Below are 41384 nucleotides of genomic sequence, written 5' to 3'. Positions count from 1 at the left end.
CTGCTTCAGCCGGTCCTGTGCCGTGGGTGCCGCGCGTCCCCGAATTTTGTTCCGATTCGGGGCAGTTTGTGGGCGGGGGGCTGGTGTCGGCTCACACGGTGCAGGTCGTGTGCCGGCTGCGCAGCCGCCACGTTACCCTTAACAGCAGCTTACGCTTGGCCGATACAGCAGGGCTGATAGGGTCGCCATCGAACCAGACGGCAGGCCGAACCGCCTGCAATGCTCAGACGAGGGGACGTGACCGGTGCGAAAGCTCCGAGGCGTCCGGGACAGCCGATGGGGAGGGCCGTGGCTCTCCCCATCGCCATTTTTGCGACAGCGCGTCGGTTTTTTCTTGCCCTGTCCGAATTGACTTGAAGTTGCGGAGCCGCCGGGCGACTGAGGGCGCCGGACCTAGTGGAGCGGATTTGACATTCGCTTCCCACCCGGCCGCGGGCTCGCGAAGCGAATGTCAAATCCAAAGCTCCACCAGAATCCAATACTTGCTAGTGGTCCTTTGGTTCTAACGTTCGCAAAAGAGCCTGCCGAGAAGCGATGCGAATGTTAGAATCGGACCACTAGCCCACTGATGCATCCTTCCACCCCCCGCGAACCGATTTTCAACGTACCCGGCGTGCTTGTTGCGACACTGGCGGTGCTCGTCATCGTCCATGTCCTGCGATCCTTGCTGTCGCAGGCGGCCGACATCGAATTGCTGTTGCTGTTCGCCTTCATTCCGGCCCGCTACGACACCAACATTCTCGCCAATGCGGCCTGGCCGGGGGGAGTCGGCGCCGACGTCTGGACCTTCGTCACGTATGCGCTGATCCATGCCGACTGGATGCATCTGCTGTTCAATGCGGTGTGGCTGCTCGCTTTTGGCACGCCGCTTGCGCGCCGGTTCGGCGCGTTGCGATTTCTTGCATTCTGCGCAGTCGCGGCCGCCGCCGGTGCGCTCGCGCATCTGGTGACGCATTTCGGGCAGTTGGTTCCGATGGTGGGTGCGTCGGGTGCGATCTCCGGCACGATGTCGGGTGCGATGCGCTTTGCGTTTCAGCGCGGCGGACCCTTGAGCTTTCGAGGTTCGGAAGAATCGTACCGCGTGCCGGCGCTGTCGCTGACTGAGTCGCTTCGCGATCCGCGTGTCCTCGCCTTCCTGATGGTATGGTTTGGACTGAATCTCCTGTTCGGCCTGGGCTCGGTTTCAATCACCGGCAATGAGCAACCTGTCGCATGGCAGGCTCATGTCGGGGGCTTCCTGGCGGGGCTTGTGCTGTTCAGCTGGTTCGACCCCGTCGGGACAGTGTCGGAACCGGACGACCCGCACGCTGCTTGATGCATCGCAGCATGGTTGCCGCTGGCCAATTCAATTGCGGCATGGAACACTTGCTGATCGTGTGGTTTGAGATGCATTGCGCGGGATCTGCCCGTCGCGGCGGACTCGCGCTTCCAAGGGAGGCGAACCATGATCGTCAAATCGATCCTCTCCGCCAAAGGCAGCGACGTTGCAACCATCGCACCCACCGCAACGCTGGCTGACGCAACTACAATCCTCGCGGACCGAAAGATCGGTGCGCTGGTCGTGACCGGCGCCGGCGGCCGGATCACCGGAATTATTTCCGAGCGCGATATCGTACGCGCATTTGCACAGCATGGCGGCAATGCGCTGCGAATTCCGCTGAGTGAAGTGATGACCCGCAAGGTGGTGACTTGCGATCCCAGCGATAGCGTGTCGGTTCTCATGGAGCGGATGACGGCCGGAAAGTTCCGGCATCTTCCGGTGACCGAGAATGATCAGCTCGTCGGAATCATATCGATCGGCGACGTGGTAAAATACCGCCTCACCGAGTTGGAGTTCGAGCACCACGCCATGCGTGACTACATTCAGACCGCGTGACACGCCGGTCTCGCGGCCGGCGGCGCTAGGTGAGAGCGGCGATTGCGTCGGTGATATCGGGAACCGATCGTTCGGCGGCTTGCGCGCCGATTTCGATTGCTTCGCGGGCGCGGTGGAAATCGAACAATCCGATTTTGCCGCAGCGTGGCCCGATCAATACGTCAGGCGGATCGCCTGCAAGTCTTGAGCGCGTAACCCGATCCTGCATGATGTTGAACGAGTCGATCATGATGTTGGCGATGTTCGGACTGCGGCGGCCTCCAACCAGCTGGCGCTTGAGCAGGAATTCGGGGCTCAGGATGCGCCGCAGCCCTTCCGGCCGAGAGCGCATCTCGTTCAGCACCCGGACATCCTCCGCGTCCGGGCCGTGACTGGAGATCGTGCCGCCGCGCCCGAGCATGTCCGAGTTGAGGTTGACCGCGATCACCAGGCGGGCGCCGAGCGCGCGGGCCGCGGAGACCGGCACCGGATTGACGAGGGCGCCGTCGACCAGCCACCGGCCGCCCAGCCGTACCGGCGTGAAAATCCCGGGAAGCGCGTAGGACGCACGCGCCGCATCCACGATCCGCCCGCGCGTGAGCCAGATTTCATGACCGGTGCCAAGTTCGGTCGCGATACAGGCATAGCGCTTCGGCAGGTCTTCGATCATCGTGTCGCCGAGGGTGTCCTCAAGGCGACCGGCGAGACGGTCGCCGCCTATCAGTCCTGAGCCCCCGAGGCTGACGTCGAGGTAGCCGAGCACGCCGCGCGTCGTCAGCGTTCGCGCCCATTCATCGAAGACCTGCAATTTTCCCGCAGCGTAGCAGGCCCCCACCACGGCGCCGATTGAAGTGCCGACCACGACATCGGGCTCGATGCCGTGCCTTGCCAGGACTTGCAGAATTCCGATATGGGCGAAACCGCGCGCAATGCCCCCGCCCAAAGCGAGCCCGACGCTCGGCTTGGGCAAGGCGGTCTTCTCGGTGGTCGCCTCTGCCGCGCGGTCACCGTTCACGGCGCGCCGGATTAGAGCTTGCAGCACGGTTCTGCTCCTCCTGGCGATGATCCGACCAGCGGCCCGGCGAGACAAGAACCTGCGCCCGAAAATCGCGGCGCATGGTGAAAACGCCGGTCAGGCGCGCGACGGGCGGACCATCCGAAACTCACTCTCGACCACCGCATAATTGTGATAGCCGTTTCGAGCGATCGGCTTCATGGCGGCGGTATCGAGGAGGCCGTCGCGGATGAAGCGATCGTCGATATGCACGCCGATCACCTGGCCGAACACGACATGGGTGTCGAGCAGTCGGCCCTCGGTATCGGCGAGCGGTACGATCTGCAGCAGCGCGCATTCCAGCGCGCATGGTGAGGTGGCAACGCGCGGGGGCCGGACCAGGCGGGAGGGAGCGGGTTCAAGACCCGCTTCTGCCATTTCGTTCACGCCGCGCGGCATGGGTGCAGAAGTCCGGTTCATGGCGTCCCGCAAGTCCCAGGTCGCGAGATTGCAGACAAACTCGCCGGTCTCCCGAATGAAGGTCAGCGAATCCTTGCGCCCTTCGCTGGAGAACATCACGATCGCAGGCCGGCTCGAGACGCCGTTAAAAAACGAATAGGGAGCGAGATTGACCTCGCCCGCCGCACTTATCGAGGTGATCCAGCCGATCGGGCGCGGTGCCACGATCGCCTTGAACGGATCATGCGGCAGACCGTGATCGTTCGTGCGGGCGTCGTAGAACATCGTCAGCCGTAGCGCGTCACGATTTCGGACAACGGCGGGCGCGGCCGGTCTTCCGGGGGTCGCGAGGCTCTGCCGATATGGACAAAGCCTGCAATGCGCTCGTTGTCGGCAAGGCCCATCGCGCGGCAGATGCGGCGGTCATAGGCATACCATTCGGTGATCCAGTTGGCGGCGTAGCCCAGAGCATGCGCGGCCGTGACGAGGTTCATGGTAGCGGCGCCCGCGGAAAGCACCTGTTCCCATTCGGGGATTTTCGGGTTCGCAGCGACCCGGCTTACCACGGCGATTACCAGCGGCGCGCGAGCGAGCCGATTGCGCTCGAATTCGATCTGGTCGGCGGTCGCATCGGGGCGGTCGGACCGGAAGGCGCCAGCGATGGTCTCGCCGATGGCCGTGCGGGCATCGCCTTCAAACAAGATGAAGCGCCACGGCGTTAGCTTGCCGTGATCGGGGACGCGGGAGGCTACCTTCAGAATCGTCTCGACTTCAGATGCCGAAGGTGCGGGGCCCGCCAGCTCAATCGGCTTGACGGAGCGGCGCGTGGTCAGCAGGGAAAGTGCATCAGGCATGATTTGCGGCTAGCACAGCCCGGTTGTCCGCACAAATGCGCCGCGGTGTTGCCGCAGGCTTGAATTCGCCGCGATTTCCGCCGAAAAGTCGCTCATGAGGGCGTTGGGATCTGCCGCTGGACCGGGAGGAGCGCGGATGGCTTTGGCCGCCGCGATGCTTGTATGGCATGCGATGCCGTCCTATGCGCAATCCTTCACCAATACGGGTCCCGCGACCATTACCGGGCCGATAGGGGAACCGCAGAGCCTCGCGCCACCACCCGCCGCCAATCTGGCGGCTCCAGGGGCGGGCGACGTGCTGCGCCCTCCTGCACCGATTCCGCTGCCCGTCGCGCCATTGCCTGAGACGCCGCCGCATGTCGAGCGGCCGCCGGTCTTGCCACCGGTCTTGCCGTTGCCTGCGCCCGCGCTCGCACCGGCGGTCCCGGCTGGGCAGGTCGCGCTCTATCTCAGCGCAAGATTTGGCCGCGACATGCCGCCGGTCCCGGGCGGGGTCGTCTGGCGCGTTTTTCCGGATCGGCCGGACCCCTCCGGCGCCCTTCGTCCGATCCGCGAGGACAAGACTGCCGCTCCCACCATGCTGCTGCCACCCGGTGGCTACATCGTGCATGCCAGCATGGGTCACGCGCAGACGCTCAAGAAAGTGCAGTTGCGCGCGGAGACGGTGCGCGAAGTTTTTGACATCCCTGCCGGCGGCATTCGCATCGAAGGCAAGGTCGGGGACGCGCGCATTCCGACCGGGCAGATCCATTTCGACGTGTTCAAGGGCAGCCAGTTCGAGCCTGGCGACAAGCGTCCGCTGATCCAGAATGCGGCCACGGGCGAAGTGATGCTGGTACCGGAAGGTACCTATCACATTATTTCGCACTACGGCGATGGCAATGCGGTGGTGCGCTCCGACATCCGGGTCCAGACCGCGCGCGTGACCGATGTTACCGTCAATCATCGTGCCGCCGTGATCACACTGAAGCTGGTGGCGAGCGATGGAGGCGAGGCGCTCGCCAACACCCAGTGGTCCGTGTTGACGCCGGGTGGCGACGTGATCAAGGAGTCGATCGGCGCCTTTCCACGCGTGGTGCTCGCGGAAGGCGAGTATCGGGTGATCGCGCGCAACGACGGACGCTCGTTTCAGCACGAATTCGCGGTCGTTCCGGGGGTTGATCGCGAGATCGAGGTGGTCGCGCGCTGAACGCGACAGGCGCGACGCCCCGACCGCGCCCGGTTTCGGAGGCGATATTGGATCGTCCGGTCGTCCGTGCTGCCGTGATCGTGCTGCTGGCGCTTGCCGGCGACGTCGCGCCGGCGGTCGCTGCGGACGGTGGGCATCCCGACATCGACAAGATGAAGGCCGAGTATCGGCGTCCACCGGCGCGGCCGGTCGAGAATGCGGCGCTGGTCGAATTGGGGCGCGATCTATTCTTCGACCCTGTCATCTCGGCATCGGGCAAGACCGCCTGCGCGACCTGCCATCGACCTGAACGCGGCTGGAGTTCGAACGAGCCGCGCAGCCCGGGGGATTCTGGGCGACCGACGCAGCGCAAGACACAGACCCTGCTCGGGATTGGCCATGCCCGCCCGCCATTCGACTGGGATGGCCGTCACGCCACGCTCGAAGCCCAGGCGGTGTCGTCGATCGGCACTGGCTCGATGTCGATGTTCGCGACTCCGAACGAGGTGAAGGTGGACGATATCGTTGCCCGGTTGCGGGCGAACGAGCGCTATGTCGCGAAATTCCGTCAGGCAATGCCCGGCGCGCCGATCAATCTCGACACTCTCGTGATCGCTCTGGCGGCGTTCGAGCGGAGTATCGAGCCGGGGCAGGCGCCGTTCGACCGCTGGGTCGCTGGTGACGAGACCGCGATTCCGGAAGCGGCGAAGCGCGGCTTCGTCCTGTTCCACACCGAGGCCGCTTGCTCGGGCTGTCATATCGGCTGGCGCTTCACCGACGATGCCTTTCACGACGTCGGCACGACCACGACCGATCCGGGACGCGGGCGCGAGTTGAAGGGCAATACGAAGATGCAATTCGCGTTCAAGACGCCGACGTTGCGCTCGGTCGCGCTGCGTGCGCCCTATCTGCATAACGGCAGTGCCGCAACGCTGCGCGATGTGGTCGACCTTTATGTGAAGGGCGGCATCGACCGGCCGAGCCGGTCGCCGATGATCAATCCTTTCGACCTCACCGAGGACGAGCGCAACGACCTGGTCGCGTTCATGCAGACGCTGACCGGGGAGGGCGAGGCAAAATAATACTCACGCCGCGGTCGCGCCGCCGCGTTATGGATCACACGGCGGTCCAGCCGCCATCATGGGCGATGAGCTGACCGGTGACATAGCGCGAGGCATCGCTTGCGAGATAGATCACAAGACCCTGCAACTCCTTTGGCGCGCCGCGACGTCCCATCGGGGTGCCGGCGACGATCGATTGCTCGAAGCGCTCGCTGTCCTCGGCGCTCCACTCCGCCTTGAAGTGATCTGCAAGACGCGTACCGGCGCCCTGCCAGCCTGGGGCGATGGCGTTGGCACGAATATTATCCCTGCCATATTCCGCCGCGATCTGCCGGGTCATGCCGGCGAGCCCGGCCTTGGTCGCCGCATAGGCGACGCCGGACACCGCAAAGCCCGGATAGAATCCGACGATTCCGATCAGCGACGCGACGTTGACGATCGAGCCCGCCCCGGCTTCCAGCATCAGCGGGATGGCCGCACGCGTCACCAGGAAAGTGCCGAGCAGGTTCACGTCGATCACGCGCTTCCAGTCGGCGGTCTCCACTTCGTGCAGGCGTCTGGGAAACGGCGCGACGCCTGCATTGTTGATCAGGACGTCGAGCTTGCCGTGCGAACTCGACACCGCGCGGCCGAGCAAGGCGACCTCGTCCTCGTTCGCGACGTCGAACACGATGCGCGAAGCCTTGCCACCGGTCGAATGGATGATCGATATCGTTTCGGTGACCCAGCCCTTGTCGCGATCGGCGCAGATCACGTCGGCTCCCGCCGCCGCGAGCCCGAGCGCCATCTCGCGGCCAAGACCGGACCCCGCGCCGGTCACCAGCGCCACTTTCCCGTCGAGCCTGAACAGGTCCGCCGACATCAGGCCGCCCGGGCCGGTTTGGCGCGCCGGAGATCCGGCGGCAGCGCCTCATCGGCGAGCATGGCGAGCGCCTGATCGAGCGGCACCACCTGCTGGCCTTCCTTGCCGAGGCGCCGGATCGATACGGTGCGTTCCGCGGCTTCCTTCTTGCCGACCACGAGCAGGACGGGAACCTTGGCTAGCGAATGCTCGCGCACCTTGTAATTGATCTTCTCGTTGCGCAGATCGCTCGAGACCCGCAGGCCCTGCGCGGTCGCCGCCTTCATCGCTTCATGGGCATACGCGTCGGCGTCCGACACGATGGTGCAGATCACCGCCTGTTTCGGCGCCAGCCACAGCGGCAGGTGGCCCGCATAATGCTCGAGCACCACGCCGAGAAAGCGCTCCATCGAACCGCAGATGGCGCGGTGGATCATCACCGGTGTCTGTTTCGATCCGTCGGGCGCGATGTAGAACGCCTCGAACCGCTGCGGCAGGTTGAAGTCCACCTGCGTGGTGCCGCATTGCCAGTCGCGGCCAATTGCATCCCTCAGGACATATTCGAATTTCGGCCCGTAGAACGCGCCTTCGCCCGGATTGATGCCGGTCTTGATGCGGCCGCCGGACTGGTCCTCGATCTGCTTCAGCACCTTCGTCATGATCGCTTCGGCGTCGTCCCACATTTCGTCGGTGCCGACCCGCTTTTCAGGCCGGGTGGAAAGCTTCACCACAATCTGCTCGAAGCCGAAATCGGCGTAGGTCGACAGGATCAGGTCGTTGATCTTGAGGCATTCCTCGGCCATCTGCTCCTGGGTGCAGAACACATGCGCGTCGTCCTGCGTGAACGCGCGCACCCGCAGCAGGCCATGCAGCGCGCCCGACGGCTCGTAGCGATGCACCGTGCCGAACTCGGCCATTCGAAGCGGCAATTCGCGATACGAGCGCAACCCGTGCTTGAAGATCTGGATATGGCCGGGACAGTTCATCGGCTTGATCGCGTAGACGCGCTCGTCCTCGGTGTCGTCGCCGGCCGAGGTTGCCTGAAACATGTTCTCGCGGAACCAGCCCCAATGGCCTGAGGTCTCCCACAGCGACTTGTCGAGAAGCTGAGGGGCGTTCACCTCCTGGTACTCGCCCTTCAGGCGACGGCGCATATAGGCGACGATTTCCTGGAACATGGTCCAGCCGTTCGGATGCCAGAACACGGTGCCCGGGCCTTCCTCCTGGAAATGGAACAGGTCCATTTCGCGGCCGAGCTTGCGATGATCGCGCTTCTCGGCTTCCTCCATGTTCTTCAGATATTCGTCGAGTTCGTCCTGCTTCGCGAAGGCGGTGCCGTAGATGCGCGACAGCATCTCGCGGTTCGAATCGCCACGCCAGTACGCGCCCGCCACCTTCATCAGCTTGAAGGCATTGCCGACCTTGCCGGTGGACGTCATGTGCGGGCCGCGGCAGAGATCGAACCACTCGCCCTGCCTGTAAATCTTGAGCTCCTGGTCTTCCGGGATGGCGTCGATCAGTTCGACCTTGAAGTTCTCGCCCTTGTCGCGGAACACGCGCTTCGCCTCGTCGCGCGACCAGACTTCCTTGGTGAAGGGTTTGTCGCGCGCGATGATCTCGCGCATCTTCTTCTCGACCGCGCTGAGGTCTTCCGGCGTGAACGGCTGGTTGCGGGCAAAATCGTAATAGAAGCCGTTCTCGATCACCGGGCCGATGGTGACCTGGGTGCCGGGCCACAGCGCCTGAACCGCCTCGGCGAGCACATGCGCGCAATCGTGCCGGATCAGTTCCAGCGCGCGAGGGTCCTCGCGATTGAGCAATTCGATCTTTGCGTCCCTGGTGATCGGATCGGCGAGATCGGCGACCACGCCGTCCAGCGCCATCGCGACGGTGCGCTTGGCCAGCGAGGGCGAGATGCCTTTGGCGATATCGAGCCCGGTGATGCCGGCGGGAAATTCGCGGCTGGCGCCGTCGGGAAAGGTCAGCGCGATCAGGGGCGATGCGGGGATCGCTGCGGGCGAGGCGCCCGCGATGCCGGTTTCGGCCATTGTCGTCTCCTGTTGCTCACTCCCGCGAACGAGCGCGGGTAAGCCGATGGGATAGGCTGCATATAGCAAGGCAAGCGGGGAGGGCAATCTGGCTTTTCTTCTCTGTGTCCCGCGGAGCGATCCCTTCTCCCCCCAAAAGGCGGAGCGTGGAGACGGGGTGCGGGGAGGGAATACAGCAAGCTCCGCCGCCCCGTTATTTGGGCGGCGCGGGGACGCCGCAGCGGCAGAAAAGGCGAAGGATTTCTTCTTTGTAACAAAATTGCGGGCGACGGCTTCGTGACCGGAAAATAAGGGGACCGAGGGATGCGCCGCCCCGGTTCCGCCACCACTTGTCGGGATGATTTGAATCACGCGGTCGTTCCAGCAAGTCCGATGATCATCCGTCACGCCCTCGCGCTCCTTGCCCTTGTCGTGCTGACCGGCGCCGCGTGTGCCGAGCCGGCGCCAAGGTCGCGCGGCAGCTTCAAGCATGAGCCGATGATCTTCTTCGTAGCCAAGGGTGCCGCGGACGCCTGTGGTCCCGGCTGCGACACCTGGGTCGCCGCGGAAGGCACTTTCGACCCGGATGTGCACGAACGGCTGAGCGAATTTCTGAGCCATCCGGCGCGGCGCCACCTGCCGATCTTCTTTCATTCGCCCGGCGGCGAATTGCAGCCCTCGATTGCGACCGGCAATGTGCTGCGCGAGCGGCGCATGACCGCGGGTGTCGGGCAGACCATTCCGGAGGGCTGCCGCTCCCGCGCGCGGGCGGACGCCGCCTGCCGAAAGCTGATGGGCTCCGGGCGCATCCTGAAGGCGAGACTGCGGGTCGAAACCGGCATTTGCGCATCCGGATGCGGCTATGCGCTGGTCGGCGCATCGGTCCGTCTGATCGGTCCGGGGGCGAAATTCGGCGTGCATGCGAGCCGGCTGGTTCCGGTTCGGCTCGCGAAGGCGTCCCGCAGCCGCCCAAGCGCGGCGGAGACGCGCGAGGCGGAACGCCGCTCCTACGACCTCCTGAAGCAGTATGTGGCGCTTGCCGGCGTCGACCCCGCCCTGATCGATCTTGCGATGAAGACGCCGCACAATCGCGTCCACTGGCTGTCGCGTGATGAATTGTCCCGCTACGGCCTGGTCCCGGGGTCGTATTTCGAGACGCAATGGCTGCGGATTCCGGTTTCGGAGGGGACTTTCACGATCGTCAAATCGGTGACGCAGCCCTCGCAGACGAACCGCCAAGAATACCGCACCACGATCATCGGCATCGATTGCGCGGCAGGCCAGCGGCCTTTTGTGACGCTGCGAAGGGAATTGCCGACCGTCGAAAAGGGTACGCGGCTCGCCATGCGGATGACCTCGGGCGATGCGTTCCTGCTGGTGTTCAATGAGGGGCGGCGGCCGGATGCGGCGACCGAGCTGCGGGTCCAGCCGGTGGCAGCCGACGCGCTGGCGCGGGCCGCTGCTTCGGACGCCATTGTGCTGCGCGAAGAGCAGGATTCCTGGATGCGGGAGACCCGGCTTTCCACCAAGGGCCTGTCGGAGGCGCTCGGTGGCGTATCGAGCCGCTGCGGCGGCCGCATCTGAGGCCCGCGGGGGCGGGCGGGAAAAATTTTCGGGGGTGACCGGAACCTGCCGGCTTCTGCGGCGTTTGCGCCCGGCGACACGGCATCTGCCGGTCGGGCCGAGACCTTCTCGCCCGGGCGGCCCGACGCATTTCAACCGCCGTCCGGAACTCGATGGACACTGCGCAATCTACTGCCATCCGGTCGCTACGGCTCGCAATGCTCGCGGCTTTCATCCTGCCGGTGATCCTGTTCTCCTTTCTGGCTGTTACGAACTACCGGCACATCCACGCGGTGGCCGACGAGCGGATCGAACGCACTGCCAATATCCTCCAGGAACATGCGCTCAAGGTGTTCGAGACCATCGAGCGGAGCATCGCGGAGACCAACGAAGTGGTCCGCGGGATGTCGGACGACGAGATCGCGGCCGATGAGGCGAGGCTTCACTTGCGGCTGAGCCAGCTCGTGAAGTCGCTTCCGCAGTTCAAGTCGCTTTGGATCTTTGGCCCGGACGGCCGTGCGCTCGTCAATTCTCTGGCCTATCCGCAGCCGAAAGGCCTGAACTTTTCCGACCGCGACTATTTTCAGGCCCATGTCGGCAGCGATGGCCGGGTTTTCGTTGGCCAGGTTCTGCAACCCCGCGACCCGTATCCGGACGGCGACTTTTTCAGCGTCAGCAAGAGCCGCCCCAGCCCCGACGGCTCGTTTCGCGGCGTGATCCAGCTCTCGATTCTGCCGACCTATTTCGAGCAATTCTTTGCCAAGCTGCAATCCGCCTATCCCGGCGGCTACGCGTCGCTGGTGCGCGAAGATGGCGCGGTGCTGGCGCGGCATCCGGCTTTCGGCCCCAACGCCGCAAGACCCATGGCGTCCCTTGTGACCGATGCCATGCGAAAAAGTCCGGACGGCGGCTTTGCAACGCGGGTCTCGGCCGCGGACGGGATCGAACGACGCATCGCGTGGAAGAAATTGCCCGATCTGCCGGTCTACGTCATGGCCGGGACCGAGACCGCAGCCATCCGGGCCGAGTGGCTTTCCACCATGGCCGGCTATCTCGCCTTTGGGCTGCCCGTCACCGCGCTGCTGCTCGGCGCGATCTGGATCGCGCTCGAACGCACGCGCCGCCTTTACCAGGAGGAGGCGCGCCGTGCGGTCGCCGAGGGCGCATTGCGGCAGGCCCAGCGCATGGAAGCGATCGGACAATTGACCGGCGGCGTCGCGCACGACTTCAACAACATCCTGATGATCGTGAAAGGCAATCTGCACCGGCTGCGGCGCGAAGTGAGCGAGCCGAAACTCGTTCGCAAGCTCGACATGATCGAGACCGCGTCCCAGCGCGGCGAAAACCTGATCCGCCAGCTCCTAGCATTCTCGCGCAAGCAAAATCTGACACCGCAGGTGATCGATCTCGCAAGGCGCGTGCGCGACTTCCGCTCGCTGCTCGCGCCGTCGCTGCGCGGTGACATACAGATCCGGATCGATGTGCCCGACACGATTGCACCGGTTCGGGTCGACCAGAGCGAACTCGAACTCGCCGTGCTCAATCTCGCGGTCAATGCCCGCGACGCGATGCCGGACGGCGGGGTGATCGAAATTGCGGTTCGCCCCGTCCGGCTGCGAGGCGACGCGGCGCATGACAGGCTGGAAGGCGATTTCGTTTTGCTCTCGATCTCCGATACCGGCTGCGGCATTCCGCGCGAGACCATGGGCAAGATTTTCGAGCCCTTCTTCACGACCAAAGAGGTCGGCAAGGGCACCGGTCTCGGTCTGAGCCAGGTCTATGGTTTCGCCAAGCAGAGCGGCGGGACGGTGACGGTGTCTAGCCGGATCGGGCACGGCACCGTGTTCAATCTCTATCTGCCGCGGTCGCGGGAACAGCCGCAACGATCGGCGCCGGTGCGGGTCGACGAAACCGAACCGGTTGCGACCGGCTCGGTCCTGGTTGTCGAGGACAATACCGAAGTCGCCGACATTGCCACCGCGCTGCTCAACGAACTCGGTTACCAGGTAACGCGCGTCGCGACCGCGCAGACCGCGCTTGAGGTGCTGCGCACCGGCGAGGTCTTCGATCTTGTGTTTTCCGATGTCGTGATGCCGGGCGGTATGAACGGGGTGGAACTGGCGCATCAAATTCGCAAGGATTATCCGGACCTGCCGGTGGTCCTCACCACCGGCTATTACAATGCCGGCCACAAGCCGCTGCCGCGCGGGCTGCCGGTGGTGCGCAAGCCTTACGATATCGCCGAACTGAAAAAGACCCTGCAGGCGGCGACCAGCAAGCCGGCGACGCCTCGCGCTGCGTCGGGCTGAGCATCGCAAGGCACCCACAGGCACCGAGGTCTCCCGCATCAGGTCACATCCGCGTCAGCCATCGATACGTTGCTTCGCTGCATTGCCCCACATGTGATAGTCGGTTTCCATGACGACGCAGGTGACAGCGCACGGCTATCAGCTCTGGCGTGACCGGCGCGGGCGGGTTTCACCGCTGCGCATCATCGCGCTCGCACTGCTTCTGGTTCCCGTTGCATTCGCGCTCGAGGCGTGGTTCTCGCACCGGCTGGCGCCGCGGCTGCTCAACGATCTGGTCCATCGCACCGGTTATTGGGCGCTGCTTTTCATCATGATTGCGCTTGCGATCACGCCGCTGCGGCGCAGCGGGCGCTTTTCGGGGTTGATCGATGTGCGGCGGCTGATCGGGGTCGGCGCCTTTGTCTATGCGACGTTGCACATTCTGCTCTACATTGCCGACGAGCGGTTCGACCTCGTCAAGGTCGCGCTGGAAATCGTCAAGCGGCTGTATCTCACGGTCGGCTTTGTCGCCTGGCTTGGCCTCCTGGCCCTGGCGATCACGTCCAGCGATGCCATGGTCAAACGGCTTGGCGCGGCGCGCTGGCGGCGTCTGCATCAGGTGACCTATGTCGTCGCGCTGTTGTCGCTGATCCATTTCTTCCAGCAAACCAAGGCGGACTTCACGCTGCCTGCGACCGTCACCGGGCTGTTCGGCTGGCTGATGGTGTACCGTGTGGTTGCCGCCCGCAGGGGCGCGGAAATGTCCACGCTTGCCCTGTTCGTGATCACGGTCGCGGTTGCGCTCGCGACCTTCCTCGGCGAGGCAATCGGCATTGCGCTCTGGTATCGGGTTTCGCCGATGACGGTGCTGTCGACGGTTTTCGACTTCGACCTCGCGATCCGGCCGGGCTGGTACGTGCTCGTTGCGGGGCTCGCGGTCTGTCTTCTGGACCTCGTTCGCGCGCACATGCAGCCGCAGCGGGAGCGGCCCGCGCGGTCTGGCGCGCATCAGGCGTCCGCGGGCGGCGTCGCATTGGTCGAGCGCCAGCGCGCATAGCGCCAGGGCAGATACCAGCGCGATTGGCGGGGCGGTTTCGCCGGAACAAAATCCAGCCCGGATGTGCCATAGGGATGACAGCGGCACATCCGGCCGAGCGTCATCCAGCCGCCGGCCCATAATCCGTGGCGGTGCAGAGCCTCGTCGCCATATTCGGAACAGGTCGGCAAATGGCGGCAGTGAAACCCGATCAGCGGCGACAGTGAATACCGGTAGAGCGCAATCAGTCCGCGGCCCGCGAGCCGTGGTGCGTTGCGGACACAGTGTGCCAAATTCGCGCAGTCCGGGCGGGGCGATGGTGCGGGTTCAGCCATGGGAACAACGTCGGATCACACTGCAAATAAGCATGATCTGGAACTTTTCGACCCCGGTTCCCTGGCGTTGCGTCCGTTAAGCTTAGGTTGCACAGCAGCACTCTCTTCTGGACGCGAATCCCGCCGGCATATTAAAAATTACGCAGGGTGACGGGTGATCCCGCAGCACCGGCGCGATAAGCCGGGAGCCAGATCCGGCGCGGGTTGAACCGGGTACCGGGGGAGTTGCATGAAGCTGCGCCGGCTTGGTGCGGTGGCACTGGGATGTCTGTTTGTGTCCTTTGCGGCGCCGATCGCCGAAAGCGATCCGTCGCGTTCGGCGACAATGCAATTCGTGTTGCGGCAGGACGCGTCATGCGTTCCCAAATGCCGCACCGTGTTCGTATCGGCGACCGGGATGATCCGCGCCGAGACTGCCCGCGATTTCGAAGCCTTTGCGACCCGGCACAACATTCGCGGCGCCACCATCGTACTCAATTCGGAAGGCGGCTCGGTGCATGGTGCCATCGCGCTCGGCCGCGCCATCCGACGGCTCGATATGACAACCACGGTCGGCCGCACGGTTGACGTCAAGGGCGATGCGCGCGCCGCCAATATCGTGCCGCAGGCCGATTGCGAGTCGATGTGTGCCTTTGTGCTGCTCGCGGGCGCGAAGCGCGTGGTACCGGCGCAAGCGCGCGTGCGCGTGCATCAGATCTGGCTCGGCGATCGGCGGGACGACGCCGCGGCCGCCAGTTACACGGCCGAGGACCTGGTGCTGGTGCAGCGTGATATCGGCAAGCTCGCCCAATATACCATCGAGATGGGCGGCAGCGTCGAACTGCTCGAAGTGTCGCTTCGAATACCGCCATGGGAGCCGATGCGTTCGCTGACCCGCGACGAGATGCGGCGGATGAATCTAGACAATTCCGAAGCCACGGATGCGCGATCGACTCCGCCACAATCGGCGACGGGCGCACCCCCGTCACGACTTCCGGTCAAGCGGATCGCCTTTTCGGGGACGCGCGAACGCGAGCGTGGATGGACTGTGGCGGAGCGTGCGGGCGTCACCACATTGACGCGGCGACACCCGCTGACAATCGAAGGCGAGGATCTCGGGACCATAGACCTGGCCTTCGCCTGCGGAGCGGAGGCCGGCGAATACCTCGTCCTCTATACCGAAAAACGGCGCGGCAGGGACGCTGCGGACGTGCCCCCACTCAAGAGCGTCGAACTGCGCCTCGCCAACAGGACCGTTCCCATGACGCTCGGGGCTGCGCAGGCGCCGGGCCAGCACCTGTCGTCGGCAAGCGGCGTGGTAACCGCGTCGATGCTCCACAATTTTGCATCGAGCGCGCTGCGCTCGATCGTGATCGAGTCGGCTTCCGGGAATGAGGATGTGGCTGTGATCCGTGTCGGCAATACCGGCGCGGCCGCCAGCCTGATGCAATTTCTTTCCGCCTGCGCGCAGCCCGTGCCGACGAGCGCGGAGCATGCCGGTCTGCGGACCGCGGGCGGGCAGTAGCCCTCGCGCCCGGTCCATGCCCGGGCAATACGTCGGATGTCCGGCCATCCGATGCCGGATAGGCAGCTCCGCATTGCGGCCGCCGGCCCGCGACCTATTCGGCAGCCTCCGTTGCCGAATCCCGCTTCTTCTCGATCTGCTCGATTGCGGAAACCACGGCATCGAAGGTCAGGAGGGTGGAGGCGTGCCTTGCCTTGTAGTCGCGGACCGGTTCGAGCACGGCGATGTCGGCCCATTTTCCGTCAGGTGCGGCGCCATTCTCCTTCAGCATCCGGCGGACCGCTTCGCGCAGCGCGCGCAACTCATCGGCGCGCGATCCGACCACATTGCGGGCCATGATCGAGGACGAGGCCTGTCCCAGCGCGCAGGCCTTCACGTCATGGGCGAAATCGGTGACCGTGTCGCCGTCCATCTTCAGGTCGACGGTTACGGTCGAGCCACACAGTTTTGAATGCGCGGTGGCGCTGCCATGCGCGTCCGGAATGCGACCGATCCGCGGAATCGACCCCGCCAGCTCCAGAATCCGGGTGTTATAGACGTCGTTCAACATGCGCTGGGCCGATGGGTTGGACCGGGAAACCGTATTTGTCTTGGTCGGGCAACTGACTATATATGGCGTTGGGAATGCAGCGTCCAAGCCCGTGGGGGCGACGCGGCCGACCCGGTGACACCCCCGGCGCCACCTTTGGCTTAGAGCGCCGGTCGAACGGAGAGACCATGGACGCGATCGTGAAGCCTTGGCCGAAGCACCCCTCGGCCCCATCCCAGTCGCTTTCGGAGCATGTCCGGGCGGCACCCCAGCCGCTCGAGAACCGGCCGACCCGCGAACAGGCGGAAGAGGCGGTCCGCACGCTGATCGCCTTTGCCGGCGAAAATCCGGCGCGCGAGGGCGTTCTGGAGACGCCGAAACGGGTGGTCGAGGCCTATGAGGAAATGTTCCGGGGCTATACCGAATGCCCGGCAGACGTCCTCGACAAGACCTTCGCCGAGAGCGAATCCTATGACGATTTCGTGCTGGTTCGCGATATCACCTTCAACTCGCATTGCGAGCATCACATGATGCCGTTCTTCGGCAAGGCGCATGTGGCCTATCGCCCGGTCGACCGGGTGGTCGGTCTGTCGAAGCTCGCGCGTCTCGTCGATGTGTATGCGCACCGGCTCCAGACGCAGGAACACATGACCGCGCAGATCGTGACCGCAATCGACGAGATCCTGAAGCCGAAGGGCGTCGCGGTGATGATCGAGGCCGAGCATATGTGCATGTCCATCCGCGGCGTGACCAAGCCGGGCGCGCTGACGGTGACCACGCAGTTCCGCGGCAGCTTCCGCGACGATCCGAACGAGCAGGTGCGGTTCCTGACCTCGATCCGGTCCGGGCAGCGGTAATAGGTCTCGTGTCCCGGATGCTGTGCAGCATGAGCGCGAAGCGCGAATGATGCACCGCTGATCCGGGGCCCATCTATCGTTCGTATTGTAGGTCCCGGTTCTGCGTCGCATCATTGCGCGCCTGCGGCGCTTCGTGCTGCGACGCGCCCGGGACACGAGGTCTCAGCTTGGACAATTGCCATGGCCGCCTCATCAGAGATTGAAGAAGGCCTGGCGCTCCAACCCAGATTCGACGCCGACGGGCTCGTCACCGCGGTCGTTACCGATGCGGCGTCCGGCGACGTCCTGATGGTCGCGCATATGAATGCGCGGGCGCTGGCGAAGACGATCGAAACCGGCGAAGCCCATTACTACAGCCGCTCGCGAAAGAAGCTCTGGCGAAAGGGTGAGGAAAGCGGCCACACCCAGCGCGTGATCGAGATGCGGGTCGACTGCGACCAGGACGCCGTATGGCTGCGGGTGGAGCAGGCGGGACCGGGCGCCTGCCATACCGGGCGGCGGTCGTGCTTCTATCGCGTGGTCGCGCTCGGGCAGACGGGTGAGGTCACACTCGCGTTCCGCGACGCGGAGCGCGCCTTCGACCCGGCCGCTGCCTATCGCGGCAAGCCCTAAACTCGCTCAGTCATAAGGCCGTGAAGGGATCGACTTCGCGCCCTGAATGGCGTACCTGATCTGCGAGCGGGAGAGACTGGCTTGCGTTTACCAATGCGGGCTGGCGCCGAAGGAGCAACCGCCCCGGAATCTCTCAGGCAAAAGAACCGCTCTTGAAACTAGACACTCTGAAGAGTGGAGCCGGACGCGCCGCATCGCGTCGATAACGGGCTCCCGCCGACGGTGTAAGTCGTCACGGCAATCAGGCCGGGCGGTGAAACTCTCAGGCCAATGACAGAGGGGGCCGCGTTCGTGAGAAGCACGAACGCGCGCAACCTTTGGAGGCTTGAGGATGACTCAACCCAAATATTCCGCCCGCGATCTCGATGTCATCGTGCTGGGAGCCGGCGTGGTCGGCAACAACCCCGCCTATTGGAACCTGCGCAACGGCAGGACGGTCTGCATCATCGACCGCCAGCCCGCGGCCGGGCTCGAGACCAGTTTCGCCAATGGCGGACAGGTCTCGGTCAGCCACGCCGAGCCCTGGGCCAATCCGTCGGCGCCGTTCAAGGTGCTGAAATGGCTGTTCCGCAACGATGCGCCGCTGCTGTTCCGGCCGAGACTCGATATCCATCAATGGCTGTGGATCGCGAAATTCCTGGTCGACTGTTTGCCGTCGCGCGCCGACCGGCACACGACGGAAATCGTGGCGCTCGCAACCGAAAGCCGCGGGCTGGTCCAGGCGATCCGCGCGCGGGAAGGCTTTCACTATAACGAGCGCAGCAAGGGCATCCTGCATTTCTATCGCGACCCAAAGGAATTCGAGGCGGCGGCGCGTGTCGCCGACCTGATGCGCAAGCATGGCTGCGATCGCGAGGTGGTCGACGTCGATCGCGTGGTCGAGATCGAGCCGGCGCTCGCCGACAGGCGCGGCGAGATCGCGGGTGCGACCTATACCGCGGCGGATGAAAGCGGCGACGCGCTGAAATATACCCAGGAACTGGCGCGCGTCTGCGAACGGATGGGCGGCGTGTTCCGCTACAACCATCAGGTCACGGCGCTGCATGCCGACCGCCGCGCGCGCCAGGTCAGCGCGGTCGAGGTGTGCGGCCCGGACGGATACGAGACGCTGCGGGCGCGCGACATCGTGGCCTCGCTCGGATGCTGGTCGGCGCCGTTGCTGCGGCCCTATGGCGTTCGGCTCAACATCTATCCGGCCAAGGGCTATTCGGTGACGATCCCGACCCATGGATCGAACACCGCCCCGGTGACGAGCCTGACCGACGACGAGTTCAAGCTGGTCTATTCCAATCTCGGCGACCGGCTGCGCATCGCAGGCACCGCGGAATTGTCGGGCTATTCCCGCAATCTGGACGAGACCCGCTGCCAGGCGATCCTGCGCAATGTGCGAAACCTGTTTCCGCGTGCCGGCAATTTCGAACGCGCGACCTTCTGGAGCGGATTGCGGCCGGCGACGCCGTCGAACATTCCCTATGTCGGCCGCACGCGCTACCGCAATCTCTGGCTCAATACCGGCCACGGCACGCTGGGCTGGACGCTCGGTGCTGGCTCGGGCTTTCGCGTTGCAAACATGATCGCAGCGGGCGAGGGGCCGGTGGTGGCGTAACCCAAATCCGTTCATTTCCACGCAAGCGGGAATCCAGTGTTCGTGGCTCTGGGTCCCCACCTTCGCGGGGACGAGCGGAAGTTCATGGCATCTTGCCAGCCTTGGCAAGCAACACCTTGGCCCGGGCCAGATGCGGGCGGTCATACATCTTGCCGCCGATGCCGACCACACCCGCGCCGGGCTGCGCTGCGAACGCCGCAACGATCCTTTCCGCATGAGCGACGGCGTCCGGCGTCGGGGTGAAGACCTCGTTGATGACGGCGACCTGCGCCGGATGGATCGCCATCTTGGCGGTGAAGCCGTCGCGTCGCGCTTCCTCGCATTCGCGGCGCAGCCCCGTCTCGTTCCTGAAATCGACATAGACGGTGTCGATCGCAGGCACGCCCGCGGCCGCAGCGCCGGCGAGGCATAGCGAACGTGCCAGCCGGTAAGGATCGAGAAAGCGGCCAGTCGCGTCGCGGTTGGTCTCCGCGCCCAGTTCGGCGGAGAGGTCTTCGGCACCCCAGGTCAGCGCGGCAAGACGGGAACTGCAATCGCGATAGGTTCCGGTGGTGAACAACGACGCCGCGGTTTCGGTGGCAAGCGCGACGATGCCGATGCCGCCGTCGGGCAGGCCGGTGATCGTTTCGCGCGCCGAGAGCTTGGCATGCAGATGCGTGACCGAGGCGCCGCCCGCGGCCTTCGGCAGCATGATGGCGTCGGGGCGGCCGGGCAAGACCGCATCGAGATCGTCATCGGTGAGGCCGGTGTCGAGCGCGTTCACCCGTACCAGCAGCCGCAACCCGTCGCTCCTCGGGCCTTGCAGGAAACCGAGGGCGATTTCGCGTGCGGCGGTTTTGCGGTCCGCCGACACGGAATCCTCAAGGTCGATGATCAGCGCATCGGCGCCGCTGGCAAGCGCCTTGTCGAGCTTCTTCTCGCTATCGCCGGGGACGAAGAGGAGGGAGCGCATCAACATCCTTTCCCGTCATTCCGGGGCGCCCGCGAAGCGGGCGAACCCGGAATCCCGTCAGTTCTCGAACGCCGCTGGATTCCGGGTCCGCGCTTCGCGCGTCCCGGAATGACGACAATGATTACGTGACCGGCCGCTTCCTGATGAAGACCTGGCGCCTGCATTCGGCGACCAGCTTGCCGTCCTGGTTGAAACAGCGATGAAGCAACTCGACGATCCCGGCATCGGGCCGCGACTTCGAATCGCGCTTGCCGATGATTTCAGTGGTCGCATGCAGGGTGTCGTTCTCGAATACGGGATGCGGGAAGCGGGTTTCCTGCATGCCGAGATTGGCGATGGTGGTGCCGGTCGATATGTCGCTCACCGACATGCCGATCATCAGCCCGAGCGTGAACAGCGAGTTCATCAGGGGCTGGCCCCATTCGGTCTCGGTCGCGCAGAAATGCCGGTCGACATGGAGCGGCTGCGGGTTCAGCGTCATGTTGGAGAACAGCATGTTGTCCATCTGCGTGACGGTCCGGTAATAGCGGTGTTCGTAGGTTCGCCCGGCCTCGAAATCCTCGAAATACAGCCCCCCGCGCGGATGCCGCACAGCTTCCTTCATCTTGGTCCTCCTGGCGGCGCTCGGCCGCATTCATTAAGCTTCCATTTACCATAATTCGCCAAGGTCGCGACGGTCGGCATGGCAGCGCAACCCGGCCGGCCGGGAAGGGCACGCAACATGGCGGTTGAAGCCGCGACCTTGGCGGGTGCGACGGGGGCAACCTCGGCCACCGCCGCGATCCGCAAGGCGTCGCAAGTCACCGGCGCCAAATTCAGCTATCTGCTGGCGACTGCCAAGGTCGAATCCAATCTCAACCCGAATGCAGCCGCCAAGACCTCCTCGGCGGGCGGCCTGTTCCAGTTCATCGACCGCACCTGGCTCGGCACCCTGAAAGAGGCGGGTCCGCTGCTCGGCTATTCGCGCTATGCCGATGCGATCACACGCACGGCCGATGGCCGCTACCTCGTCAACGACCCGGCGATGCGGCATGAAATCATGGCGCTGCGGCAGGATCCGACCGCGAATGCGCTGATGGCCGGCGTGTTCACCAATTCCAACGCCAAGCACCTGACCAACAAGCTCGGACGTGCTCCGACCGATGGCGAGCTTTACATGGCGCACTTCATGGGTGCGACCGGGGCAGCGCGCCTGATCACGGCATCTGAAAGCAATCCGGGTGCGGTCGCGGCCAATTCCTTCCCGGCGGCCGCGCGCGCCAACCGCTCGATCTTCTTCGACAGGAGCGGGCGCGCCCGAAACTTTGCCGAGGTGACGCAGAATCTCGCCGGTCGCTTCGACACGGCGCGCTCGCGCATGGCCGGCCAGAATGCCGCGGATGCCACGCCCAGCGTTGCGGCGCAGAGCACCGCCTATGTCGCGGAGACAGCGCGCGTGGCGCGTGCCTATCAGGCGGCCGATGCGGTCAGCCGGGTGTCTGCCGTCTCTCCCGCGACAGCCGTGCGGCCAGCCATACAGCAGCCGGTGCCGGGCGAGCGGATGTTCCACAACCCCTATCGTATTGCGCTGCGGCCTCAGCCGGTCTCTGCCGCGGTCGCCGAACTCTGGACGCCGACCACGTCGCGCACCACCCAGCAGGAACAGGCGCGACACATCGCACGCGATCTGGAAACCAGGTCGCGCGCGCAAGCCACGCAACCGGTTGCGCCGACCACTCCAGTCGCGCAGGCCGCTCCGGTCACGCAAACCGCGGATGCGCGGACCGACAACCGTCCAGGCAGTCTCGGACTTTTCCAGGACATCAAGCCGGATGTGCGCTCGCTCTTTACGCACGGTGTGCGGGGCTAGCTCGCACCCGTCCTGCACCGGTCCGATCTTCCTGAAGCCACGAACCGAGCGCGCAATGCGACATCGCCTCGAGACCGCGGTCTCGCGACAGGTTGCGAACCACGGCTCGACGAGTCCTTCCCCAGCATTCGCCCGTTAACACCGCGGCAATAATCGCGAAGATTTATGGTGAACCCTTTGTTAAGGGCGCAGCGTTAGGTTTGACACGAGCCGGCGGGGACGTCGTCGCGTCAGCGTGTTGAGCCAGACATGATTGTGAGACAGTTTCTCTTTTGGTTGCGTAGCGCCCCCGCTGGCGAACGGGCCGAAGCCACTGCGGCCCTTGCACGCGCCTTCCTCTATTCCGACCTGTCCGAAGACGATCTCGCAGCCGCCGAAGGCGCGATGACGATCCTGCTGGACGATCCATCGCCGCTGGTTCGCGGCTCCTTGGCGGACGTGCTGGCGGCGAGCGAATACGCTCCGGCTTCGGTCATCTTCGCGCTGGCGGCCGACCAGCCCGAGATTTCGACGCTGGTCCTGGAGCGCTCGCCGTTGCTTCTGGATGCCGATCTGGTCGATGCGGTGGCAACACAGGGCATGGCGGCGCAATGCGCAATCGCGCGGCGCGCCTTCGTGCCTCGGTCCGTCGCTGCGGCCATTGCCGAAGTCGGCGATGCGGAGGCCTGCCTGGAATTGCTGGAAAATCCCGGCACCGAGATCGCGCCGTTTTCGATCGATCGAATCGTCCAGCGCTTCGGGCATCTGGCGCCGATCCGCGAGGTTCTGCTGGCGGGCGAGGGGCTGTCGGCGGCGACCCGCCAGGCGCTGGTCGCCAAACTGTCCGAGACGCTCGCCGAATTCGTGGTCGCGCGCGACTGGCTGAACGAGGACCGGGCCCGCCGCGTGGTCAAGGAGGCTTGCGAGAAGGCGACCGTAGCGCTGGCCGCCGCTACCCCCGGGGACGAAGTGCGGCCGTTGATACGGCATTTGCGCGAAAGCGGCCAGCTCACCGCCGGCCTGATGCTGCGCGCGCTTCTGTCGGGCAACCTGACGATGTTCGAGGAGGCGCTGGCCGATCTGTCCGGAATACCGCTGTCGCGGGTGACGCGACTGGTGCACGATCGCGGCGGCGTCGGGCTTCGCCCGGTCTACGAGAAGGCCGGCCTGCCGCCGAGCGCCTACGCTGCCTTCCGCGAAGCGATTGCGACCATGCACGAGGACGGCTTTCTTGGCGATGCGTCGGGCTCGGCGCGGCTGAAGCGCCGCATGATCGAGCGGGTGCTGACGCGCTGCGCCGCGCTCTCACCGGAAGAAGTCGAGCCGCTGATGACACTGCTGCGCCGTTTTGCGACAGAGGCGGCACGCGAGGAGGCGCGGCTGTTCTGCGAGGACCTGGTCGACGGGCTGCTCCCCGATCTGGGCACACGCATGATCGCGGCCTGAACGTTGCGGCGTCATTCTGACGGGGCTTGGTCTCCGCCTTCGTGCTCTCGCGCAGCGCAGTCTTCAGGTCGGTCGGCTTGCCATGCTTTCTGAGCAGGTCGCGAACCGCTTCGTCGATCAGTTCCTGCAGGCTGGTCGAGCGATCCTCGGCGAGTTCCATGAGCGCGCGCAAGTCTTCGGCATGGAATTCGATCAGCTTGCGCGGCATTGGCCGTTTCTAGCGCTCGGTGCGCGGATGACGTTCATGAAGGAATACCGCAAGCTGCTCGCGCAGCGATTCATCCCGTTCGGAATGGTGGCCAGCGATCACCGCGTCCTCGAACAGCCGCTGCTGGATGTCCTGCGGGAGTTCGCCCCAGGCGCTGATCACCGCCTGTCCGAGCGCCAGGACATAGCGCTTCTCGCCATCGGTCTGCATGATCGCTCCTTCCGCATTCGCGGCGTCCGCCAAAGAACGCGCACCGCCGGGAACTGGTTCCAGATGATTCGGTCCTGAGCGCTGCACAAGCCAGGGCTATCCGGGCGCCAGGGGCGGCGAGAATACCCCGTCGAGATAGCCGGGGCGGTGGCGGTTGACATGCCGGAGAAACTCCTCCGACACCTGACGCAGCCGGCGATTCAGTGCGGTCGCGATATCCGCAATGTCCGGCCTTGCATATTCGCGCACGATCGCGCGGACCGCGTCGACATGCTGATCAACGAGGGCCACCGGGATACGGCCGCTGTCGGGGGAATGCTCCAGCACCCGGCACAGGCTCTCGGCGGCACCGGCCGCGAGCGGAAATCCGAAAGTCGCCGCATCACCCTTCACGTCGTGAGCGGCGTGAAACAATTCGTCGATGGTACGCTTGTTGAAACCGTGTTGCCGGATCGCGCAGCGCGCGGCATCGAGCCGGTCACATTCGGAGAACATCCAGTCGCCGAACTCGCCGGACAATTGTGCGAGCGCCGCCTCCGCCCGCGCGAGCGGATCGTCATCCGGCAGCGCGACTTTTGCCACCGCCTTTTCAAGCTTGTTGACCGGCGTGATGATGTCGTGATCGGCGAACCGCTGCACTGTCGGACGACCATTGCGCGCTTGAGCCATGGGTGCCTCCAATCAAATGGCTTGCGCCTTGTCGAATAACGACTGTTGCTTGATGAAATCGGCCTGGCCGCCGCGACGGCGTTCGGGACCGGAATAGCCCGATGCGGTGTTGCGGCGGCGGTCCGGTCCGAAATAGGTCTTGGTCCGCACGAACGGGCGCGGATTGATCACGACATTGACGATGCGTTCGAACAGCGCCTTCGCCGACAGGGGTTTCGCCAGGAATTCGGTGACGCCGGCATCGCGTGCTGCCATGACCCGCTTCTTTTCGGAATGGCCGGTCAGCATGATGATCGGGACGAACGGATTGGCGTTGGCGCCGGGCTGGCGGATCATCTGGGCAAGCTCTACCCCGTCGAAAATCGGCATCGCCCAGTCCGTGATCACGATGTCGGGGAGGTTGTGCGTAAAGGCCTCGAGCCCGGCGGCTCCGTCCTCGGCCTCGTGCACCTCGCGCGCCCCGAAGCCGTGCAGGAGTGCACGCACGATGCGGCGCATATGCGCGTTGTCGTCAACGACGACGAAGCGAAGCCGGTTAAAATCGATGCGCGACATGATCGAACAACGCTGTCACCACGGGCGGGCGCTCTCCGCAGCGTACGACTGCGCCGTTAACGAGGGGTTTAGGATATCCGCGGCGCAAGATCGCTAATAGCCGAATTGCTCGCGCAGAATTCGCTCGTCGAGGCTGTGGCCGGGGTCGAACAGCATGTGCATCGATATGTCGTGGTCCATGGTGATCGCGACGCTTTTCACGTCGCGCACCTCGGAATGGTCGGCAACGGCGGCGACAGGGCGCTTCGCCGGATCGATCACCTCGACGGTAACGTGTGCGGTGTCGGGCAGAAGCGCGCCATGCCAACGGCGCGGGCGGAACGGACTGATCGGGGTCAGCGCGAGCAGGGGCGCGTTGATCGGGATGATCGGTCCCTGCACCGAAAGGTTATAGGCGGTCGAGCCCGCCGGGGTCGCCACCATGACGCCATCGGCCATCAATTCGGGCAACCGCTCCTTGCCATCCACCAGGATGCGCAGGCGCGCGGCCTGATAGGTCTGCCGGAATACCGACACTTCGTTGATCGCGTAATGCTCGTGCGCATGGCCGTCGGCGTCTTTCGCACGCATGACGAGAGGATGGATCACCGTCGGTTCCGCCGCGGACAGCCGCTCCCGCAGGTCCTGCTCGTTGAATTCGTTCATCAGGAAGCCGATGGTTCCCCGATGCATCCCGTAGACCGGCTTGCCGGTCCGCATCAGCGCGCGCAGCGTGTGCAGCATGAAGCCGTCCCCGCCGAGCGCGACGACCACGTCGGCGTCGGCCGGCTCGCAGCCGCCATAGCGGGCCACCAGACGCGCATGCGCCTCCGCCGCTTCCGGGCTCGTGCTCGCCACAAACGCAATCCTGGCGTATCGGCCACTCATTGCACCAGCTCGCTGTCTGCGCCGCGCTTGCCACAACAGGCGCGGCCGGCGCCGGTGGTCTGGCGGTCCTGCCGGCGTTTGCGGCGGGTCCATCGCCGGAACATCAAATCCAAAATCGCACCAGGATCATGAAGTTGCGCTTGTCCCCTTGGTTTGAACGCTTGTACATGCACGAGCCGCGAACGGATACAAGCGCAGGAACCGGGACGGCCCGAAGAGAGGACTTATGGAACGCGTGGTGCTCGTCTATACGACTTATCCTTCACTTGTCGAGGCGGAGAAGGCGGGACGAACGGTGGTTGCACAACGGCTTGCGGCCTGCGTCAACATCCTGCCGGGCATGATTTCCCATTACTGGTGGCAGGGGCGGGTGGAGCGCGGTGAAGAGGTCGTGATGTTCATCAAGACGCGGGCATCGTTCGCCGACCGGGTGCGCAAGGCCGTCAAGGCCGGCCACCCCTATGCGACACCCGCAATCATGGTGATGCCGGTCGAGTCGGTGGAGGATACCTATCTGCGCTGGATCATGGCGGAAACCGATCGCTCGGCCATGGCGAGCGGCGAGGGAGCCTGACCCGCAATGACATGAGAAGCCGCGCTGGCGGGCCGAGGCGGATTGCGGCTGCCGGCCGCCCAGGACGTCAGTAGACCAGACCTTCGCCCGCAAGCGCCAGCCTGAGCGAGGTATATTCCTCGCACCGCACGCCGCAGATGGTTTCGATGCGCAGCAGATATTGCTCGGCGGTTTGCCGCTCGCCGCGCTCCAGGTGCCACATCCCGTAATATTGCCACGTGCGCGCATGGTTAGGGTCGGCAGCGAGCGCCTTCTCGTACCAGGCCCTCGCATCTTCGGTGCGGCCGAGCTTGCGACTGGCGAAGCCGATCAAGTTGGCAACGTCAGGATGGTCGTCGCGGCCGAGCGCGCGCAACGCTGTGACCGCATCGGTGTATTTCTGATGCTGGTAGACGAGGTCATGGGCGTAGCGATAGCCGTCGATAAACAACCGCTCGGACTTCTTGTCCGGAGCCTTCGTCTTGCCCTCTCTCGCAGGTTTCTTCTTTGGCTTCGCTGCGGGTTTCGTCTGAGGTGCGGCGGGATCGGCGGACTGCAACTGCACCCCGGTTTCAGGCGTGTTGATGCTCATCGCATTCGCTTGCGCAAGGACCGCGGCGCCCGTGAGCGCCGCAGTCAGCATTCCAACCCGGATCAGTTTCATCGCGACCTCGTGCGGGTGATGGTCAATAGCTCTCATGTCCGTTCAGGGCGGCACGCAGCGAGGCATAATCCTCACAGCCCTGTCCGCAGATCAGCCGAATGCGCTCGAGATGTTCTTCGGCTTTTGCGCGGTCGCCGCGTTCGAGATGCAACATGCCGTAATATTGCCAGGTCCGGCTATGGCGGGGGTCGGCGGCGAGCGCCTTTTCGTACCAGAGCTTCGCCTCTTCGGTGCGGCCGAGCTTGCGGCTCGCGAAGCCGATCAGGTTGGCGACGTCGGGATGATCGTCATGCCCGAGCGAGCGAAGCATCGCAAGGCCGGAGACATAGTCCTGACGCCGGTAGATGGCGTCGTAGGCCAGCCAGTAGTCGCGGCGGAAATCGAGATCGGACTTCTTGTCGGCGGGCTTTTGGTCTTCGGGCTTGGCATCCGGCGCCTTGCTGTCGGTTGCGGGCTTTGCTTCCTTCTTGTCGTCGTCCTTCTTGTCCGCCGGCGAAGCCGCGGGCTTGGCGGGCTCTTCGATAGCGGCGGCGCGGGCCGGAGCGGTCAGCGCGACCGCGGCGGTGATGACGGCAACGGCTGAGCAAAGTGTGATTCTCTGGATCACGCGGGTCATGGCTTTGGTGCTCGCTGGTTGGATGGATTCGATGATAGTTCAGAACGCCGTATACTGACCATCGCACGCCACCACCCTTCAGGTCAGGCCCCACAACATACAGCTTCTTCGTGTCGTTCCCGTGCCGCTTGCTCAAAACAGCGTGATCGTTTGGCTTGACTCGGTCACTGGCCGGATGGATCATTGATATTGCACTGGTTCTCCGGTCCGCGCCGGAGAGGCAAGAGGGAACGCGGAACGGCCCTGATCGGACCGAAGCCGCGGCTGCCCCCGCAACTGTGAGCGGTGAATCTGCATCCACGGATGGCCACTGGGAAACCGGGAAGGCCGGATGCAGGTGACGACCCGCAAGCCAGGAGACCTGCCAGCGCAGTCACCCAACCGGTGGGCGGGGAGTCCACACGGAGCGGCTGTTCGCAGCGGTGACGCAAAATGCCGATGCGAAGGCTGCGGGACGGGTCCGTCCAGCGACTTTTCAGAGGCGTGAGCGGTGCTGGCCGGCGTGCGCGGCAATGTTTGCCGTCGACGGTGGTGTGCGGGTTCGCGTGTCCTTCGCGTCGGGTGTGTTCACCCAAGGCTCCGGCTCTGCCGGAGCAGCGAAGGATCGTGCGATGGGTACCCTCTCTGGAATCAGGAAGACCGGAACGACGGCGCTGACGGCCCTGCTGTCGACCGCCGTTTATGGCGCGGCGATGGCACAGAGCGTCAGGCTGCCGGATATCAATGTCACGGAAACCCGGTTGACGGGAATTGGCCGCTCGGTCGGTACCGGCGGCCAGGCCGAACCCGGCCCCGCCGATGGGCCACCGTCCGGCACGGTCGGCGGTATCGCTGTCGGCGGTGCGGGCATCACCGGCGCTTCCACCACTGTCATCACCGGCGAGGACATCGAGCGCTCCCCGGAGCAGACCCTGCAGGGGATACTGTCGCGCGAACCGGGCGTACAGGTGCAGAGCCTGTTCGGCGGGGTGAACGGGGCGCGCACTACGGTCGACATGCGCGGCTTCGGCGCGGCGGCCAATTCCAACACGCTGTTCCTGATCAACGGGCGGCGTGTGCAGGACCTCGACATGGTCGGAGTCGATCTCGCCGCGCTCCCGCGCGAGAGCATCGAGCGCATCGAAATCACCCGCGGCAACTCGGGCGCGGTGCTCTACGGTGACGGCGCGGTCGGCGGCGTCATCAATATCATCACCAAGACCGGCGTCGGCACCAAGCCGGGTGCGCGTATCGACGGCGGTTTCGGCTCGTTCAATTACCGCGAAGGCAACCTGTCGGCCTGGGGATCGAACGGCGCCTGGTCCGGAAGCATCTTCACCAACGCGATCCGCAGCGACGGCTATCGAGAGAACAACGAATACAAGCAATTCGGCGGCGTCGCCGACATCCGTTACACCTACGATCAGGGAAGCGTCTATCTCAACCTGTCCGTCGACGATCAGCATCTCGGATTGCCTGGCGCACGGCGCTATTCGCCGTCCGAGGGACTTTTCCCGCTGATCACCGACCGGCGCGGCGCTTTTACGCCATTTGATTGGGCCGACAAGCAGGGGCAGAACGGTACCGTCGGCTTCACGCACAGAATCGCCCCGGGTGTTGAAATCATTGTCGATGGCGGCGTTCGGCGAAAAGAGGAGCAGTCGCAATATTTCCTGTCCACGGACTTTGCGCCGCCGACCATGCAACCGCGTCAGGCAGTGGATACCACGCTGACAACGTCGTCCGTCACGCCGCGCGTCAAGATCGACACGCAATTGTGGGGAATGCCGATCAAGGCCACCGGCGGTTTCGACTATATCGACGCCGATTACCATTCAGAACGCCCGCTCTATTTCGGCGCTGCGCCAATCAATGTGTACGACCTCGGTCAGACGTCGCAGGGTTGGTACTGGATGCAGACGATTGCCCCGCTCCCGGGCACGGAGATATCGGGCGGCGCGCGCACCCAGCGAACCAGCGTCAATGCGCGCGACAAGTTCGACGCGACGGCCCCGGGCGGCACCAGTTGCTTCTTCGGCTTCTGCTTCCCCAACGGCATCGAAGGGGTGCCGCTCGACCAGAGCGAGACCAACCATGCCTGGCATCTCGGCATGGAGCAGCGCGTGGGTCCGCATCTCGCCTTGTTCGGACGCATGGCACAGAGCTTTCGCGTGCCGAATGTCGACGAGCGCGTGGGAATGGTCACCGCCCAGGTCGGCATCCCGACCACGTTCGATCTCCGCACCCAGAAGTCGCACGACTGGGAAGCGGGTGTCCGGGTCAATGCCGGGCCACTCGAAGCGCAATGGAGCTATTACAACATGAATCTCACCGACGAGATTCATTTCCGGTTCGGACCCAATTTCGAGGCCAACAACATCAACCTCGATCCGACCCGGCGTTACGGTCACGAGACGATCGTGTCCTACAGGGTAAGCGACGATGTGCGTCTGAAAGGCGGGCTCGCTTACACGCGGGCGGTGTTCCGGGAAGGGCTGTTTGCCGGCAACGACGTGCCGCTGGTGTCCCGCTGGACGGGAAATGTCGCGCTGTCCTGGGACATCTGGAGGAAATGGCTGACGCTGGACACGGTGGTGCGCTACTTCGGAGATCGCCGCATGGACAACGATCAGGCGAACCTGCAGCCAATGATCCCGTCCTATACCACGGTGGATGTGCGGCTGGGCGGCAGGATCGAGCAGTTCTTCTGGTCGGTCGCGGTCCTGAACCTGTTTAACGAGGAATATTTCGACTACGCGATTGCAAGTCCCTATCCGTATGGCTTCGCCAGCCGGCTCGGCACCTACAACGCGTATCCGCAGCCGGGCCGTACTTTCATGGTCAAGGCCGGCATGACGTGGTGAGGGGCGGCACAAGTCAGAAGGGCCGCCCGGCCGGGGCGGCCCTTCGTCCATGAAGCTCAAGAATTTCCGTGCTTATAAATTCGGCGACCACATCGCCGGTACCAGCTCGTAACCCTTCGCGGTCTTGGTGATGTAGCCGGAAGCGGGGAACGGCCAGTGATAGCCATGGGCCAGCATCTTGTCGGCCGCAGCGCGATCGAGCAGCATCTTGCGGGTCTCGGTGGCCTTGTTGGGGTCGGCGTCGAACACCGCCTGCCACTCCGGATTGCGTACGAACAGCCAGGGATTGTTGGTGGCGTCGGCAACATAGAGCAACGACTTGTTGCCGTTTGCGATCGAATAGGCGGTGTGACCGGGGGTGTGTCCGGGTGCGGCGATGCTGGTAATGCCAGGCTCGACCTCCTTGCCGGGTACGAAGCGCTGTACCTTGCCGGCGACGTCGCCGAAGATGCGCCGTGAATTCTTGAAGGCGAACTGGGCCGCTTCCGGCGCCCGCGTCATGTTGCCGTCATCCATCCAGAACGCCCATTCCGCCTCTGGAACATTGATCGAGGCATTCGGGAAGAACAGCGAGCCGTCCTTGGACTTGATGCCGTTGATGTGGTCGGGATGGAAATGCGAGATATAGATCGCATCGACGGACTTCGGATCGATGCCGGCCGCTGCGAGGTTGGTGGCAAATGTACCCGCCTGGGGCATCATCGCGCCGAGTGCAGCGCCGGTGCCGGTATCGAGCGCAATCAGCTTCGAGCCGGTATTCACCACGAGCGTGGTGAACGGGATCGGTACCACGTCGGTTGGGAGGAACGCGTCGGCCAGCGCCTTCTGGACGTCGGGGAGTGCGGCATTGCGCACGAATGACGCATCCAGCTTGCGATACCAGGTGCCGTCGTTGATCGCGGTCACTTCGTAATTTCCGATCTTGAACCGGTAGAAGCCCGGACCCTGCTGCCCGCTTTGCGGCGCCGCAGCGTGGGCGGCTTTCGGCAATGTTGCTGCCACGGCGGCCATGGCGCTGCCGGCAAGCAGATGGCGGCGAGACAAGTCTGACATGACGTATTCTCCCTCGTTGGCGGTTTTCTGAACTGTCGGCTTATTCGTGCGCAAACACCGCGGGCCCAACTCTATTCCAAGACCCGGTGATGGGCTCCCGGAAAGCCCGCGTGCCACCTTGTCTCCCGCCACGATGCCCCGTTACTGTGGGGGTAACAAATGGCCGCTCCGCGAAGGGCGGATAACGGGAGGAATTCATGACACCTTTTCCTGGCTGGGCTCGGACTCTGCTCGGCGCGATGGTCGCAGCCTGCGTCGCCGCAACGGCGCATGCGCAAAGCTACCCATCGAAGCCGATCACACTGGTCGTGCCGTTCCCGGCCGGCAGCACCACCGATCTGGTCGGCCGCATCCTGCAGGATGAACTCGCCAAGGCAGTCGGGCAGACCGTGATCATCGACAATCGCGGCGGGGCCGGCGGTGGTGTCGGCGCTGAAGCGGTCGCGCGGTCCGCGCCGGATGGCTACACGCTGCTGATGGGGACGATCGGGACCCATTCAATCAACCCGGCAGTCTACGCCAAGATCAACTACGATCCGATCAAGGATTTCGAGCCGGTGATCCAGTTCGGCACCGCGCCGAATGTGCTGGTCGTGCATCCCTCTCTGCCGATCAAGAGCGTTGCCGACCTGATCGCCTATATCAAGGCCAACCCCGGCAAGGTGAACTACGGATCGTCGGGCAACGGCACGTCCAATCATCTGTCGGGCGCGATGTTCGTGGCGCGCAACGGGTTGCAGGCCACGCACGTCCCGTATCGCGGCGGCGCCCAGGCGATCACCGATCTGTTGCGCGGCGAAATCCAGTTCATGTTCTACCACTATCTGCCGCTGCTGCCGCACATTCAGGAAGGCAAGTTGCGCGCCATCGCCAACACCAACGCCACACGGATTGCAGCGCTGCCCGATGTGCCGGTGATGAAGGAAGCTGGAATGGACGATTTCGTGGTGTCGGCGTGGTTTGGCGTCTATGCGCCGGCAAAGACGCCCAAGGAGGTGGTCACGAAGCTGAATGGGGCGATTCTGAAAATCATCAATTCACCGCAGGTGAAGAAGGGGCTGCTGGCGCAGGGCATCGACCCGGCAGCCGGTTCGCCGGAAGACTTGCGCAAGCTCAACCAGGCCGAGTTGGCCCGCTGGTCCAAGGCAGTGGAGCAGGCGGGGGCCAAGCTGTCGAATTAGTCCGTCCGACACCCGGTCAGCAAGGCGCTTGTACGCATTTTTCCGGTTTCCCCAGTGACATCGCCAATTCGGGTCCCGTATCGTCGTCGGAAATGTGGGGAGCTGCTCTTGCGATTCAAAGCAGGATGCGGACGATGGTCGAGAGATCGCGGCGCATGGTGATCGTGGCGCGGCGGCGACAGGGGGATTGGCGATGGCGTCAGGCGCCGACGGGGATTCGTACGCAGGGCAGCCGCCGTTCGGGCCGATGCCTGCGGTGCTGCAGGGCAAGGAATTGCCCTCGCTGCGCTATCGGCTGGGGGCCGCGCCGAACATTCCGCATGACGGCGGCTGGTCGAAGGAAGCCACGGTCCTGAATTTTCCGGTCTCGGAGAAGCTTGCCGGCGTGCTGATGCAGCTCGATCCGGGGGGCCTGCGCGAATTGCACTGGCACGCCAACGCCGCGGAATGGGCCTATGTCATCAAGGGCAATTGCCGCGTCACCACCATCGATCCGCAGGGACATTGCGAGGTCGTCGATTTCGGCGAGGGCGACGTCTGGTATTTCCCGCGCGGGCACGGTCATTCGATCCAGGGCATCGGAACCGGCCCTTGCGAATTCATCCTGATCTTCGATAACGGGTATTTTTCCGAGTTCGGCACCTTCAGCATCACCGACTGGATCGGGCATGTGCCGGCCGAGGTGCTGGCCAGGAATTTCGCGGTGCCGGCTGCGACCTTCGCTAATTTCCCGAAAAAGGAAGTCTATCTGGTGAAGGGCCCGGTGCCGCCGCCGCTGCCCGCCAGTCCCGCGCCGGGATCGCTCAACGCGCCCGCGGAGACGCATCGCTACCGGATGCTGGCGCAGCGACCGCCGGAAGAATATCCGGGCGGCACGCTTCGCGTGGTGTCGCAGAAGGAGTTTCCGATCTCCACCACCATGACCGGCGCGCTGATGCGCATCAAGCCGGGCGGTTTGCGGGAGCTGCATTGGCATCCGAATGCCGACGAGTGGCAATATTACCTGAAGGGAAGCGGTCGCATGACCGTGTTCGGCTCGGGCGGCCGGTCGCGCACCGAAGAATATGGACCCGGCGATGTCGGCTACGCGCCTCAGGGCTTCGGCCATTACATCGAGAATATCGGAACCGACGATCTGGAAGTCGTGCTCGCCTTTAATAACGGCGAGTACCAGTCAATCTCGGCGACGGCGTGGTTTTCCGCCAATCCCCCCGAATTGCTCGCCACCAATTTCGGCGTGCCGGCATCCACCTTCGAGACATTTCCGAAGGGCGAGACGCCAATGCCGGAATGAGGGGCCGCGGTCTATTCCGGCAACACGTTCTTGTTGCGCGGATAGAGGTGGTCGGACGTCACCATTGCCATGATCAGGATCGGCGTGGCGAGAAAGGCGCCGCTCGGTCCCCACAGCCAGGCCCAGAAAGCGAGCGACAGAAACACCGCGAGCGGGTGCAGCAGAAGCTGGCGGCCGATGATGGTCGGCACGAGGAAATGCCCCTCGATGAAGGTGAACGCCATGAACAGGGCCGGCGCGATGAGCGCGGGCAGCAGCGTGTCGAAGGTGAGAAGCCCGATCACGAACAGCGTCGCGTGCATGATCCCGGGGCCGACATAGGGGATGTAGTTCAGCAGGAAGGCGAGGGCGCCCCAGAGCAGAGGAGCCGGGAATCCGAGGACCCAGGTCACGAGCGCCGCGACAATCCCGACCCCCGCATTGATGATCGTGACAGTGATCAGGTAGCCGCTCAGGCTGCGCTCGGTGTCGTTGAAGGTCTTGAGCGCGCGCAACCTTCCCTTGCGGGTGTCAAAGATGTTGACGATGTACTGACGCATGGCGCCGCGTCCCAGCACGAAGAAGAACAGGGTCGCAAAGAAGAGCACGAATTGCAGCATCGCCGGTGCGACCGCACCAAGCACACTGCCGATCATGTCGGTCGGCTTGGAGACATCTACGGTCAGACCCGACGACCCCGCGATCGCATTGTACAATTCCTTCAGCGCTGCGAGCGGCCGCTCCATGAATCGGAATTTTTCCTTGATCGATGTCGCGATTTCGCCGGACCGCGCGATCAGGTCGGAGACCGGGTCCGCAAGCAGGACAATGGCGAGATAGAGGATGCCGGCAAAGAAGACGACGATGACCAGGGCTGGAATCCATGCCGGCAACCCGTGCCTGACCGCATATCCGGTGAGGGGACCAATGGTGAGCGCAACGATCAGCGCGCTGAGCAACGGTACCAGGAGCGGTCGCGCGAGATACAGAAACGCCCCGAACATGATGGCCGCCATGAGGATGGTGGCGAGTTGAGCCGCAATCCGCCAGAACGTTGCGGCGTCCTCAAACGGGGCAGGATCGATGGCGCCGACCCTGAAGCCGCGCGCTATCGCTCCGGATCCGGAGCTCGTTGCAGGTCCGGCCGCGATCGTGGGGGATGACCCGGCTTCATCCGGCACGTCCGTGCGTCTGACCCGTGCGTTTCGCGCCCCGATCACGATCTTGTCCCATCCGAAACGGCCGGCACCCACCGTGCGGCCCGGGACAATTCCGCCGACGCGATGCGGTTCCCTTGTCACAAAGTTGGACAGCGAATGGGGCACTGTACCGGTCTGGCACGGATTCCCTGGCACCCCTCTTGCAATACTCCATTAACGAAGGTTTGCCGGCCCGTTTCGGGTCGAACGGAGTTGCGTGCCATGACGAGGCTGGCTTTGACCGTCGCCCTAAGCGCATTCGTCCTTGGCGGCATGAATGCGCCCGTGAGCGCACAGCGCATCACCGATACCGTTGTGGGGAGCTGCGTCTTTGTCCGGGGCGCCGGGCATTGCGTGCGCCAGTTTCGCTATGGCGACCGTGGCAACACCGGCGTGCAGACCTTGCGCGAGCCGACCGCGGAAGAGATCGCGGAAATGCGCGAGCGCGAGCGACGCTGGGTCGAACGCTGCCGGCCGCAACTGCGCCCGGACGCGCATGGCGTCAACCGCTACGTGTACGCTGCGCGCGGCTGCGAATATGGTCGGGATCGCGACTGAGCAGGCAAGATCACGCGCCCCCCGCGCGCAATCGGATGCGGGCGCGATGTCGATGGCTAGAATCGGCTCGGCCGTGCCGTGACCAAGGGCGCGACCAGAAACACCAACAGCAGCAGACCCATCAGATCCATTGCGGTCATATGCGCATCTCCCCGTGCGTGATGCAGGCAGCGCAAGCGTGGTCGTCTGCCAGCCGAGGACGCACATCTCCCCACGGCGTCCCCGGCGAATGGTGGGGCTGCGGTGCTAACGGCTTCTGAAGAAAGAGCGTTAACGGGCGCGTTCCGGTTGCACGACGGCCAGGCAAAAGCCCCGCGCCATTTCTGACGCGGGGCGTTGCTTACAACCGAAGGGGAGGTTCACGCCGCCGATTGCGAACGGAGTATCTACCCAATAACCGGCAAAATCGCCTCACAAGCTGTTACGGCCGATGACGCTTTGTGAGTACGCTTTGGCCGCGGCGACGGGCCGCTTGCCTGAGGCGGGCCGGTTCCGCCGCCTTGTAAGGATCGGAACCCGGGAACGTCGGTGCGCCCGCGGCCGTTGCACGGACAGCACAAGGACGGGATCCATTTGGCCCGCTCAGGCGCATTGGGCGGCGTGCATGGGGCGCAATCGGCCCGTGGCTGCGGGAGAAACCGGCATGGCCCTCCGCTTTTTCGCGGTTCTTCTGACCGGCCTCGCCCTGATCGCTCCGGGCGCGCATCTCTATGAAATGGCAAACAAGATGCATCTCGCCCGGCAGGAATATTTTGTCGTGCAGTCGATCTATACCGGCTGGTGGATTGCAGGGCTGCTGCTTCCGCTTGCTTTCTGCGCCAATGTTGCTCTGGCGTGGACCCTGTCGGGGGACCGGTCCGCGCGATACCTGGCGCTCGGCGCCGCATTCTGTATCGCCGCCAATCTGACGATCTTCTACTTCGTCACCCAGCCGGCGAACGCGGCGACCAACAACTGGACGGTCATTCCGGACAACTGGATGGCGCTGCGCAAGGCATGGGAAGTGTCGCATGCGGTCAATGCCGGCGTGATGCTGGTCGCCTTCGCCCTGACCATCGCTGCCGCCATCCGCCGGTGATCGCATGGCCCCGAGGCACCCTGGGGCGCGGATCGCGAACCGGCCGCCGCCGATTGAGAATGGTGCCGGCTGAGGGGATTGAACCCCCGACCTTCGGTTTACAAAACCGCTGCTCTACCGCTGAGCTAAGCCGGCAAGGCTCTGAAGGATCGCCTGAGAGGGCCCAAAGGAAACCCTCATGCAGCCGCCAGATAGCAGTTCGCGGCCGGTTTGCCACCCAGAACTTTGATATAGAAGGGGCCGAAACTTCAATAAGTTCGTGGACCAGACCACCGCCGGAGCAGCGATCGGTCATGACAGCAATTGATTTCAATCTGCTCGTCCAGTGCGGCAGCACACCGAAAACCTTTCGGTCGGGCGAAGCCATCTTCCAGGAGGGCGAACCGGCCGATTGTCTCTATGTGCTCCGGGACGGCACGGTCGACATTACCCTGGGCAACCGGCTTCTGACGGCGCTTGGAGCCGGCGAGATCTTCGGCGAAATGGCCTTGATCGATGGTGCCCCGCGCAGCGCGAACGCGATTGCCCGCACCGACGTGACCGTGATCCCGGTGAACGAGAAGCAGTTCGTCTTTCTGGTCGGGCACCTGCCGTATTTCTCGCTCAGCGTCATGCGCGTTCTGGCAGAGCGGCTGCGCACCATGAACCGAGCGCTGTAGCGGCGTCCCGAACCATCAAACGCTGCGCTCCTTGGAAGCGATCACCGAGTAATAGACCTTCGGCTCCACCATCTGAAGCCCGCCGATGGTGGCAACGGCGACCACCCGAACCTCGATCACATGCACGATGGTGCCATTCTTGTCGATCTCGGCGACCTTTGCTCCCGGAACGAAGCCGACCGTCGCAACGACGCAGGCATGTTCGTCGCCGGCCTCGCGATTCACGGCATGCAGGGTCTTTTCGACATCGTCCTCCATGAGCCGGACGAAGCGCTCGGCCTGCTCTTTGGTGTCGCAGACCAGACCGGCGCCGGTCAGGATAGGCCCGGTCTGAATGCCCGCATGCGCGATCGACGAGATCGAGCACAGCAGGACCGCCCCCAGCATTCCAGGGAGAGTTCGCATCGCCTGCCTCCTGGCGGCGTAACCGCCTCGCAGGCGCCGCGTCTGTCCCGCTCATGCCTCGTCTTGCTGGCGGGAACGCTGTGCGGATCGCAAGGTTCCAGCCGCGAAGGCCAATCGGGCCCTGCGTCCTCGGGGAGAGGGCGCGTGCGATCCGTGATCAGGCGATGCGATCGCTGGTCGGCACCACCGAATAATAGACCTTCGGCTCGATCATCTGCAGGCCGCCGCTGGTCGCGACCGCCATCACACGCACCTCGACGACATTGACGATCGCGCCGTTACGTTCGACCTCGGACACGGTCTGCCCCGGAACGAAGCCATAGGTCGCAACCATACAGGCATTCGGGGTGCCGGCTTCGGTGTTCACGGTGACGAGCGCCTTCTCGACATTGTCGCGCAGCACCAGCACGAACCGTTCGGCCTGCTCGCGGGTGTCGCAGATGAGACCGGAGATGAACTGCGGCGAGGGATCGTTCGTCTCCGCCGCCGCGGGCGACATGGTCGCCGCACCGATCAGTGCCAGGCCGGACAGGATCATGCCGCACAGATATTTCACGACGACCTCCTCGGCGCGGCAGGACGATGAAGGCCGCGCATTGCGATGTCCCTCAATGTGTTTGGTCTCGGCTATCGCGAGGAAGGTTCACGCGCCGCGATCCGGAGAGTTGCGGCACCGCGGCAAAGCCGTCTGGTGACCTTGAGTTAATGCTAACCGCCGATTTAAGTGCGCCGTTAACCGCAGCACATCCGGTGATCGTCATAACATGCGCGGGGCTGAGGGGCGTGCAAGCGCCCGCGCTGGAGTCTTACGGATGCGTTGGGCGACGATGGTCGCGTTCGGGTTGGGGTCCGCACTTGCGGGCCTTGTCGACGTGCGCGCCGATCATGGACCAGCGCTCGTGGTACCGGGACGGCCGAACATCCCCGTGCCGATCCAGGGTTACAATGCCGCCTGGGGCGTGGTCGAAGGCGACTGGGGATTGTACCGGCCCGGCGCGCCGCCGGGAGTGACGGTCTACCCGTCGCCGTTCGTGCCTCCGCTGGAGCCGGAACGCCCGGTGCGGTACCGGCCTGCGAGCCGATATTTCCCAACGCTCGGGACCAAGCCTTTTGTCGGGCGCCTCGAAATAGAGCCGGGACCCAACCGGTCGATGCCGAAGCCTGCGGAAGGTTTCAGCCGCTCATGGTCGGCGCAATCCATGGACGTGCCGCCGACACAATATGCGCCGTCGCCGCCGATGATGATCAGCCCGGAAGTCAATTTCAATCCGCCCTACGAGCAAGGTCCGGACGATCCGAACCGGCCCCGTCACCTGCAACCGCCTCGTCGTCGTCGCTAACTCCAACCTCTGAGAAGGACGTATCATGTCTCGCGTAACGCTCTCACTCCTTGCGGCTGCCGCCCTGACTTTCGCGGCCGCCGGCACCGCCAGCGCCCAGTGCTGCAATTCGGGCGTTGGTTTCGGCTACAGCGCCGGCTTCGGCTATTCCGGCAGCGGCTGCTGCAACTCCGGCTTTGCGGTCGCCGCGCCGGTGGCCGCCTTTGGCAGCGGCTGCTGCAACACCGGCTATGCCGTTCAGGCCGCCCCCGTGGTGGTGCAGGCCGCGCCGGTCGTGGTGCAGCAGCCTGTGATCGTGCGCCAGCCGGTCATCGTGCAGCCGCAGCCGGTCGTGCAGCAATATGTGGTCAATCAGGGCCCGGTCTATTCCGGTCCGGCGCTGACCGATTACCGGATCGGCACCTATTACGCGCCGCGTGCGGTGGGAGCCTATCCGTATGTCGAGGGCCGGCGCTGGGGCTATCGCCGCGCCTATTACGGACCGCGTCCGCACTGGCATGGACGCCGTCATCACCATCGGCATCACGGTCCGATCAGCGTCTACAACTGATGCAGCATTCGCTTTCCTTCCCGGGGAAGGCGACGCTCAGCCTGCGAGCCGCGCAGTCGCGACATAGAGCGCGAGCGCGGCCGCATTCGACACATTCAAACTCTTGATCGCTCCGGGCAGATCGAGTCGCGCGGTGCGATCGCAGGTTTCGCGCGTCAACTGCCGCAGACCCTTGCCCTCCGCGCCGAGGACCAGCGCCAGCGGCGCCCGCAATGCCGTCGCCGCGAGATCGGCGTCGCCCGCGCTGTCGAGGCCGACCAGCAGGAAGCCTCGCTCGCGCAGAGCGGAAAGTCCGCGCGCGAGATTTTGCACCGTCACGATGGGTACATATTCCAGTGCGCCCGAGGCCGACTTGGCGAGCACGCCGGTGGCTTCGGGAGAATGCCGCGCGGTGGTGACGAGCGCTTTCACCCCGAACGCCGCAGCACTGCGCAGGATCGCACCGACGTTGTGCGGATCGGTGATCTGGTCGAGCACCAGGACGATGCCCTGTTCCGGCAATTCGGAGAGGTCCGGCGCGTCAAGCGGATCGGCCTCGGCCAATAGTCCGTTATGCACCGCGTCAGGCCCGAGCCGCCGCGCGATCTCGTCGGGCCGAACGATCTGCGGCGTCACGCGAAGCGCGATGCGGTCGGCTGCGAGACGCTTGGCGGCGTTCTCGGTGGCGTAGAGCGTGCGAATGCGCCGCTTCGGATTGGCAAGTGCGGCCTCCACCGTATGCCAGCCGTAAAGGATTGCGGAATCGGGTTCGACTGCACGCGCGGGTTTGCGGCCAGACGCAGGACGCCGGTCGCGCTTGAAGTCGGGTTTCTTCCGAAAGGGCGCCATCCGATTCCGCTCGCTCACGTTCTTCATGACACACACTGTCCTGCGCATAAATCCTGCATGTCGCGCGGCGCAAGTACGAGGTTCGTCTGGTGGCGCGAACCAGCGGTTCGGCGAGGCAATGAAGAAGGGCAGGGGCGGTTGCGAATTCTGCTCCACCAGGAGCCGCACGAGCGCCGATCGACGGCCCGGACCAAACCGCAGTCCACTCCCGCGGCCGTCAAACCGGGTGGATATCCCTGATTTCCCATTGACTTAGGTGC

42 protein-coding genes, 1 tRNA gene and 3 riboswitches are annotated in these 41384 nt (G+C 64.4%); of the genes, 22 read left to right on the top strand and 21 right to left on the bottom strand.

What is annotated here, in order from left to right:
• Positions 1 to 568: 568 nt before the first annotated feature.
• Positions 569 to 1315 carry a rhomboid family intramembrane serine protease gene (locus AB7F49_RS08310; protein WP_428521364.1) on the top strand — a complete coding sequence of 249 codons (747 nt, stop codon included), beginning with the start codon at positions 569 to 571 and terminating at the stop codon, positions 1313 to 1315.
• A 129-nt stretch (positions 1316 to 1444) separates the two neighbouring features.
• Positions 1445 to 1876, top strand: a complete 432-nt coding sequence (locus AB7F49_RS08305; RefSeq protein ID WP_428521363.1) for a CBS domain-containing protein — start codon at positions 1445 to 1447, stop codon at positions 1874 to 1876.
• Between the two features lie 25 nt (positions 1877 to 1901).
• On the opposite strand, the gene AB7F49_RS08300 is transcribed toward AB7F49_RS08305, so the two are convergent.
• From AB7F49_RS08300 to AB7F49_RS08290, 3 genes are all read right to left on the bottom strand, one after another.
• On the bottom strand, positions 1902 to 2897 hold the full coding sequence (locus tag AB7F49_RS08300) for a patatin-like phospholipase family protein (RefSeq protein WP_428521362.1): 996 nt from the start codon (positions 2895 to 2897) through the stop codon (positions 1902 to 1904).
• 90 nt (positions 2898 to 2987) lie between these two features.
• A complete protein-coding gene (locus tag AB7F49_RS08295; protein WP_428521361.1) occupies positions 2988 to 3593 on the bottom strand; it encodes a flavin reductase family protein in 606 nt (201 codons plus the stop codon).
• Positions 3594 to 3595: 2 nt separating this feature from the next.
• Complete coding sequence (locus AB7F49_RS08290; protein WP_428521360.1) at positions 3596 to 4162, bottom strand: nitroreductase family protein; 567 nt, start codon at positions 4160 to 4162, stop codon at positions 3596 to 3598.
• A 136-nt stretch (positions 4163 to 4298) separates the two neighbouring features.
• On the opposite strand from AB7F49_RS08290, the gene AB7F49_RS08285 reads away from it, so the two are divergent.
• Both AB7F49_RS08285 and AB7F49_RS08280 read left to right on the top strand, forming a co-directional pair.
• Positions 4299 to 5351 (top strand): hypothetical protein, encoded by a 1053-nt coding sequence (locus AB7F49_RS08285; RefSeq protein ID WP_428521359.1) that lies wholly within the window; start codon positions 4299 to 4301, stop codon positions 5349 to 5351.
• Between the two features lie 47 nt (positions 5352 to 5398).
• The gene (locus AB7F49_RS08280; protein WP_428521358.1) at positions 5399 to 6412 is read left to right on the top strand and encodes a cytochrome-c peroxidase; all 1014 of its coding nucleotides are present in this window, start codon (positions 5399 to 5401) and stop codon (positions 6410 to 6412) included.
• A gap of 34 nt (positions 6413 to 6446) precedes the next feature.
• On the opposite strand, the gene AB7F49_RS08275 is transcribed toward AB7F49_RS08280, so the two are convergent.
• Complete coding sequence (locus tag AB7F49_RS08275; RefSeq protein WP_428521357.1) at positions 6447 to 7253, bottom strand: SDR family NAD(P)-dependent oxidoreductase; 807 nt, start codon at positions 7251 to 7253, stop codon at positions 6447 to 6449.
• Complete coding sequence (thrS, locus tag AB7F49_RS08270) at positions 7253 to 9280, bottom strand: threonine--tRNA ligase (protein ID WP_428521356.1); 2028 nt, start codon at positions 9278 to 9280, stop codon at positions 7253 to 7255. Before thrS ends, AB7F49_RS08275 begins: the two co-directional genes overlap by 1 nt.
• 372 nt (positions 9281 to 9652) lie before the next feature.
• Between thrS and AB7F49_RS08265 the strand changes: the two genes are divergently transcribed.
• From AB7F49_RS08265 to AB7F49_RS08255, 3 genes are all read left to right on the top strand, one after another.
• Complete coding sequence (locus AB7F49_RS08265) at positions 9653 to 10843, top strand: hypothetical protein (RefSeq protein WP_428521355.1); 1191 nt, start codon at positions 9653 to 9655, stop codon at positions 10841 to 10843.
• A gap of 152 nt (positions 10844 to 10995) precedes the next feature.
• Positions 10996 to 13131, top strand: coding sequence for an ATP-binding protein (locus AB7F49_RS08260; protein ID WP_428521354.1), 2136 nt, complete (start codon positions 10996 to 10998; stop codon positions 13129 to 13131).
• A 109-nt stretch (positions 13132 to 13240) separates the two neighbouring features.
• Positions 13241 to 14167: a sulfite oxidase heme-binding subunit YedZ gene (locus tag AB7F49_RS08255; RefSeq protein WP_428521353.1), complete on the top strand. Its 927-nt coding sequence runs from the start codon at positions 13241 to 13243 to the stop codon at positions 14165 to 14167.
• Here the strand turns inward: AB7F49_RS08255 and yidD are convergent.
• On the bottom strand, positions 14119 to 14481 hold the full coding sequence (gene yidD, locus AB7F49_RS08250; RefSeq protein ID WP_428521352.1) for a membrane protein insertion efficiency factor YidD: 363 nt from the start codon (positions 14479 to 14481) through the stop codon (positions 14119 to 14121). The two genes, AB7F49_RS08255 and yidD, sit on opposite strands and share 49 nt — an antisense overlap.
• Before the next feature lie 229 nt (positions 14482 to 14710).
• On the opposite strand from yidD, the gene AB7F49_RS08245 reads away from it, so the two are divergent.
• Positions 14711 to 15985 (top strand): hypothetical protein, encoded by a 1275-nt coding sequence (locus tag AB7F49_RS08245; protein ID WP_428521351.1) that lies wholly within the window; start codon positions 14711 to 14713, stop codon positions 15983 to 15985.
• A 94-nt stretch (positions 15986 to 16079) separates the two neighbouring features.
• On the opposite strand, the gene AB7F49_RS08240 is transcribed toward AB7F49_RS08245, so the two are convergent.
• Positions 16080 to 16535 carry an iron-sulfur cluster assembly scaffold protein gene (locus tag AB7F49_RS08240; protein ID WP_428521350.1) on the bottom strand — a complete coding sequence of 152 codons (456 nt, stop codon included), beginning with the start codon at positions 16533 to 16535 and terminating at the stop codon, positions 16080 to 16082.
• Positions 16536 to 16702: 167 nt separating this feature from the next.
• On the opposite strand from AB7F49_RS08240, the gene folE reads away from it, so the two are divergent.
• The 3 genes from folE (at position 16703) to AB7F49_RS08225 (ending at position 19589) form a co-directional block, all read left to right on the top strand.
• Positions 16703 to 17371: a GTP cyclohydrolase I FolE gene (gene folE, locus AB7F49_RS08235; RefSeq protein WP_428521349.1), complete on the top strand. Its 669-nt coding sequence runs from the start codon at positions 16703 to 16705 to the stop codon at positions 17369 to 17371.
• Positions 17372 to 17551: 180 nt separating this feature from the next.
• Positions 17552 to 17983, top strand: coding sequence for a phosphoribosyl-AMP cyclohydrolase (gene hisI, locus AB7F49_RS08230; protein ID WP_428521348.1), 432 nt, complete (start codon positions 17552 to 17554; stop codon positions 17981 to 17983).
• A 57-nt stretch (positions 17984 to 18040) separates the two neighbouring features.
• Positions 18041 to 18142, top strand: a riboswitch (glycine riboswitch).
• A riboswitch (glycine riboswitch) is annotated at positions 18143 to 18270 on the top strand.
• A 44-nt stretch (positions 18271 to 18314) separates the two neighbouring features.
• Entirely contained in the window at positions 18315 to 19589 is a 1275-nt protein-coding gene (locus AB7F49_RS08225) for a D-amino acid dehydrogenase (RefSeq protein ID WP_428521347.1), read from the top strand.
• 82 nt (positions 19590 to 19671) lie between these two features.
• Here the strand turns inward: AB7F49_RS08225 and AB7F49_RS08220 are convergent, their stop codons facing one another.
• Both AB7F49_RS08220 and AB7F49_RS08215 read right to left on the bottom strand, forming a co-directional pair.
• Positions 19672 to 20541 (bottom strand): HpcH/HpaI aldolase/citrate lyase family protein, encoded by an 870-nt coding sequence (locus tag AB7F49_RS08220; protein ID WP_428521346.1) that lies wholly within the window; start codon positions 20539 to 20541, stop codon positions 19672 to 19674.
• A gap of 121 nt (positions 20542 to 20662) precedes the next feature.
• Positions 20663 to 21145: a MaoC family dehydratase gene (locus AB7F49_RS08215; protein WP_428521345.1), complete on the bottom strand. Its 483-nt coding sequence runs from the start codon at positions 21143 to 21145 to the stop codon at positions 20663 to 20665.
• Positions 21146 to 21262: 117 nt separating this feature from the next.
• Between AB7F49_RS08215 and AB7F49_RS08210 the strand changes: the two genes are divergently transcribed.
• Both AB7F49_RS08210 and AB7F49_RS08205 read left to right on the top strand, forming a co-directional pair.
• On the top strand, positions 21263 to 22390 hold the full coding sequence (locus AB7F49_RS08210) for a transglycosylase SLT domain-containing protein (RefSeq protein WP_428521344.1): 1128 nt from the start codon (positions 21263 to 21265) through the stop codon (positions 22388 to 22390).
• A 249-nt stretch (positions 22391 to 22639) separates the two neighbouring features.
• A complete protein-coding gene (locus AB7F49_RS08205) occupies positions 22640 to 23815 on the top strand; it encodes a DUF2336 domain-containing protein (protein ID WP_428521343.1) in 1176 nt (391 codons plus the stop codon).
• Positions 23816 to 24032: 217 nt separating this feature from the next.
• Here the strand turns inward: AB7F49_RS08205 and AB7F49_RS08200 are convergent, their stop codons facing one another.
• The 4 genes from AB7F49_RS08200 to AB7F49_RS08185 form a co-directional block, all read right to left on the bottom strand.
• A complete protein-coding gene (locus tag AB7F49_RS08200) occupies positions 24033 to 24233 on the bottom strand; it encodes a hypothetical protein (RefSeq protein WP_428521342.1) in 201 nt (66 codons plus the stop codon).
• A 96-nt stretch (positions 24234 to 24329) separates the two neighbouring features.
• Positions 24330 to 24902: an Hpt domain-containing protein gene (locus tag AB7F49_RS08195; RefSeq protein WP_428521341.1), complete on the bottom strand. Its 573-nt coding sequence runs from the start codon at positions 24900 to 24902 to the stop codon at positions 24330 to 24332.
• A 12-nt stretch (positions 24903 to 24914) separates the two neighbouring features.
• On the bottom strand, positions 24915 to 25457 hold the full coding sequence (locus AB7F49_RS08190; protein ID WP_428521340.1) for a response regulator: 543 nt from the start codon (positions 25455 to 25457) through the stop codon (positions 24915 to 24917).
• 93 nt (positions 25458 to 25550) lie between these two features.
• Positions 25551 to 26324 (bottom strand): NAD kinase, encoded by a 774-nt coding sequence (locus AB7F49_RS08185; RefSeq protein WP_428521339.1) that lies wholly within the window; start codon positions 26322 to 26324, stop codon positions 25551 to 25553.
• A 226-nt stretch (positions 26325 to 26550) separates the two neighbouring features.
• Here AB7F49_RS08185 and cutA point away from each other — a divergent pair, with 226 nt between their 5' ends.
• Positions 26551 to 26898, top strand: a complete 348-nt coding sequence (cutA, locus tag AB7F49_RS08180) for a divalent-cation tolerance protein CutA (RefSeq protein ID WP_428521338.1) — start codon at positions 26551 to 26553, stop codon at positions 26896 to 26898.
• Positions 26899 to 26965: 67 nt separating this feature from the next.
• Here the strand turns inward: cutA and AB7F49_RS08175 are convergent, their stop codons facing one another.
• Both AB7F49_RS08175 and AB7F49_RS08170 read right to left on the bottom strand, forming a co-directional pair.
• The gene (locus tag AB7F49_RS08175) at positions 26966 to 27577 is read right to left on the bottom strand and encodes a tetratricopeptide repeat protein (protein ID WP_428521337.1); all 612 of its coding nucleotides are present in this window, start codon (positions 27575 to 27577) and stop codon (positions 26966 to 26968) included.
• Positions 27564 to 28157: a tetratricopeptide repeat protein gene (locus tag AB7F49_RS08170; protein WP_428521336.1), complete on the bottom strand. Its 594-nt coding sequence runs from the start codon at positions 28155 to 28157 to the stop codon at positions 27564 to 27566. Before AB7F49_RS08170 ends, AB7F49_RS08175 begins: the two co-directional genes overlap by 14 nt.
• A gap of 178 nt (positions 28158 to 28335) precedes the next feature.
• A riboswitch (cobalamin riboswitch) is annotated at positions 28336 to 28540 on the top strand.
• A gap of 129 nt (positions 28541 to 28669) precedes the next feature.
• Here AB7F49_RS08170 and AB7F49_RS08165 point away from each other — a divergent pair.
• On the top strand, positions 28670 to 31000 hold the full coding sequence (locus AB7F49_RS08165; protein ID WP_428521335.1) for a TonB-dependent receptor: 2331 nt from the start codon (positions 28670 to 28672) through the stop codon (positions 30998 to 31000).
• A 72-nt stretch (positions 31001 to 31072) separates the two neighbouring features.
• Here AB7F49_RS08165 and AB7F49_RS08160 read toward each other — a convergent pair whose 3' ends face one another.
• Positions 31073 to 32053, bottom strand: a complete 981-nt coding sequence (locus AB7F49_RS08160; RefSeq protein WP_428521334.1) for an MBL fold metallo-hydrolase — start codon at positions 32051 to 32053, stop codon at positions 31073 to 31075.
• Positions 32054 to 32250: 197 nt separating this feature from the next.
• On the opposite strand from AB7F49_RS08160, the gene AB7F49_RS08155 reads away from it, so the two are divergent.
• Both AB7F49_RS08155 and AB7F49_RS08150 read left to right on the top strand, forming a co-directional pair.
• Positions 32251 to 33234: a Bug family tripartite tricarboxylate transporter substrate binding protein gene (locus AB7F49_RS08155; RefSeq protein WP_428521333.1), complete on the top strand. Its 984-nt coding sequence runs from the start codon at positions 32251 to 32253 to the stop codon at positions 33232 to 33234.
• Positions 33235 to 33427: 193 nt separating this feature from the next.
• Positions 33428 to 34528, top strand: a complete 1101-nt coding sequence (locus tag AB7F49_RS08150; protein WP_428521332.1) for a cupin domain-containing protein — start codon at positions 33428 to 33430, stop codon at positions 34526 to 34528.
• A gap of 11 nt (positions 34529 to 34539) precedes the next feature.
• On the opposite strand, the gene AB7F49_RS08145 is transcribed toward AB7F49_RS08150, so the two are convergent.
• Positions 34540 to 35760 carry an AI-2E family transporter gene (locus AB7F49_RS08145; RefSeq protein WP_428521331.1) on the bottom strand — a complete coding sequence of 407 codons (1221 nt, stop codon included), beginning with the start codon at positions 35758 to 35760 and terminating at the stop codon, positions 34540 to 34542.
• Between the two features lie 168 nt (positions 35761 to 35928).
• Here AB7F49_RS08145 and AB7F49_RS08140 point away from each other — a divergent pair, with 168 nt between their 5' ends.
• Together AB7F49_RS08140 and AB7F49_RS08135 are read left to right on the top strand one after the other, a co-directional pair.
• Positions 35929 to 36264: a hypothetical protein gene (locus AB7F49_RS08140; protein WP_428521330.1), complete on the top strand. Its 336-nt coding sequence runs from the start codon at positions 35929 to 35931 to the stop codon at positions 36262 to 36264.
• A gap of 643 nt (positions 36265 to 36907) precedes the next feature.
• Complete coding sequence (locus AB7F49_RS08135) at positions 36908 to 37342, top strand: hypothetical protein (RefSeq protein WP_428521329.1); 435 nt, start codon at positions 36908 to 36910, stop codon at positions 37340 to 37342.
• A 60-nt stretch (positions 37343 to 37402) separates the two neighbouring features.
• Here AB7F49_RS08135 and AB7F49_RS08130 read toward each other — a convergent pair.
• Positions 37403 to 37477: transfer RNA gene (locus tag AB7F49_RS08130), tRNA-Thr, on the bottom strand.
• 158 nt (positions 37478 to 37635) lie between these two features.
• Between AB7F49_RS08130 and AB7F49_RS08125 the strand changes: the two genes are divergently transcribed.
• Positions 37636 to 38001 (top strand): Crp/Fnr family transcriptional regulator, encoded by a 366-nt coding sequence (locus tag AB7F49_RS08125; protein WP_428521328.1) that lies wholly within the window; start codon positions 37636 to 37638, stop codon positions 37999 to 38001.
• A gap of 15 nt (positions 38002 to 38016) precedes the next feature.
• On the opposite strand, the gene AB7F49_RS08120 is transcribed toward AB7F49_RS08125, so the two are convergent.
• Both AB7F49_RS08120 and AB7F49_RS08115 read right to left on the bottom strand, forming a co-directional pair.
• On the bottom strand, positions 38017 to 38406 hold the full coding sequence (locus AB7F49_RS08120) for a hypothetical protein (RefSeq protein ID WP_428521327.1): 390 nt from the start codon (positions 38404 to 38406) through the stop codon (positions 38017 to 38019).
• 157 nt (positions 38407 to 38563) lie between these two features.
• Positions 38564 to 38962 carry a hypothetical protein gene (locus AB7F49_RS08115; RefSeq protein ID WP_428521326.1) on the bottom strand — a complete coding sequence of 133 codons (399 nt, stop codon included), beginning with the start codon at positions 38960 to 38962 and terminating at the stop codon, positions 38564 to 38566.
• Positions 38963 to 39218: 256 nt separating this feature from the next.
• Here AB7F49_RS08115 and AB7F49_RS08110 point away from each other — a divergent pair, with 256 nt between their 5' ends.
• Complete coding sequence (locus AB7F49_RS08110) at positions 39219 to 39746, top strand: hypothetical protein (RefSeq protein WP_428521325.1); 528 nt, start codon at positions 39219 to 39221, stop codon at positions 39744 to 39746.
• 25 nt (positions 39747 to 39771) lie between these two features.
• Positions 39772 to 40296 (top strand): hypothetical protein, encoded by a 525-nt coding sequence (locus AB7F49_RS08105; RefSeq protein WP_428521324.1) that lies wholly within the window; start codon positions 39772 to 39774, stop codon positions 40294 to 40296.
• Positions 40297 to 40332: 36 nt separating this feature from the next.
• Here the strand turns inward: AB7F49_RS08105 and rlmB are convergent, their stop codons facing one another.
• A complete protein-coding gene (rlmB, locus tag AB7F49_RS08100; RefSeq protein WP_428521323.1) occupies positions 40333 to 41124 on the bottom strand; it encodes a 23S rRNA (guanosine(2251)-2'-O)-methyltransferase RlmB in 792 nt (263 codons plus the stop codon).
• Between the last annotated feature and the right edge of the window lie 260 nt (positions 41125 to 41384).

It is taken from the genome of Pseudorhodoplanes sp. (assembly GCF_050250235.1).
In the GTDB taxonomy this organism is placed as follows: domain Bacteria; phylum Pseudomonadota; class Alphaproteobacteria; order Rhizobiales; family Xanthobacteraceae; genus Pseudorhodoplanes.
This window is presented reverse-complemented; position numbering and strand designations above follow the sequence as displayed.

Bases quoted from the DNA above. Each gene is read 5' to 3' on its own strand.
- AB7F49_RS08110 (WP_428521325.1), top strand. From the start codon at position 39,219: ATGCGTTGGGCGACGATGGTCGCGTTCGGGTTGGGGTCCGCACTTGCG.
- AB7F49_RS08265 (WP_428521355.1), top strand. From the start codon at position 9,653: ATGATCATCCGTCACGCCCTCGCGCTCCTTGCCCTTGTCGTGCTGACC.
- AB7F49_RS08260 (WP_428521354.1), top strand. From the start codon at position 10,996: ATGGACACTGCGCAATCTACTGCCATCCGGTCGCTACGGCTCGCAATG.
- AB7F49_RS08255 (WP_428521353.1), top strand. From the start codon at position 13,241: ATGACGACGCAGGTGACAGCGCACGGCTATCAGCTCTGGCGTGACCGG.
- AB7F49_RS08305 (WP_428521363.1), top strand. From the start codon at position 1,445: ATGATCGTCAAATCGATCCTCTCCGCCAAAGGCAGCGACGTTGCAACC.
- AB7F49_RS08245 (WP_428521351.1), top strand. From the start codon at position 14,711: ATGAAGCTGCGCCGGCTTGGTGCGGTGGCACTGGGATGTCTGTTTGTG.
- AB7F49_RS08195 (WP_428521341.1), bottom strand. From the start codon at position 24,902: ATGGCTCAAGCGCGCAATGGTCGTCCGACAGTGCAGCGGTTCGCCGAT.
- AB7F49_RS08170 (WP_428521336.1), bottom strand. From the start codon at position 28,157: ATGACCCGCGTGATCCAGAGAATCACACTTTGCTCAGCCGTTGCCGTC.
- AB7F49_RS08125 (WP_428521328.1), top strand. From the start codon at position 37,636: ATGACAGCAATTGATTTCAATCTGCTCGTCCAGTGCGGCAGCACACCG.
- cutA (WP_428521338.1), top strand. From the start codon at position 26,551: ATGGAACGCGTGGTGCTCGTCTATACGACTTATCCTTCACTTGTCGAG.
- AB7F49_RS08220 (WP_428521346.1), bottom strand. From the start codon at position 20,541: ATGCGCTCCCTCCTCTTCGTCCCCGGCGATAGCGAGAAGAAGCTCGAC.
- AB7F49_RS08210 (WP_428521344.1), top strand. From the start codon at position 21,263: ATGGCGGTTGAAGCCGCGACCTTGGCGGGTGCGACGGGGGCAACCTCG.
- AB7F49_RS08105 (WP_428521324.1), top strand. From the start codon at position 39,772: ATGTCTCGCGTAACGCTCTCACTCCTTGCGGCTGCCGCCCTGACTTTC.
- AB7F49_RS08165 (WP_428521335.1), top strand. From the start codon at position 28,670: ATGTTTGCCGTCGACGGTGGTGTGCGGGTTCGCGTGTCCTTCGCGTCG.
- AB7F49_RS08160 (WP_428521334.1), bottom strand. From the start codon at position 32,053: ATGTCAGACTTGTCTCGCCGCCATCTGCTTGCCGGCAGCGCCATGGCC.
- AB7F49_RS08240 (WP_428521350.1), bottom strand. From the start codon at position 16,535: ATGTTGAACGACGTCTATAACACCCGGATTCTGGAGCTGGCGGGGTCG.
- thrS (WP_428521356.1), bottom strand. From the start codon at position 9,280: ATGGCCGAAACCGGCATCGCGGGCGCCTCGCCCGCAGCGATCCCCGCA.
- AB7F49_RS08275 (WP_428521357.1), bottom strand. From the start codon at position 7,253: ATGTCGGCGGACCTGTTCAGGCTCGACGGGAAAGTGGCGCTGGTGACC.
- AB7F49_RS08140 (WP_428521330.1), top strand. From the start codon at position 35,929: ATGACGAGGCTGGCTTTGACCGTCGCCCTAAGCGCATTCGTCCTTGGC.
- yidD (WP_428521352.1), bottom strand. From the start codon at position 14,481: ATGGCTGAACCCGCACCATCGCCCCGCCCGGACTGCGCGAATTTGGCA.
- folE (WP_428521349.1), top strand. From the start codon at position 16,703: ATGGACGCGATCGTGAAGCCTTGGCCGAAGCACCCCTCGGCCCCATCC.
- AB7F49_RS08175 (WP_428521337.1), bottom strand. From the start codon at position 27,577: ATGAGAGCTATTGACCATCACCCGCACGAGGTCGCGATGAAACTGATC.
- AB7F49_RS08135 (WP_428521329.1), top strand. From the start codon at position 36,908: ATGGCCCTCCGCTTTTTCGCGGTTCTTCTGACCGGCCTCGCCCTGATC.
- AB7F49_RS08185 (WP_428521339.1), bottom strand. From the start codon at position 26,324: ATGAGTGGCCGATACGCCAGGATTGCGTTTGTGGCGAGCACGAGCCCG.
- hisI (WP_428521348.1), top strand. From the start codon at position 17,552: ATGGCCGCCTCATCAGAGATTGAAGAAGGCCTGGCGCTCCAACCCAGA.
- AB7F49_RS08310 (WP_428521364.1), top strand. From the start codon at position 569: ATGCATCCTTCCACCCCCCGCGAACCGATTTTCAACGTACCCGGCGTG.
- AB7F49_RS08155 (WP_428521333.1), top strand. From the start codon at position 32,251: ATGACACCTTTTCCTGGCTGGGCTCGGACTCTGCTCGGCGCGATGGTC.
- AB7F49_RS08285 (WP_428521359.1), top strand. From the start codon at position 4,299: ATGGCTTTGGCCGCCGCGATGCTTGTATGGCATGCGATGCCGTCCTAT.
- AB7F49_RS08225 (WP_428521347.1), top strand. From the start codon at position 18,315: ATGACTCAACCCAAATATTCCGCCCGCGATCTCGATGTCATCGTGCTG.
- AB7F49_RS08205 (WP_428521343.1), top strand. From the start codon at position 22,640: ATGATTGTGAGACAGTTTCTCTTTTGGTTGCGTAGCGCCCCCGCTGGC.
- AB7F49_RS08295 (WP_428521361.1), bottom strand. From the start codon at position 3,593: ATGTTCTACGACGCCCGCACGAACGATCACGGTCTGCCGCATGATCCG.
- rlmB (WP_428521323.1), bottom strand. From the start codon at position 41,124: ATGGCGCCCTTTCGGAAGAAACCCGACTTCAAGCGCGACCGGCGTCCT.
- AB7F49_RS08215 (WP_428521345.1), bottom strand. From the start codon at position 21,145: ATGAAGGAAGCTGTGCGGCATCCGCGCGGGGGGCTGTATTTCGAGGAT.
- AB7F49_RS08190 (WP_428521340.1), bottom strand. From the start codon at position 25,457: ATGTCGCGCATCGATTTTAACCGGCTTCGCTTCGTCGTCGTTGACGAC.
- AB7F49_RS08290 (WP_428521360.1), bottom strand. From the start codon at position 4,162: ATGCCTGATGCACTTTCCCTGCTGACCACGCGCCGCTCCGTCAAGCCG.
- AB7F49_RS08120 (WP_428521327.1), bottom strand. From the start codon at position 38,406: ATGCGAACTCTCCCTGGAATGCTGGGGGCGGTCCTGCTGTGCTCGATC.
- AB7F49_RS08150 (WP_428521332.1), top strand. From the start codon at position 33,428: ATGGCGTCAGGCGCCGACGGGGATTCGTACGCAGGGCAGCCGCCGTTC.
- AB7F49_RS08200 (WP_428521342.1), bottom strand. From the start codon at position 24,233: ATGCAGACCGATGGCGAGAAGCGCTATGTCCTGGCGCTCGGACAGGCG.